Source organism: Actinokineospora sp. NPDC051303 (assembly GCF_055586285.1).
Genome location: NZ_JBVJIN010000019.1, coordinates 1 through 57671, shown reverse-complemented (window position 1 = coordinate 57671; position 57671 = coordinate 1). Strand labels below are relative to the sequence as shown.

Annotated in this window: 49 protein-coding genes and 2 pseudogenes; 21 read left to right on the top strand and 30 right to left on the bottom strand. The window is 66.5% G+C overall.

The window, feature by feature from the left end; genetic code table 11:
- Window positions 1-41: 41 nt before the first annotated feature.
- Window positions 42-1994 carry an ATP-binding protein gene (locus ACZ6SD_RS16780; RefSeq protein ID WP_465317841.1) on the bottom strand — a complete coding sequence of 651 codons (1953 nt, stop codon included), beginning with the start codon at window positions 1992-1994 and terminating at the stop codon, window positions 42-44.
- A 363-nt stretch (window positions 1995-2357) separates the two neighbouring features.
- Here ACZ6SD_RS16780 and ACZ6SD_RS16775 point away from each other — a divergent pair, with 363 nt between their 5' ends.
- The 3 genes from ACZ6SD_RS16775 to ACZ6SD_RS16765 all read left to right on the top strand — a co-directional run bounded on the left by ACZ6SD_RS16775 (window position 2358) and on the right by ACZ6SD_RS16765 (window position 6782).
- The gene (locus ACZ6SD_RS16775; RefSeq protein WP_465317840.1) at window positions 2358-3980 is read left to right on the top strand and encodes a TOPRIM nucleotidyl transferase/hydrolase domain-containing protein; all 1623 of its coding nucleotides are present in this window, start codon (window positions 2358-2360) and stop codon (window positions 3978-3980) included.
- Window positions 3977-5593, top strand: coding sequence for a UvrD-helicase domain-containing protein (locus tag ACZ6SD_RS16770; RefSeq protein ID WP_465317839.1), 1617 nt, complete (start codon window positions 3977-3979; stop codon window positions 5591-5593). The genes ACZ6SD_RS16775 and ACZ6SD_RS16770 overlap by 4 nt, the downstream gene beginning before the upstream one ends.
- 322 nt (window positions 5594-5915) lie before the next feature.
- Entirely contained in the window at window positions 5916-6782 is an 867-nt protein-coding gene (locus ACZ6SD_RS16765) for a Shedu immune nuclease family protein (protein ID WP_465317838.1), read from the top strand.
- Between the two features lie 181 nt (window positions 6783-6963).
- Here the strand turns inward: ACZ6SD_RS16765 and ACZ6SD_RS16760 are convergent, their stop codons facing one another.
- The 13 genes from ACZ6SD_RS16760 to ACZ6SD_RS16700 all read right to left on the bottom strand — a co-directional run bounded on the left by ACZ6SD_RS16760 (window position 6964) and on the right by ACZ6SD_RS16700 (window position 20383).
- Complete coding sequence (locus ACZ6SD_RS16760; RefSeq protein ID WP_465317837.1) at window positions 6964-8046, bottom strand: AlbA family DNA-binding domain-containing protein; 1083 nt, start codon at window positions 8044-8046, stop codon at window positions 6964-6966.
- Window positions 8047-8346: 300 nt separating this feature from the next.
- Entirely contained in the window at window positions 8347-8730 is a 384-nt protein-coding gene (locus ACZ6SD_RS16755) for a hypothetical protein (RefSeq protein ID WP_465317836.1), read from the bottom strand.
- Window positions 8731-8926: 196 nt separating this feature from the next.
- Window positions 8927-9415 (bottom strand): phosphotransferase family protein, encoded by a 489-nt coding sequence (locus tag ACZ6SD_RS16750; protein WP_465317835.1) that lies wholly within the window; start codon window positions 9413-9415, stop codon window positions 8927-8929.
- A complete protein-coding gene (locus ACZ6SD_RS16745; protein WP_465317834.1) occupies window positions 9325-9912 on the bottom strand; it encodes an aminoglycoside phosphotransferase family protein in 588 nt (195 codons plus the stop codon). The genes ACZ6SD_RS16750 and ACZ6SD_RS16745 overlap by 91 nt, the downstream gene beginning before the upstream one ends.
- Window positions 9863-12097, bottom strand: a complete 2235-nt coding sequence (locus ACZ6SD_RS16740; RefSeq protein WP_465317833.1) for a thiopeptide-type bacteriocin biosynthesis protein — start codon at window positions 12095-12097, stop codon at window positions 9863-9865. The genes ACZ6SD_RS16745 and ACZ6SD_RS16740 overlap by 50 nt, the downstream gene beginning before the upstream one ends.
- A 26-nt stretch (window positions 12098-12123) precedes the next feature.
- Entirely contained in the window at window positions 12124-13365 is a 1242-nt protein-coding gene (locus ACZ6SD_RS16735) for a lanthionine synthetase C family protein (protein WP_465317832.1), read from the bottom strand.
- A complete protein-coding gene (locus tag ACZ6SD_RS16730) occupies window positions 13362-16415 on the bottom strand; it encodes a lantibiotic dehydratase (RefSeq protein ID WP_465317831.1) in 3054 nt (1017 codons plus the stop codon). The genes ACZ6SD_RS16735 and ACZ6SD_RS16730 overlap by 4 nt, the downstream gene beginning before the upstream one ends.
- Before the next feature lie 124 nt (window positions 16416-16539).
- Complete coding sequence (locus tag ACZ6SD_RS16725) at window positions 16540-16743, bottom strand: FxLD family lanthipeptide (RefSeq protein WP_344280581.1); 204 nt, start codon at window positions 16741-16743, stop codon at window positions 16540-16542.
- 14 nt (window positions 16744-16757) lie between these two features.
- Entirely contained in the window at window positions 16758-18044 is a 1287-nt protein-coding gene (fxlM, locus tag ACZ6SD_RS16720; protein ID WP_465317830.1) for a methyltransferase, FxLD system, read from the bottom strand.
- Window positions 18045-18144: 100 nt separating this feature from the next.
- Complete coding sequence (locus tag ACZ6SD_RS16715; RefSeq protein WP_465317829.1) at window positions 18145-18390, bottom strand: hypothetical protein; 246 nt, start codon at window positions 18388-18390, stop codon at window positions 18145-18147.
- Window positions 18387-18713 (bottom strand): hypothetical protein, encoded by a 327-nt coding sequence (locus ACZ6SD_RS16710; RefSeq protein ID WP_465317828.1) that lies wholly within the window; start codon window positions 18711-18713, stop codon window positions 18387-18389. The genes ACZ6SD_RS16715 and ACZ6SD_RS16710 overlap by 4 nt, the downstream gene beginning before the upstream one ends.
- 267 nt (window positions 18714-18980) lie before the next feature.
- Complete coding sequence (locus ACZ6SD_RS16705) at window positions 18981-19658, bottom strand: nucleoside/nucleotide kinase family protein (RefSeq protein ID WP_465317827.1); 678 nt, start codon at window positions 19656-19658, stop codon at window positions 18981-18983.
- Window positions 19655-20383 (bottom strand): hypothetical protein, encoded by a 729-nt coding sequence (locus tag ACZ6SD_RS16700; protein ID WP_465317826.1) that lies wholly within the window; start codon window positions 20381-20383, stop codon window positions 19655-19657. The genes ACZ6SD_RS16705 and ACZ6SD_RS16700 overlap by 4 nt, the downstream gene beginning before the upstream one ends.
- 1442 nt (window positions 20384-21825) lie before the next feature.
- On the opposite strand from ACZ6SD_RS16700, the gene ACZ6SD_RS16695 reads away from it, so the two are divergent.
- Both ACZ6SD_RS16695 and ACZ6SD_RS16690 read left to right on the top strand, forming a co-directional pair.
- On the top strand, window positions 21826-22692 hold the full coding sequence (locus ACZ6SD_RS16695; RefSeq protein WP_465317825.1) for a helix-turn-helix domain-containing protein: 867 nt from the start codon (window positions 21826-21828) through the stop codon (window positions 22690-22692).
- A 37-nt stretch (window positions 22693-22729) separates the two neighbouring features.
- Window positions 22730-22969, top strand: a complete 240-nt coding sequence (locus ACZ6SD_RS16690) for a DUF397 domain-containing protein (RefSeq protein WP_465317824.1) — start codon at window positions 22730-22732, stop codon at window positions 22967-22969.
- Window positions 22970-23144: 175 nt separating this feature from the next.
- On the opposite strand, the gene ACZ6SD_RS16685 is transcribed toward ACZ6SD_RS16690, so the two are convergent.
- The 15 genes and pseudogenes from ACZ6SD_RS16685 to ACZ6SD_RS16615 all read right to left on the bottom strand — a co-directional run bounded on the left by ACZ6SD_RS16685 (window position 23145) and on the right by ACZ6SD_RS16615 (window position 40033).
- Window positions 23145-24029, bottom strand: coding sequence for a helix-turn-helix domain-containing protein (locus ACZ6SD_RS16685; protein ID WP_465317823.1), 885 nt, complete (start codon window positions 24027-24029; stop codon window positions 23145-23147).
- On the bottom strand, window positions 24026-24640 hold the full coding sequence (locus ACZ6SD_RS16680) for a 3'-5' exonuclease (RefSeq protein WP_465317822.1): 615 nt from the start codon (window positions 24638-24640) through the stop codon (window positions 24026-24028). Before ACZ6SD_RS16680 ends, ACZ6SD_RS16685 begins: the two co-directional genes overlap by 4 nt.
- A complete protein-coding gene (locus tag ACZ6SD_RS16675; RefSeq protein WP_465317821.1) occupies window positions 24637-25779 on the bottom strand; it encodes a hypothetical protein in 1143 nt (380 codons plus the stop codon). Before ACZ6SD_RS16675 ends, ACZ6SD_RS16680 begins: the two co-directional genes overlap by 4 nt.
- Before the next feature lie 187 nt (window positions 25780-25966).
- Entirely contained in the window at window positions 25967-26929 is a 963-nt protein-coding gene (locus tag ACZ6SD_RS16670) for a hypothetical protein (RefSeq protein WP_465317820.1), read from the bottom strand.
- Between the two features lie 164 nt (window positions 26930-27093).
- A complete protein-coding gene (locus ACZ6SD_RS16665) occupies window positions 27094-28209 on the bottom strand; it encodes a helix-turn-helix domain-containing protein (protein ID WP_465317819.1) in 1116 nt (371 codons plus the stop codon).
- Window positions 28202-30310 carry an NB-ARC domain-containing protein gene (locus ACZ6SD_RS16660; RefSeq protein ID WP_465317818.1) on the bottom strand — a complete coding sequence of 703 codons (2109 nt, stop codon included), beginning with the start codon at window positions 30308-30310 and terminating at the stop codon, window positions 28202-28204. The genes ACZ6SD_RS16665 and ACZ6SD_RS16660 overlap by 8 nt, the downstream gene beginning before the upstream one ends.
- 488 nt (window positions 30311-30798) lie before the next feature.
- Window positions 30799-31332 (bottom strand): RNA polymerase-binding protein RbpA, encoded by a 534-nt coding sequence (locus ACZ6SD_RS16655; protein WP_465317816.1) that lies wholly within the window; start codon window positions 31330-31332, stop codon window positions 30799-30801.
- Window positions 31333-31404: 72 nt separating this feature from the next.
- Window positions 31405-31938, bottom strand: coding sequence for a hypothetical protein (locus tag ACZ6SD_RS16650; RefSeq protein WP_465317815.1), 534 nt, complete (start codon window positions 31936-31938; stop codon window positions 31405-31407).
- Entirely contained in the window at window positions 31935-32225 is a 291-nt protein-coding gene (locus ACZ6SD_RS16645; protein ID WP_465317814.1) for a helix-turn-helix domain-containing protein, read from the bottom strand. The genes ACZ6SD_RS16650 and ACZ6SD_RS16645 overlap by 4 nt, the downstream gene beginning before the upstream one ends.
- Window positions 32226-33100: 875 nt before the next feature.
- Entirely contained in the window at window positions 33101-33523 is a 423-nt protein-coding gene (locus ACZ6SD_RS16640; protein ID WP_465317813.1) for a hypothetical protein, read from the bottom strand.
- Window positions 33524-33921: 398 nt separating this feature from the next.
- Window positions 33922-34803 carry a phosphotransferase enzyme family protein gene (locus tag ACZ6SD_RS16635; RefSeq protein ID WP_465317812.1) on the bottom strand — a complete coding sequence of 294 codons (882 nt, stop codon included), beginning with the start codon at window positions 34801-34803 and terminating at the stop codon, window positions 33922-33924.
- On the bottom strand, window positions 34803-36077 hold the full coding sequence (locus tag ACZ6SD_RS16630; protein WP_465317811.1) for a helix-turn-helix domain-containing protein: 1275 nt from the start codon (window positions 36075-36077) through the stop codon (window positions 34803-34805). The genes ACZ6SD_RS16635 and ACZ6SD_RS16630 overlap by 1 nt, the downstream gene beginning before the upstream one ends.
- Before the next feature lie 164 nt (window positions 36078-36241).
- Window positions 36242-36406, bottom strand: a complete 165-nt coding sequence (locus ACZ6SD_RS16625) for a hypothetical protein (RefSeq protein WP_465317903.1) — start codon at window positions 36404-36406, stop codon at window positions 36242-36244.
- Window positions 36358-38967, bottom strand: a complete 2610-nt coding sequence (locus ACZ6SD_RS16620) for an MFS transporter (RefSeq protein WP_465317810.1) — start codon at window positions 38965-38967, stop codon at window positions 36358-36360. The genes ACZ6SD_RS16625 and ACZ6SD_RS16620 overlap by 49 nt, the downstream gene beginning before the upstream one ends.
- 215 nt (window positions 38968-39182) lie before the next feature.
- Window positions 39183-40033, bottom strand: a pseudogene (locus ACZ6SD_RS16615) (glutaminyl-peptide cyclotransferase).
- Between the two features lie 106 nt (window positions 40034-40139).
- Here ACZ6SD_RS16615 and ACZ6SD_RS16610 point away from each other — a divergent pair.
- Window positions 40140-40751: a prepilin peptidase gene (locus ACZ6SD_RS16610; protein ID WP_465317809.1), complete on the top strand. Its 612-nt coding sequence runs from the start codon at window positions 40140-40142 to the stop codon at window positions 40749-40751.
- 124 nt (window positions 40752-40875) lie between these two features.
- Here ACZ6SD_RS16610 and ACZ6SD_RS16605 read toward each other — a convergent pair whose 3' ends face one another.
- Window positions 40876-41262: a winged helix-turn-helix transcriptional regulator gene (locus ACZ6SD_RS16605; RefSeq protein ID WP_465317808.1), complete on the bottom strand. Its 387-nt coding sequence runs from the start codon at window positions 41260-41262 to the stop codon at window positions 40876-40878.
- Window positions 41263-41571: 309 nt separating this feature from the next.
- Between ACZ6SD_RS16605 and ACZ6SD_RS16600 the strand changes: the two genes are divergently transcribed.
- The 15 genes and pseudogenes from ACZ6SD_RS16600 to ACZ6SD_RS16530 all read left to right on the top strand — a co-directional run.
- The gene (locus ACZ6SD_RS16600; protein ID WP_465317807.1) at window positions 41572-42612 is read left to right on the top strand and encodes a sigma-70 family RNA polymerase sigma factor; all 1041 of its coding nucleotides are present in this window, start codon (window positions 41572-41574) and stop codon (window positions 42610-42612) included.
- Window positions 42609-43382: a hypothetical protein gene (locus tag ACZ6SD_RS16595; RefSeq protein WP_465317806.1), complete on the top strand. Its 774-nt coding sequence runs from the start codon at window positions 42609-42611 to the stop codon at window positions 43380-43382. The genes ACZ6SD_RS16600 and ACZ6SD_RS16595 overlap by 4 nt, the downstream gene beginning before the upstream one ends.
- On the top strand, window positions 43376-44377 hold the full coding sequence (locus ACZ6SD_RS16590; RefSeq protein WP_465317805.1) for a hypothetical protein: 1002 nt from the start codon (window positions 43376-43378) through the stop codon (window positions 44375-44377). Before ACZ6SD_RS16595 ends, ACZ6SD_RS16590 begins: the two co-directional genes overlap by 7 nt.
- A gap of 119 nt (window positions 44378-44496) precedes the next feature.
- Window positions 44497-45198, top strand: coding sequence for an SAF domain-containing protein (locus tag ACZ6SD_RS16585; protein ID WP_465317804.1), 702 nt, complete (start codon window positions 44497-44499; stop codon window positions 45196-45198).
- A 38-nt stretch (window positions 45199-45236) separates the two neighbouring features.
- Window positions 45237-46040, top strand: coding sequence for a chromosome partitioning protein (locus ACZ6SD_RS16580; RefSeq protein WP_465317803.1), 804 nt, complete (start codon window positions 45237-45239; stop codon window positions 46038-46040).
- Window positions 46041-46168: 128 nt separating this feature from the next.
- Complete coding sequence (locus ACZ6SD_RS16575) at window positions 46169-47488, top strand: CpaF family protein (RefSeq protein WP_465317802.1); 1320 nt, start codon at window positions 46169-46171, stop codon at window positions 47486-47488.
- Complete coding sequence (locus ACZ6SD_RS16570; protein WP_465317801.1) at window positions 47485-48408, top strand: type II secretion system F family protein; 924 nt, start codon at window positions 47485-47487, stop codon at window positions 48406-48408. The genes ACZ6SD_RS16575 and ACZ6SD_RS16570 overlap by 4 nt, the downstream gene beginning before the upstream one ends.
- Window positions 48405-49298, top strand: coding sequence for a type II secretion system F family protein (locus ACZ6SD_RS16565; protein WP_465317800.1), 894 nt, complete (start codon window positions 48405-48407; stop codon window positions 49296-49298). Before ACZ6SD_RS16570 ends, ACZ6SD_RS16565 begins: the two co-directional genes overlap by 4 nt.
- Window positions 49299-49348: 50 nt before the next feature.
- Entirely contained in the window at window positions 49349-49534 is a 186-nt protein-coding gene (locus ACZ6SD_RS16560; protein WP_465317799.1) for a hypothetical protein, read from the top strand.
- A gap of 52 nt (window positions 49535-49586) precedes the next feature.
- Window positions 49587-50033, top strand: a complete 447-nt coding sequence (locus ACZ6SD_RS16555) for a TadE/TadG family type IV pilus assembly protein (protein WP_465317798.1) — start codon at window positions 49587-49589, stop codon at window positions 50031-50033.
- Window positions 50030-50524 (top strand): TadE/TadG family type IV pilus assembly protein, encoded by a 495-nt coding sequence (locus ACZ6SD_RS16550; protein ID WP_465317797.1) that lies wholly within the window; start codon window positions 50030-50032, stop codon window positions 50522-50524. Before ACZ6SD_RS16555 ends, ACZ6SD_RS16550 begins: the two co-directional genes overlap by 4 nt.
- Entirely contained in the window at window positions 50521-50973 is a 453-nt protein-coding gene (locus tag ACZ6SD_RS16545) for a TadE/TadG family type IV pilus assembly protein (protein ID WP_465317796.1), read from the top strand. Before ACZ6SD_RS16550 ends, ACZ6SD_RS16545 begins: the two co-directional genes overlap by 4 nt.
- Window positions 50974-51023: 50 nt before the next feature.
- Entirely contained in the window at window positions 51024-51428 is a 405-nt protein-coding gene (locus tag ACZ6SD_RS16540) for a hypothetical protein (RefSeq protein ID WP_465317795.1), read from the top strand.
- Between the two features lie 180 nt (window positions 51429-51608).
- Window positions 51609-54482, top strand: a complete 2874-nt coding sequence (locus ACZ6SD_RS16535; RefSeq protein ID WP_465317794.1) for a BTAD domain-containing putative transcriptional regulator — start codon at window positions 51609-51611, stop codon at window positions 54480-54482.
- A 2653-nt stretch (window positions 54483-57135) separates the two neighbouring features.
- A pseudogene (locus ACZ6SD_RS16530) lies at window positions 57136-57671 on the top strand (hypothetical protein); the annotation flags it as partial.

Below are 57671 nucleotides of genomic sequence, written 5' to 3'. Positions count from 1 at the left end.
GCGCGTCGGCTTGCCGGCAGGCCCCGGAACGCGGCGGGACGTCATTCGGCCTCGTCTGCAGAGGAGAGCGCTGGGATGAACTCCGCGTGTTTGCGCTGGAGGTAGGCGCGGCTGGTCCGGTCCGTGGAGACCAGTTCGAGCGCCGAGCGGAACGCCTGGACCCTGCGGTCAGCCTGATCAAGCAGTTGTCCCCAAGTCACGACCCAGATCCGGTAGCGGGGATTGTTGGTGGTCAGGCCAGGTCGTGCGGGGTCGCTGTACAGGTTGCGGACCGCCACGTCGACCTCGGTACCGATCAGCCAGAAGTCCCAGTCGTGCGGCGCGCCGACGACCTCTGGATGGGCCGTGATGGCGGACGCGTAGTTGTTGACCTGGCCGAACTCGGTCATTGTGAGTCGCATCGGGCGCTTGAGCTCGACGACCAGGTGCCGGGTGCGTTCGCTCTCGGGCAGGGCGCGGGAGAACACCATGTCCACCCGTCCCCGCTTGCCGGACGGCAGCATCACCGGGTTCGAGGCGAACTCCACGTCGCCGCGTTCGGTGATCAGCGTGCGCACGACGCGGGTCAACCCGGTCTCCGAGAGCGCCAAGCTCCACTCATCGCCGAAGACCCACGGCTCGTTCACCAGCATCGGGTGGAGCTGGTCGACCTCACGGAACACGGTCTTGGTCTCGTCGGCGTACAGCAGCCCGCGCAACCCGTGCAGGAAGTCCGAGCGGTCCGCGATCGTCTGAGAGGCCCGGACGATCGAGGCCAGTTTGGTGCGTTCCAGCAGGTCGAACAGGACTTCCTGTTCGTCGTCGCTCAGGTCGAGCACTGCGTTCAGGATGCGGTTAGTGCGCGTGGGCTCGGCGCGGGTGGCCTCCTGGAGCAGTTGCAGGGATAGCTTCTTCTGCTTGACGTCCCGACCGATGGCTGGGCTGGCGACCACCGCGACGATGTCGAAGATCTCTCGCTCCACCTCCTCGGCGGCGCTGCGCGGCTCCCCGTGGTACGGGTACACCCCTTCGGCCTTCCACTCAGCGAGGATGCTGCCCTTCTGCTCGTCCAGCCGGCGGTTCAAGTAGTCCGCGAGCGCGCGTTGCGCGACCGCGAGCAACTCGCCGTGTCGGATATCGGGTACGTGAAGATCCGCCGGGCCCATCAGGTCGGGATCTCGGAACCCTTCCCACTGCAGGTAGGCGGTCCAGTGGATCGGCGCCGGCGGCATCCGGCCGAGCTTGTGCTCGGTGACAACTCCACCGCGTTCGTCACATAGATACAGGGTCTTGGACCGCATGTCGGCCGACCACTCGACGACACGCAGTCGAGGGCTGTCCTTTCCGTGCAGGGTTGCCGAATCGAGGTCCAGGTCGAGATCGACGTCGTGCGTGATGTGGTTCTGCGGATTGAGGTGATGGCCGCGGTAATGCACCTTGACCTCGGGGAGCGCCAGCAGGGACGCCGCCAACCGCGCGGTCAAGGGCAGCTGGATCTCTCCGTCGACCAAGCTCGCGACCCGCGAAGTCTGCCGAGCTTCCATTCGGACGGTCGTACCGGCCGGGCCGCTGGTTGGCCACGGGCCGTCGAACGTGAATTCGTTCGGCGCGCTGCGGTTTCCATGGATCACCGACTCGCTGAAGGTGTCGCCATCGGCCGATACCGATCGCCACTCGACGCGCTCCGCGATGCCGTAGGCAAGGAAGCGGCCACGACCGAGCTGGCCATGCAGCGGTCGGTTGATGTTCGGGGAGAACCGACCAGTCCGTTTCCACGACTCGCCGTGGGTCAGAAAGAAGTCCGAAACCTGGTCGTGGGGCATCCCGTGCCCGTCGTCCCGGACAACGATCTCCTCGGGCCCGTCGAGGCCCCCGATGGCGACCGTCGTCTCGACGTTCATTGCCTCCGCGTCGAGGGCGTTCCAGATCAGCTCGGCAAGGATGTCGACCGGGCTCGCGCGCTCCACATAGCCGAGGATGGTGTCCCGGCCTGCGCGTACCTGCTTGGTCTCCACCGCCACAGCTTACGGATCAGCGAGTGCTCCGTCAGGCTTCTGACGTGCCCGTCTCCTCGGTCTAATGTGTGCGCCCGGCGTGGCCACCGTGCATCGGACGAGGGCGGCCCGCGGTCGCCGTTACACGACTCCACCCGAACGTGTACTTGCACCTCACAGCCTCATCGCGGGCAACTAGCCTGCGGTATGCGTGTTCGGCAGTTGCGTATCTCGTCCTTTCGAGGTTGGCGAGCACTGGAGTTGCGAGCAGGACAACACGCCTTGGTCGTCGGCGAGCCCCGAGCGGGCAGGAGCGACCTCATCGAGGCAATCCGCCGGGTGCTTGACCCCGACTCGACACGGACTCCACCCAACGAGTTCGACGTGTACCTCGCCGCGTCCGCCGACAGCGATCCTGGCAACGAGGTCGAGGCGGACGCTGCCGACGGCGAGGAAGAGTCTGCCGACGGCGACACCGAGGTCGAGATCCGCTCCGCCGAGATCGAGGTCGTGCTCTCCGACCTCGGTGAGGTACTCGAACAGCACTTCTTCCGTCGGCTCGAACTGTGGGATGCCGAAGACGACGTGCTTGTCGAAGCATCCGCTGCCGAGGACCTGGATGGGGAGCGCCACGAGCTCGTGTTGCGGTTGTGCTACCGGCTGCGCTGGAATCCTGAAGAGGGGGTGGGCGAGCACTGGGTGAACTATCCGAAAACGTCGGATCCCGAGGATGAGAGCTACGACCGGGTCCGTCGTCCGGACCGGAACATGCTGCCGTTCACTGTCCTGATGCCCGGCCAGCCCCTGACCCTGCGGCCCGGCAGCGCCTTCCGCGAGTTACTGAACTCGGGCGGGGACGACCTGACCACCGCTCTCCAGGCGCTCTCCTCGGCGGTCGACAGTGCCACCGACGGGCTCAGCGCGACCGACGTAGTCAGCGGCGTGTTGGACGACGTCTTCGAGCCCGTCCGGGGAACACTCGATATCGACGCTGACACCGCGATCGCGGACATCGTCAACTTCCGCGCCGAAGGCGGCTCGGTAGCTGGGCTGCTCCGAGCACTCCAGCCAGCGCTGCGGCTCGGATCCCCGGAAGCGCTGCCTCTGCGCCGGCACGGGTCCACGACCGCCGCAGTGCTGGCGGCTGCGGAAGCCCTCGTGGTCGCCTCCCAAGCCGGCGCGGTCGTCGTGTGCGATGACTTCGGCGACCAACTCGACGCCGGTGCCGCCGAACATCTGGCATGCGAGCTGCGAACCGCGTGCGATCAACTGTGGATGTCGACTCGGCGTCCGGAAGCCGCACGCGCGTTTCGCCCCGAAGAGATGGTGCGACTCTCCGTGCGAACAGGCGAACGCACTGCTCACCAGATGGTGCCGCCGTCCGACAAGCGAGAACTCAGCGTGGTGCGGCAACTCCACCTGCAGTTGCTCCCCGCCATGAGCAGCCGGGCGATCGTCGTGTTCGAAGGCCGTCACGACGTCGCAGCCTTGACCGCCATCAGCCAACGGCGCGCCGGCAAGATGTCGCCTGCAGCGTACGGAGTCCGGTTCGTCGAAAGCGAAGGCCACACCGAGGTCGTCAAGATCTGCAGGCTGGCTCGCCAACTCGGCTTCCGGGTGATCGCCGGCCTCGATTTCGACAAGCCCGGCCAAGGCGCGGACACCTCGTTCGCCGAAGCGCAGCAGGTCGCCGATGACGTCATTCGCCTGCCCGAACGGTTCGCCATCGAGATGGCGCTCGTGCACGGAGTCCCACGGCAGAGCCTGCTCGACGCCTTCACGGACCTGGACGAGCAGTGGCAGCTCGGCTTGGCTGACATGGAACAGCTCAACGACCGAGACTTGGAGAAGCGCCTCGCGAAGGCGCTGCACAAGTCCGGAGTGCACGCTCAGTACGTGTATTTGCTCGCCGGGTCGGTGCCACCCACGGTCGCAATCCGATTCCTCGGCCAGGCGGTGGAACTTGCGAGAGGGACGGCCGCCGGGCCGGTGACGTTGACCGTATGACCACGACGCACCGATTCAGCCCGATTGGCAAGCAACGCGATGTTCGCGACAGCGAGGCACCGACGCTTCTCGTCCTCGGAGGTGCCGGTACTGGCAAGACCGTCACTGCAGCGGCGGCAGCCCGCGCACACCTGCTGCGGCGAGACGCGGATGCTTCTGCCGGCACCGCTCGCGATCGCGTGTTGTTCTTGACCTTCAGTCGAACCGCGGTGACACAAATCCTTAGTCGCAGTAAGGGAATCCTTCGCGACGTCGCCGATCGGGTGGACGTGCTGACGTTTCACGGGTTGGCGTGGCAACTGATATGCGACTTCGGTCGCTACATCGGGCACAGCGAACGTCCGACGCTGCGTGGTGAAGCGCAAAGCAAACTGTTCCAGGAAGATCCCACTGTCTTGTCCTACAACGACTTACTTCCCGAAGCGCTCAAGGTCTTGCACCTTCCTCGCATCGGCCCGCTCGCGCAACGCCGGTGGTCACTTGTGGTCTGCGACGAATTCCAGGACACCGACAGCGAACAGTGGAGATTGCTCGAACGCCTTACCGAGGTTGGCAACCGCCTGCTGCTCCTCGGCGATCCCAACCAGATGATCTACGACAAAATCCCCGGCCGAAAGGGCGTCGGCTCCGAAAGGCTCGCCGCGGCAGTCGCACGGCCGGGCGCCACACAGATTCCTTTGCCACTGGGCTCATACCGAGATCCGACCCAGCTCCTGCCCACCGTGGCCGAAGCAGTGCGCCAGCGAAACTTCAGTCACCCTTCCCTTGCAGAAGCCACGGCCAACGGAAGACTTCGTATCGTGACCGGGGTCGACGCCCATCCTGCGGTCGACGAGGTGTGCGCTGCGATCGACGAAAGTCGCGAGCAAGGAGCAAGCACCTTCGGAATCTTCCTACACGGCAACGAACCCACGGCAGCCATGTCCGCCGCACTCACCGAAAGAGGGGTCGACCACGTCGCCGTCGGCCTCTCCGAGAGCTACGGAGAAGCGCTCAGCACCTTCATGATGATGATGCAGTTCGCCGCCGGCGCGACCGCCTGGGACAACGTTTTGGTGCGGATGGCCGTCTTCTACACCTCCACCGTCAGGAGCAAGTACGCCCCAGAACTGGCGTTCATCATCGGCAGAGGACAAGCAGACGGTCTGCTCGCCGCCAGGCTGGACGAACTCCGCGTCGCGCTATCGGACGCGCCCGACCTTGACGCCGCCGCTCACATCGCGGCCACCGGCTGGCCAACGTTGGGACTCAACCGCGGCCATCGCCAGTGGCGTCGAGCCTCCGCCGAAGTGATTCGGCTGATGACCGTGTCCGGTCGCATGCTCGATGCCGTCAGCCGCCAAGTCGAGACCATGCGGATGGAATCCTTCACCGACGTCGACGCTGGCGACCAGGCTGCCCTCCAGGTGATGAATCTCCATCAGACCAAAGGGCGCGAGTCTGACGCCGTGGTCGCAGTGTTCCGCCCCAGCGACTACTACGGCAACGAATCCGAGCCCTTCGAAAGTGCGAGCAGACTGCTGTATGTGGTGCTGACGAGAGCACGTCAACGAGTCACCTTGCTGTTGCCCAACGGTCCGCACCCCCTTGTCGCGCCTTTTACTACCCTGTAGAGGTTCTACGGGATTCCCTAAATCCGATTTCCGTCGCTGAGGCGGAACGGCGCACAGGGGTTCACCAGTCAAACATAGGTACTCGCGGAACTCGACGTCATACTGGGCGCATCAGTGAATGGTTCGACCCGCGGCCGTAGTTGAGTGCGTGAGCAGCGTCAGGAAGACTACGCAGTAGTCGTTGCAGGAAACCTCAATCTCGTGAGAGAATTAGTAGTCATGAAATAATGAAAGGTCTCAGGTGAGTCGGAGTATATCGTTGAGTGACTTAAGGGTTCTCTATGGACTTTCGGCAGGAAGGTGCATGTATCCAGGATGCGACGTGGCAATAACCGAAGAAGTGCCCGGAATACTGCAGCTTGCGTCCATTTTTGCCGTAAATCCAGGCGGCCCTAGGTATAACCCTGACTTACCTCATTCGGATCGGTCCAGCGGGGCGAACCACCTGCTTTTTTGTCCATCCCATCATCTTCTTGTCGACACTCATCCGGACGATTATCCGGCCCACCGTCTCCAGGAGATTAAGTATAACCATTTTCGTCGAGTGAAGGCGCAACTTGAAGGCGCAAGCGTCGCTCATCCGCTGGGTGACGTCCTGCTGGAGGAGTCTGGCGCCCTCGGCGTGGCATATCGAGCATGGGTCGATAACGCCAGTAACGGATCTGAAGAATTCTGGCAGAAACTCTTTGATTCCACTCCAACCTGCTTTATGCCCGCCTTGGGGGCAAAGCCGTATGTCCTGCAAGGAAAAGCCTATGTGGGCGGGAAGAGTTTCAACAACAAGGGCGGAAATATCCTAGACTTTCTAGCATTCTACAAGTCAAATGTCGCCTGCGTGGAGATAAAGACCCCTACTGTGGAGCTGATGGGCGGCAGGTATCGAGACAATTCCTACTTGCCCGGCAAGGAATTGACTGGAGGGGTTGCCCAGGTGCTGGAGAGTAGGCGATCCCTGTTGAGTGAATTCAATAGCCTAAATAATCGATCTTCGAGCGCCGACCAACGTTCGGCTTACGACCCGACATGCTTCCTGATTATTGGGAACAGTGAGGCGCTTGAGGTGGAGAAGCGGACATCATTTGAGTTGTATAGGCGCAATCTCAGGGATGTTGCAGTGTACACATACGATGAAATCTTTAACGGCATCAAAACCTTGCTCGAAGCTGCAGGTAAGCCACCGTTCCACTAAAGCCGGACAACTGATGTGGACCTCGCCGTCCTGCACGGTCGCTCAATACCCGGAGAGGACGAGAGTGTGCAGTCCCAACGTGCACCTGGCAGGCTTGGAGAGACGACTTGTTCATGACCGTTGACCATGTGGGCGTGTCCGTAAGCCTGGTGCGGAACGACAGCCGTCTGGTCAGCCGCATTTATCCAAGGCCATTCAGCACGAGCTTGATTGCGCTAAGCACGCCACGTTCGGCGGCGTCGATGAGCGGCCGGAGCGGGCGGCGTGTGCCAATGCCAGCGGCCTGGCCTGTCCAGTAGCCATCGAGTTCGTCCTGCGGGAGGAGCTCCAGCGCCACCTGGCGTAGTGGCAGGTCAGGGGACCCGTTGTCCAGTTCGGTCCAGGACACGAAGACGCCAGCGTCGCGTTGCCGTATCGCCTTCATGTGGAGCCTTCCCGCGAGGGAGGCGCAGGCCCTGTACTGCTGATAGAGGTTTTCGGGGATATGCGGCCTGACCATGCTAACTCTCAACTGAAGGCGGTCGACGTCCTCAGCGTGCTGCCCCAGCGTCATTTTACCAAGAGAGGCACAGAGAACGGGCGTGGTGATAACTTCGGGATACTCGGAGTCGACTAGGACGTCATACAAGAACTCGACGCCCCCCATCAGGCGCCGCTGCTCAACCAGGCAGCTCCCCACTTCGTTCACTGCCCTGACGCGTTCCTCATGGACGATACTGTTCGTGAACAGGTGCCTGACGTCGCCGGAGTTCGCCCTGATGCTGGCGGCGCCCCGGCGGATGTAGATGTCCCCCGAGCGGAAGAGCGTCTTGTCGTTCGCAATCTGGCCATCCCGCGCTGCTAGCACGGGCTGGGCGAAGCGACGTCGGAAGTGGATTATCCCGTATCGCTTCCCCTCGTCCGCGCCGGATTCGACCAGCGTGTGTTCGGCTGCCAACACGATGAAGTCGCCGTCGATGTACTTCTCAATCGCCCTGCGGATGACCGTAGTATCGATCTTCTCAGTGGCGGTCAGGCCGACGCGCTCGTAGTCATCTGTCACGCCGACGATGATCGTCCCACCAGTCGGCAGGTTACAGAAGGCAAGCGCGTCCTTGGCCAGGTTAACTCTGGCAGAAGTGCTAGAGAGGTTGCTCAGTGTGGCCTTGAAGTCCCATTCATCGCCTTCCCCGCGCACCGACACCAGCTGCTCGAATACCTGACGCGAGATCCGATCCTGGTAGTCGGCGACAGGCTGATGTGGCTGGCCAGACGCACTCGTCACGGAATGACCCTCTCCTTTTGGGATTGCTGGTTGAACAAACGTTTCATGGTCATCCGGTCATGACCGGGTATACGCAAGCCGGCAAGGTGGCGACCACGGCGCAAACGCTGTCGCGGCCGTACTGCAGGGGGCCGTCCGGCGGCCAGTTCCGAGCAGTTCCAGATCCATGACCAGCAACGTACACTATATTCGCACATGCGTTCGAGAACCTGCCTCGCGGAGCTGTAGCCTGAGGTGAACCACGTGACAGCGGGACGTGAGTTGTCACATGCCTGTATGAGTTTGAACGCCGAAGGCAATTCAGTTCTCGTCGAAGTACTCCACCGCAGCGCGGCGGATCTGCGTCAGGCGCTTCGAAACGGCACTGTGGTTGGCGTATCCAAGTATGTCCGCGATCTCGGTCTTGCTGATCATGCCACTGTTGAGCAGCACTACGATTTCCCGGTTCCGGGCGTCCATCAGCGCGAGGAAGTCGTTGGTGACCACATTGCCCAGCATCTCGCTCTCCGGCCCTTGGACCGGCGTCGTGTCGGTCAACTCGACAAACTTCACTGTGACCTTGCGCCGCTTGCCGTGCAACTTGCGTTCGAAGTCTTCGCGTGCTGCGGCTGCAGCGGCTTGCTCGTCTTCGACGCTCACAGCGATGGCCGCCACGTCATCGCTCGGTAGGTCGAGCTGACCCACACACGGCAGGTACACAGTCGGCGGCCCGTGTTCGGCCGCACGGTATGGCGAACAACCATCGGCCGAGGCGCCGGCGCCGCACAGCGGGCTGGACGGCAATCGCGGAACCGGCAGTGCGCCGATGCCACTGCCCCGATCGTGACAGCGCGCATGAGGCAACGCCGATACCAGATGTGTCATAGAAAGTCGCTGTTCATCAGCTCGCGGACCCGCTTGAACTGGAACTCGAACTCATCCGGTCGCTGGTTGCGCCGCTTCCACGGACGCTGAGCCAGCGGAGCGCGACGGTCCGCTGAGCAGTAAGGAACCGGCGTCGCGGCGCGTCGTCGACGATGCCGAGGTCCGGCAACAGCGAGATCCACTGCTCGTCGGCGATGGCGTGGGCGCTGAGGTGTTCGACCAGCTCAGCGGCGTCGTACGCCGTGTCGCTATAGCCGACGAACTCCCAGTCGACGAGGTGGATGTTCGGCTCGTCCCAGAGCCAGTTGAGCAGGTTGGAATCGCCACGAGAGAGGACCCTCGGCGCGGGTTCGGCCAGGACAGTGGCGTCGCCTCGTTGCTCCCAGATGCCGAGGAGTGACCGCATGTCGACGGTCAGCGGCTCGCGGTTGCAGTCTTCGAGCTGGGCGGCCCAAACCTGGATGATCCGCTGCATGTAGTGCGTGGCCGAGTCGACACGGGGCATGTCGACGAACGGTCGATCGGGATTTCTCGAAGCTGGCCGAGGACGGTGATCGCGGCGCGCAGTGCGGTGGCGGGCTCCGCGAGGTCGGACAGTGGCTGGCCGGCGACCATAGTCATCGCGACGGCCGGAAGTTCTGGGTCCGGGTCATGCCAGAGCGGCTTCGGGGCCGCGGTGATGCCGCAGGCGGCGACATGCGTCAGGGCCTGATATTCACAGGCGGCCCGATCACGTTTGTCGGTGCGGTACAGCTTGAGGCAGACCTCGCCGTCGGGCCCGTCCCAGGCGAAAACCAGGTTGTTTCGACCTCCGGCCAGCGGTCGGAGCTCCAGGCGCGGAAGGGCGCTATCGAGGGTGGCCGAACCCTGGCGACGGCAACGGCGCACCTCTTCTACGACACTGAGCAGCTCAGCGATCGGTGGCGGCACAACAAGTCCTCGATCCGATTCGTCAACGGAGTCGTAGCACGGCGTCTGCCCGAGTGGCTGAGGCTTCCTCATCGCCAACGTCGCCGCTTGCCATGGTGCTCAGCGTTTCGGTCAAGACGGACTCGGCGACCTCGATGGATGTCACGAGCTCGGTCAGCACGGGCCAGGGGATGTGCCCGGCGCCGAGGCCAGCCCGTTCAACGAGTACGCGCAAACCTGTTAGCTGCCCTGGCATTGACCATGCGCGGCATTCGGCGTGCGCCAAGACTTCTCGCGCGACAAAAGCATCTGCTGACCGCTCGGCGTCCTCGACGAGTCCGGTGCACAGAACCCGCGCTTGAGAACCTGCTGCGAGGACTAGGTCGACAGCACCCAACCCGAGTCGAGCACGAAATAGCGTCGTGGGACGGTCTGTGGCCTCGCAGGCTCGCCGGACGATGTTGAGCAGGTCGATGATCTCAGCGGTGCCAAGGCTCTGGTTCTTCAGGAGCACGTAGCCGCGAAGGCAGGCTGCTACCGCACGCTCCCAGTTTTCGGATGCCACCGTGTTGTCGAGCATCTCCAGCGCGGCATCGGTTTGGCCGCTGAGGGCGTGTGCAATGATGCGCGTCTGGCGAGCTTCGCGGAGCTGCGTACTCGCGTCGTCGTACTTCTCGGCGTGCGTAGCAGCGTTCGCCCACTGGCCAGCGGCAACGAGCGCGCGGGTTCCGTCGTCGCGCATGACGTCTCGCAGCCAACGATCTACAGTCGATGGGCGATCGATGATCAGTCCGTCGAAGTCGATAGGCTGGCCATGGATCATCACCTTCCCGCCATTGTGGACGGCGTGGTTGATCGCCTCGAACTCGCGGTAGGCGCCTTCGGGATCGCCAGCTCGGCGGGTCAGTCGAGCAAGATTCACCAGGGGCTGAAGCGAGGGAATCACCGCTACACCGGAGATTGGCGACGCTGCACGGAAAATCTGGAACTGCTGGCGGCAGAGGTCAACCGCGATGTCAGGCAACCCGCAATCTGCCGCGATCAACGCGGAGAGGTTCCACACCGTGCAGGCCCGGTTTATCCGCTCCTCCATGGTGACCGGTTCGTGGCAAGAATTTGCGCACTCGCGCACGTTGCGCACGTTGGTTTCCAGGTCGGGACAGCGAAAACGGCGCTGAGGTACGAGCGGCAACCGCGCCAAAATGCGTTGCGATGCATCCTCGGTGGCTCGGTTGGTAGAAGTCACCGTCTTTGCTGTCTCAGCAAATTGTTGATCCTCTGCGTGGCTCGGAGCCGAACGCGCTGGAAGGTCCAGGATCGCGGTGCGTGCGGCCCACGCGAGGATGCTCTGTGTCCGCGCGGGCAGCCCCAGGCGGTTCCAGTGGAAGATCACTACGTAACTCAGGACGTCGCGGAGACCGCGCCTCAACGTGCCCGCGCGGGCTGCTTCACCCAGCGCTCGGCCCGCCTGCCGAAAGGCGTCGGCCCACGCTGTCGCGGATGCCAGAGGACCATTGGCGGACAGCAGTGGACCATCCGGGTTCGTGTCGGACACCATCAACTGCTTGAGGTCGCCGGCCATGGTGGTCAGCTTGGTGAGCGGGACGTCCTCGGGCAGCGGGCGTTCCTGCGCGACTCGGTGCCAGGTATCACCCTGCTCGTACCATTCCAAGCCAGCTGCGCGCATGAGGGTGCTGCATAGCAACAGCGACAGTTCGCGTCGTCCCAGTCCGACATCACCGTCGTGGGCGAGGCGCATGACGGCGCGACTGTCTTCGCTGAACAGTTCGTGTGCGGTTGCCATGCCTTCCGTGCCGCCGAATGCCGCGGTCTCCGCTTCGTAGATCCCGGTCCACCACCGGGAGATTAGGCCGTCGGCGGCGGCCTGGTCGAACGCGACTGCGAGTTGATCCCGCATGGCTTGTCCGTTTGTACCGGGGCGCAGTCGCAGTCGCCAGCAAGGGTATTTCCTCATGAACCACCAGTTGCTGATGAGACCGCTCTCTTCGGCCTGGCTCAGCAGTGGACCGATCCTGTTGGTTGCGACGTGCTCGGAGGTGCTCCAGTCGGTGAACTGGATGTAGACCTGCCACCAGTCCGACGCTTGCTGGCGTTCGAGTGCCTGGCGCCCGGCTTGCCGATAGATCTCGACGGCCTCGGCAAGGTTTGCCTGTCCGACTTGCTCGGCTGCTGCTGCATCGTTCAGCGGGGTTCCGCCCAGTACCTGGAGAATGGCGCGCTCCGCGCCCGACGAGTCCATGAGTTGCGGCGCGTCCATGCCTCGTGCCTCCGCGGTGCGTGGCGCTAGTCGATGAGTAGACATGCGTCCCATCCGGAGATCGGCGCGCTGTTGCGCGCAGCGGTGTGCAGGGCAAGAGCGGTTCCCGCTGTGCCTTCGAGGAATCCGCGGTTCGTTGCAGGCTTCTGACTGGCTCGTTGACCCAACCGCGCGGCCAGTCCTGGAAGGTGTTCGGCGAGCCCAGCTGTCTGGGCGTCGTGTGCGGATCGCCAGACGGTTTGGTACAGGCCCGCCCAGCCGTGGCACACGCTGCCGTCCGTGATGTGTCCTTGTTGGACAGGGTCGTCGAGGCAGCGGGTCAGCGCCTGTTCGTACATCAGTTGCCGTTGAGCGTCACCTATGGCAATGCCAGCGAGCTGGCCGGCACGGGCGATGCCGGGCGTGCCGTAACACCAACTGGGACGCGCGGGGCCTGGCTGGTGGGGATGGCCGGTGCGCAGCTCTGCGAGGGTGATCCATTCCGGCCACCAGGGGCCAGCGTCGCTGTCCTGCCGCCAGGAGTCGAGCCATTCACAGATCGCGGCGATCGCCTCGTGCTGGCCGTCTACGGAGACCCCGCGCCGCATCGTCTGGCTGAGCAGGGCAAGAGGCCCGGTGATTCCGTGCGCCATCCCGAAGTTGCTGTGCCCGTGCTTGAAGGGGGCGGAGTCACGACGGTGGGGATCGTGGTCAACCCACCAGCCAGGCAGCACGTCGCCGTTGATCAGCCGAGGTTTGGTCAGAGCGACGAGGTAACCAAGAACTCGCTCCATGGCAGTGCTGTGAGGGGCGCGACGCAGGAGCAGCGCGCCGATGCCGCTCAGTCCGAAGAACACGTCGTACTCGCGGAACCCAGGGAGTCTGTCGGCCTGGATGCGAGCTACTGCGGCGTCAACGCGTCGGTGCGCGAGTGCAACCACATGCCTGTCGACCTCCGCGAGTGCCTCTTGGTAGCGGTCCTTCGTACCGGATGCGGCGGCGTCCAACATGAACGTGATGGCAGGAGCGCCCAGGTAGAGGCCGGAGGTGTCGGTTGCACTGACTGGCCCGGCGACTGCTGCCATGATCCAGCGGTGGGCGTGTCGCCATGTACCGCGTTCGGCTAGTGCGCGTTCGATATGAAGCAGGGCGATGCCGGCTGTTCCCATGGTTAGCGATTGCGTAGCCCAGGGTTCGGCGTCGGGCGGTGGTTCGGGCAGATCCACGTCGGTCGCGTGTCGCTCGGCGATGTCGGCAAGGTCGGCCGCCGTGATCGTCACGGTCGTCACTGGTTCTCCGCGCGACGAGCGTTGTGCCGCAGCGCGCATGCCCGCGCGAGCCGGCCTGTGACGCGCTCAAGCGCCGGATCGACGCCGACCGAACGGTTGTGGTGCAGATGAAGCAGAGACGGCAGAACTGTCAACGGATCGCGTTGCTCAGCAAGAGCTTCTCGATATGCGCCGAGGGCAACAGCGCGGTTACGCCACGCGGCCGCGACCTCGTCACCACCGGGCAGGGATCGCAACGTCGTCAGGGTGCCGTCCGGGTCGGCAAGTGCCAGGGATCGCTTACGGAGCGCTGGATCCAGCGGCCCGTGCTCTCGACGAAGCTGGTGAATCAACCAATCCGATCCGGCCTGTGCGGAGCCGGCGAAGTTCACCACGAGGTCGACGAAGCTGGCAGCCGCTACAGCTTGGGCGTGAGTCCCAGCCCGCACAGCCAAGTTGATCTGGGCGAGAGCAGCCGCGGAGTCGGCGATGAACACGTCGTATGCGCGTTCCAATGCCGTTCGTTCACCGAATCGTCCAGCCTGTGGCTCGTAGGTGACCAGGGCGAAGTGCGACAGCAGGTGCTCGGCGCGCAGGGCGTTCGCCCACTCCGAAAGGCGTTCGGCAGCCGGGCCGTAGGCGGACGGGCCGGGCAGGCGCAGATACAGCACGAGGTACTGGTCCGCGTCGGGTTGGCTCATCTGGCGATGGCGGCGGAACCACCAGCTGGGTCGGTCTTCGTCACCAAAGGTTCCGATCAGCCTGGCAAGTCGCCCGGTGAGCACCTCGTCGAACCGCCCTGGATGTCCGTAGAGCTGCGCACAAAGGATGGGCGAGTCGCCCGGCAGGTGGCCAGCGCTGCCCGCGACAACCTGTCGCGGACCGGAGACTAGTGCGGGCTCGCGGGCGGAGGACTGCGGGCCAAGAAACAGCGGGATCAGAACCTCGTGGCGCCGGCCCAGCCAGGCGTTGTCTTCCGGACCGGATGCTTCGCGCAGTTCGAGCCGGTCACGGCGGTCCAGACGAGTCCGTAGGAGAAGTCGGTGCAGCCGGTGGCTCAGGTCCACCGGCTGCCGGCGGTCACGTTCGACCATTGCGACCCAGTCGGGGACACGCCACTGTTGCCGCCAGGCGTCCAGCCCGGCCTCCCACACAGCGAACGTGGCACCGCGACCCGGCAGGTCACCAGCAGCCAGTAGCCAGCGCGCCGGAGACAGGATCGTTCGCCGGTAACGAACTCGGGGAAGGTACGGGAGCCTGGCCGCGGCCCCGAAATGAAACGCCTTGTAGACCGAGGCCCGTGAGGTCGTGATGTCGGCGAGGAACCGAGCCAGTGGCGGAGTTTGGACGCTGGCTTCCAGGGCGTGTGGCACGCGCGGCTCTACCTGTCGACCGGTGGATATCTGGACGAGGTAGAAGCGGCGATCGTCCGCGGTGACGGCAAGGTCCGGCAACGTGATCAGGTGCTCGCCCGGTTCGCGGTGTTCGGCAACGGGAATCACGTGCGGCACCAGCTGTTCGGAGCGGACTAAGTTCTCGTTGCGTCGCTTGCGTGGCGTAAACGACAGCTGCGCGGTGATTGCATCAGGCCCGGCGGCGGTGAAGGAGGCAGCGATCGCGTCACGGCCTTCCGCGGGCAACAGATGTGCAAGCCGGCCTGCCATGCTGCTGCCGGGCCTGGGGGTTCCTGTCACCGCCAGCGTAAACCGGCCACGGGACAATGCTTCTGCGGACTTGGCGCGGACCTCGACGGCCATTTCGACACGAGTCGGCAGGTGCAGGTCAGCCGGATCGCTTGTCGCAAGTTCCTCGATCACGTGATCAGTCAGGACGATCTCACTGCCGCCGTTCAGTGTTGCTCGCTGGATCATCGCCAGCAGCTTTTCGTCGCGTTCGGTCAACTGGCTTGGTACGCGCCCACGTGACGAACCCATGTAGTCGGCGGGCAGGCCGAGTCCGCTGTCGGCCACGAGGTCCAGGACAGGCACGAGCGCACCGATTCCGTAGCGGGCACGGAAGCGGGAGTGATAGTCACGCCACGCGGGATATCCCAACGGGTAGGGGGAAAGCCGATGCAGGACATGGACGGCGTCGCGTACCTCGTGAACGACCTGCTCGGGAATCTCAACGTCACAATCCAGGATCGTGTCGGCGATCACCGGCAGGTCGGCGACAGAACTCAATGCCTGCATCCGCGTGATAACGGCCCCATCGCTGACAACACTGCGTCCGTCCGCGGAAAGCTGATGGTGAATCGCCGCGAGCTCCCGCGTCGTGCTCGCGATCTCAGGGATCGTCTCGGCTTCGACAGCTTCCAGTTCGGCGCAGACGTGGCCGAGCGCGTCCGAACAGGTCATCGGCGCACACAAGCTACTGATCAAGATCCTCTGATCGAGCAGGCCCGCCACCATTCCATCGATCTGCTGCCCAGTCGCCGTCGAAAACTGAGTCATGAGCAGTTCGCGGAGGACGCCGATCCGCACGGGCGTCTGGGCTGCTTCGACGGCTGTACGAACCGGTCGGCTGTACTTCACGGACACCTCGACTGGCGCCAGCTCTTGGCCCGTTCCGTCAGGAGCCAGCCCCGATGCCACTAATCGATCGCCGCGGACATACGCCGCGTCGTTGACGACCACGGACAGCCGCTCCAGCAGGGGCGAGCACTGGTGCAAGCGCGCGAGAATGTCACCGAGCCATGCCGCATTCGCACGAACGACGACGTGGTGGTCAAGGCCCCAACGCACCTTTGCGGTGGTACCGACCCTCGCCAAGCCGATACCGGCAAAAAGTCCGAAGGGGGTGGGGCGCTGCTGCCACCGAAGGAGGTAGGACGCCAAAGCGATGACGACTCGACGAACCGTTCGGGCGTCATGGCTCCCTGCCGAGACCATCTCGTCGAGCTGATGGTGCAGCGCCGGACTCGCGTATGCGATGGCTTCGCGAAGATCGCTCCTCTGCCATTGCCTCGACAACCACGCCACGCCGTTCTGGACGCCGTTCTCGTCGAACAACTCCGGCGCCTCGGATAGTTCCAACCCGCCCGGCTCGGTGCTGGCGCGGAGTACGGCCATGCCGGCATGCACGTACGTCGTCGATGACCTGGGTGTCACGTCTGGGCTCCTGGGACTCTGCGGCGGGCGGGATAGCTGACGGGTGCTGCTGGCGCGTCGCGGCGCACCAGCAGCACCCGGAGGATCAGGACGGGTCGTCTGCGAACGAGTTGCAGGAACTGTCACTGCCAGCGCAGGTGTTGCCGCATCCGTCGTCCGTCGGGCAGTCCCCCATGACCGGGCCGTAGGCCACGACCACCCGGACATCGAGCGCGAACTCATCCTCACCCGCCGCGGCAGGTCGCTCTGCCAACGCTGTGGCGCCGCCCGAAGACAGGACCTCCAACATGTGGGTCACTCTCCTTACTTGGTGTGTTGGTGCAGGGCCACCTGACCGGCCGTGGCGTTTGCCGCATTGGGCCAGGAGATCGTGATCCGGCTGTGCTTCTTGTCGACCACGCGTCCGTCGGGAATCTGGTCGTCCGCGGTGTCGATCGGGTAGACACGGAACTGCGGGCCGGGTCCGCCGCGGTGCTCCCGCTGCCAAATCCGAAGCTGTTCTGCTACTTCCTCGGCGAGCTTCTCCGCGTCCGGGCCGTAGGCGTGGGCGCCGAACTCCACGTCGTCCTCGTTGGCGGTACTGCGCGTCGTGACGTACGCCAGGTTTCCGCCAGCGACCACAGCCATCGCGGCAGAGTGGCTTCCCGGCGGGGAGATAAGGCCGGTACTCAGCTTCTTGTCCACCACCACCCGGCAGAAGCCGGACAGCGCCGTCGCGAGCCACATCTGCGTGTCGGCCCACGGCTCGAACCGCCCGATGGTCGCCCCGCTCCAGACCTCCACCCGCGGCATGCCGAACACGCCTTCCAGCGCGGTCGGGTCTATGGGAACCTCGTCGTCCATGCGAAGAGTGACTTCGCCGTCGCGCATCACGAGCAGCTTGCCCTGGTGCGCTCCGGCACCCTGCATCTGCACGAACCCGAACAGCCGGGCCGACCGGCTGACCAGGTACCCGTCCGCCTTCTCGAACGCGATCGTCCGCGAGAGGCCCCTGATCTGCAGCGGAACGATGAGACGTCCGGACTCAGCGAGCTGATCCACCCAGGCCGGAGGGACGTCCCACGCACCGACGGTGACGAGGATCCGGTCATACGGACCGTGCTCCGGAACACCGAACTCGGCGTCGCCCAGCACGACGTTGACCCCCGAGTAGCCCGCCTCCCCAAGAAAACGCGTGGCCCGTTCCGTGATGTCCGCGTCGATGTCGACCGTGGTCACCCGTCCTGAAGGGCCAACGAGCTCCTTGATCAGCGCGGCGTTGTATCCGCCGGAGCCGATCTCCAGCACGTTCATCCCCTCGGTGATCTCCGCCTGCTCCAGCATGTGCGCCTGCACCTGCGGTGCGGAGACCGAGCTCACAGAGACCCCCGCCTCGTCGCGCTTGGTGACCACGCCGTTGTAGAGCTGGTAGACCTCATCCAGCTCGATACCGGGAGCGAACAGCTCACGGGGCACCTTGCGCATCGCTGCCTCGACCTGGGCCGACAGGATGGTGCCCTCGACGATGAGGGTGTCGACCATCTGCTTGCGCAGCTCGGCGGCGCGGTCCGAGCCGGCAGCGTCACTGTTCGCTTCTGGGGGTACAGCCATGTCGTTCACAGGTCTTCCTCGTCGTTGGTTTCGTTGCGGTTGGAAGGTGAAACTTCTTCCCCGACGGTGCTGGCCAGGGTGTCGCACTGTATCGGTTAGGTCACGGTGAGCGCTGGATTCTGGCCACGGTCAGGCTTATCGGCCAAGTCGGCACGGCGGCAGAGTCGCCTGGTTTCGGCGGATGGCCGAGGTAGCCTGCGGTGCGCAGGCCTAGCAGCGCGGCGAACACACCAGGTTCGAGGTCGTGGCCGTCCGCGCGGCGCATGGTCGTGTTCTCGCAGACGGTCTGCCCGGTGTTGACCAGGTGCAGAGCGGTGTGCCGGTCGGCGGTGTACTCCCCGGTCATGGCCTGCTCGCTGTCCCGCTCGCGGCGGTGAGAATGGCGGCGATGTCCCGGCACACCGGGCAGACCTCGGCGTCCGCTGCCGCGGCGATGGTCACCGGGTCGCCTCCCAGCAGGGTTCCGCATGGCGCGACTCCGGTGAGGTGATCACCGAAGCGGACTTCTCGTGGCCGCCCGTCCTCGGTCTCGACGATGTGGACCCGGTCGGAACGGACCAAGCCGCGGAACCACTCGGGGGCGGTCGCGGGCAGGACCGTGAGCGCGATGGTGTCGATCCGCGATCGCGGGGTGGGAGGGGCGAGCAGCGCTGTCGGTTCGGTGGTCATGATGAAGCCCTTGTCCTTCCTGGTGGTTCGGCCGGGGCGGGGATACGCGCGTGGCAGGCTGGCCTGTCCGGTCCAGAAGCGGCTGGGGCGGGAACGCGGCGCTCATCGGTGGCAATCGACCCACGAACAACGACTCTCCACGCCGCCTTCTTGATCGGATTCTGCCGCTTGAATCAGCCCAATCGAGCACATGCAGCGACCAGTTCTTTCCGACGACATGGGGATCCACCGTCGAACCGGCCATGTCTGGGTCCCCTACTCGTTCGTCTACGGTGTGGCTGCACGGCCCGCCTCGATCAACTCCACGACCCGAGCAACGCCGCTGCGCAACGGCACATGGCCGTTGTCCACGCGGAGAAACTGGCTTGGGACGTCGGCCATGAGCAGGCGCATCAGGCGCTCGCGGCCGGTGAACATTGCCAGGTCCTCGGCGCTGACCTCCCGGTCGCGGGCTTCCGTCAGGTGCCGGGTGCGGCGCCTGATCCGTTCCAGCCGCACCTCCAGCGGCGCCTCGACATAGATCGTCACCACGGGCCGATGCCGCAACTCCGAGAGCAGCACGCCCACCCAGGCGAAGGTGCCCGGTTCACTGGGTACAGCGCCCGCTTCGACCAGGGTGAGCGGCAGCGTGGAGAGCACCGTCCCCAGGTGACAATCTTTGAGCACCACTTGGCCGTGGCCGAGCGCTGGGGTGATCACTTGTTCATCGAGGAAGTACAAGTCGGCCACGATGTCGAGCGCCCGAGTGATCGCCGTGGCCTCGTCTCCCTCGGTCACCCGCAGGAGCTTGTTCCGCGCGAGCGCGTCCAGCAGTCGATGCCCGATGGGGCTGTCGGAGAACTCTGGCACCATAACCGAGCTGATCCCGCGCCGTGTCAAATCCGTGTGCACCCCGCGCAGCAGGCTGGTCCTCCCAGCCCCGTCTTGGCCTTCAAACGCGATCAACAACCGTCCTCCTGGATCTCGTTAGATTCGACGGTCTGCTTCGTGGTGAAGAAGTCGTTGATGTCGGCTTCGGTGGCACTGCCGATGCCGACGGGAAGGGCATCGCCCACGGCCCGCAGCCGGTCACGGATTCGTCGCAGCACCGCCATGTCCTCGCTCGTCACCGGCACTGGCACTGGCCTCGTGGGCGGGGCCCGGCGCTGGCGGCGCGGAAGTACCGACGTCTGGCGTTGTGTCTGCTCGACATCGGGTTCATTGGTCGTCAGTTCGCACCAGATGACCCGTTGGCATTCCTCAACGCAGCGGTAGCCCCATCGCACCACTGAGGACTGGGGCAAGGCATCAGCCAGTGCCGGGGACGGCTCGCCGCCCTCGTCCTGCACCTCGATCGCCAGTCCTGAGGACGTTCGGCGCAACCGCACCACCAGCAGCGCCAGCCTTTCGACCGCGTGGTGGCGACCACCTCGCGGCATCGCCACCAGCAGGCCGGTGGTGGCGACCGCGTGAGCCACCAGTTCGTCCACGACGTCGCCCAGGAGGAGCGTGGTCGAGGGCGATACCTCCCAGCGGCGAGCCACCGATTCGACAAGCATCCGCGCGCACGGGATCGCGCTCGGCATCGCCGCGAGTAGCAAGTCCTCGAACCGGTCGGTCCCACTCACGGGCAGCGGGGCGTCGGCGAGCGGCAACGTGCCCGAGAACACCGCGTTGTCCGGCCCGTTCACCGCTGCGACCCCGCGAGCACCAGCGCTCGATCCCGGCCGCACCTGCGGCGGGGATTGCCGAGCAGCATCCCGGTGAGGATCGAGGCATCCGTCGTCACCGGGAGCCCTCGGCGGGTGAACCCGAGGTCAGCTCTCGCGCGCCAGCGTGGTTGTCCAGCCAGTCCTTCACGGCGAGCTGCGCGCCGGAAACCCGCCCCAAGCGCGGGTTGAACCTCCCCGCGGCGCCACTTCGGCGCAGTAGTCGGCCGTACCCGCAGCGAAGCGGTGTAAACGGCGGCAGATTCGAGCGGCGGTCGGACAAGCAGGAATGGCGTGCTCATGGCGATAGCCCCTAGGTGCAGGAGTTCTGTGGAGCAGCGTTTCCGGAACGTCCCGACTTGCCGGAACTTCCGACGGAATTACCGATACAACGGCGAGGTCACTTGGCGACGACAGGAAAGCCCATAGCCTTGGTTGTGGAAACCACGGCAGATATCGGGGGGAAATCAGAGTTAGAGTCCTGGGAGCTAGCCCAACACCAGAGTCGAAGCTGCTCGTCCTCGGGTGTCGGCAGTACGATGCGGTCACCCTGTGAGGCAACCGAGACCCTGAGTCTCAGGAGATCGTTCATCACCCTGTCCTCTATGGATAGGTGACCCGGACCGGTAATGAAGGTCCACCGCCCGGTAGGAACTCGCTCGATCACGGGACCAGCGATCATGCGAACCTGCAAGCCGGCGAGTACACGCTTTCCTAATGGGAGAGGCATGGTGATTGCACCGAGAAGCCCGCCAATGGGCAGGAGAATCCGTCGTCCCACCGTGTCGAGAACGGCTGGAAGACCATACTGCTCGCGGTAGAAGACGCACCGTTGCTGGACAGGTGAGCCGCTTTGGGGGGTGAGGATACGAGCGCTGGATATATCCACGTCAAGCACCTTCTTGAACTCTGCGGGGCGATTAAACTGCGCGCTTCATCCGGCTCCGATGGGTAACCGTCCCGACCATGCCGCCGGCTCGATCGCGGCCGGGCACGCTGTGCCGAGGGCTGCGTGACTGGGCGCCGGGCTTGTCCGCCCCTGGGGGCATGTGGGCGGAACGGCCCGTCGTCATCGGTGCCTCGTGACGTGGCCGGGCTTCCTGGCGGCATCGCACGGTGCGACGTTGTTCGCCCAGGTGCCACCAACCGACACCGAGTCCAGTCACGCAGCCCACCGCAAGAAGGAGTGTCACTACGAACGCCAGCCCAGACCTCCACGTCGGCGACGGGGAGGCTTCTGCGACACTGGGGGCGACTGCGGCCATCGCAGTGGCGACGGTAACTTGAGTACTCATCGCTCCACACTCCTTCTGGCCTGGGAGTTTATTCTGTCAACACACCGAGAATAACCTGAGTAGACAAGTTATTGGTGCGACCAAACGGGTGAACTGCGACTACTTTCCGTAACGCGACACTCTATGGGCGTGGAGGACACCGTGACTGAACATCCGCAGTTGCCCCCGGCTGTGATGAAGGTCGTGCTGGGCACGCTGTTGGCGCGCCTTCGAGAGGGCGCCAGCGTCACGCAGGAAGAAGCAGCGACGGTGCTCGGCTGCACTCAGAAGAAGATCTCGCACATCGAAGGCGGCAGCGGGATCTCGCTGCTGGAGTTGAATGCCTTGCTCGATCGGTACGCCGCGGACGAGAGCGATCGAACCTACGCGCTGGCTCTGCAAGCCGAGGGCATCAACCGCAGGAAGAAGGGCGGGTTCAGCACACGGTTTCCGCAACACCTCCGACTGCTGGTGGACATGGAGCCCACGTGCAACCGGTACTCCTCCTACCAGACCGACGTCGTGCCGGGCCTATTGCAGACAGAGGCGTACATGCGGATGAACCTGCGGGCATGGCGGCCCTCGCTGACGTCGAAGCAGATCGACGTGAACACCGCCAACCGGTTGGATCGCCAATCGGTCTTGAACAACCCCAACCAGCACTTCTGGTTCATCGTCGACGAGGCCGCCCTGCATCGCGCCGCAGATCCAGCGGTGCTGAAGGAGCAGGTGCTGTACCTCGCCGAAGACGTCATCGACAGGCCGAACATCGAGATCCAGGTAGTGCCGTTCCGCGTCGGGTTCTACGTGGGCCAGGGACGGAACTACACGATCTTCGGGTACGACACGAAGCCCGTAGTTGACATCATCTACCTGGAGCATGACGAGGGCGGTGAGTACGTCGAGAACAGCAAGCAAACCGCACGGTACGTGACCCGCTGGAACTACCAGAGGGCAGCGGCCAGCGGGCCCGAACAGAGCCGACGGATCTTGCTGGACCTCGCCGCCTCGCTGTAAGTACCTCACCCCAGGACCCGAAGGGCACGGACAGTAGATGAACATCCAGAGCGCCCACAAAGGCGACCTCGACACCAACTTCGTCGAGTGGCACAAGTCGCCCTTCAGCTACCCCCCAGACAACCAGTGCGTCGAGGTCAGCATCACCACCAACGCTGTCGGCCTACGAGACAGCACCAAGCCCGACGGCACAGTCCTCGTATTCACCCACGGCGAGTGGGACGCGTTCCTCCGCGCAGCAGCGACCGGCAGCTTCCAGTTGCCCGACAGTCAGTAGGGCAACGAAGCCGCGGTCAGCCCGCAGCCCTCCCGCCCTGTTAATCGCTGGTCCCTGTCGTCGGCACTCCGAGGTTCCGGCAGGTCGCCGTCCGTACGCGGACCGTCGGCGATCAGGGCTGAGCCCGGTGGCGTTGATGACCATGACGCGCGTTCGAGGGTGGGCGGTGACCGCGTCACGCGCGGTGGCGGAGGGGATCTCGTCCATGGTCGGGCCCCTCAGGCAAGGGGTAGGCGGATCGGTCGTGGTGGGAGGGTTCCGTCTGTGCCAGGGCGAGCCAGGCGAGGGTGTCTTGGGGGCTCAACGCGGTGGCGGCGAGAGTGTCGAAGGCTTTGGCGCACTCGGCGATCTTGGCGTTGGAGTCCAGGTGGAGAGTGCCCGCGATGTGCTCGACGCACGCGATTGTCATCGGGTGGGGGTCGTCGAAGTCGAGCAGGGCGAACGGGTTGAGTGGCCCGGTGGGTCGTTGGTAGTCGGGGAGCAGGACTTGGACGGTGATGTTGTCGAGTCGGGCTGTTGACTCGATGTGGGCCAATTGTTGGGTCATGTCGTGTCCGGAGAGGGCGGTGTGCTCGATGATCGCGTGCAGCCGCAGCGGCGGGTTCTCGATCAGCCGTTGCCCGCGTCGGTTGTTCAGCAGCGCCCGCCCGGTGGGATCGATCTCGCGGAGTTCGGGTTCCGGGCCGCAGGCTGAGCAGTAGTGAGGGATTTGCAGGAGGCCGGGCACTCGGTCGGTCTGGAAGGACCGGACCGCGCACGCTTGGGCCTCCAATGACACGTATCCGCCGTCGGCGACCCCGTACTTGCGCCACCAGCCCTTTTCCTTGGCCTGTTCCCACAACCGCACGTAGTCGCCCCGGTCACGCTTGCCCACCCCGTAAAGGTCGAGCATGGCCAGCAACTCGTGGTAGTTGGGCAACTGGCCGGTCTCCAGGCGGCTGATCTTCCGGTTGCTCATCCGCAACCGCTCACCCGCCAGCGCCTGGGACATGCCCGTTTGCTTGCGTAGGGCGCGCAGAGCGCGGAGCAAGGCGGCGACCTTCAGGTTCTTGATGATCATTGGTGTTGTTCCCGTCGTCGTGAATGAGGTGGTGGTGGGCAGGGGGCCACGCAGGGCGGGTGTTCCAGCAGGTGGGCGGGCGCGAGGTGGAGGACGAGCCTGGCGGTCACCAGGGCGTTGTGGGTGGCGCGGTGGGGGATGGCGTCGTCGGGAAGTCCTGTGTCCAACGTGAATGCCTTGGCCAACGCGCTGAGGTCGTGGTTGTCGCGCTCTGGTAGCAGGTGGCGGGCCAGTGTCAGGCTGTCGACAACCCGGGGGCAGGTCCACTCGTCGCCCAGTGCGCGCTGGAGCACGTCGACTTGGCGTGGGGCGTCGTGGGCGACCAGGACGTCGGCGCCATTGAGCGCGGCCAGCACTGGTGTCGCGATCTGCGCGACGGTGTCGGTGTGCTCGACCTCGTGGTTGGTGATGCCGTGGATCATGGTGGCGGCAGGGGTGATCGGCCTGGCCGGGTGCACGATCCACTCATCGAAGTCGCCGATGGCACAGCCGAGGATGGGCACGGTGGCCAGCTCCAGCAGGTCTGGTGGCTGCTGGCCGTTGGTCTGCACATTGACCACCACGTAACGGCGTGGCCGGTCGATTATGGGTGGGGTGTCGGAGTGATTCATGGCCCTTCCTGGTTGCCGAGTTCAGTGGCGGTGTTCTCTGCTTCGGCGGCGGCCTTGTCCTCGGCCGCAGCGCGGTGGGCCAGCGCGGCGACGCGGTAGGCGTCGGCGGCCGCATGGGGGTCCGCGCAGGCGGTGGACGCTTCGATGGCTGTGGCCGCGGCGTGCAGGGCTGCCTGGTGGTCGCCGAGCGCGAGATAACTGCGTGCCAGGCGCCGGTCGACGCGGGTGAGTTGGGCGGTGTCACCCAAATTGGTGAAGGTCGCGCGGGCCGAGGTGAACGCGGTGATCGCCTCGGGGTGGCGGTCGAGTGTGGCGAGCGCGTCGCCTCGGGTGCGGTCCAGCAAGGCGACCATGCGCGGCCGATCGCAGCGTCGGGCGTGCTCGCGGGCCAGGTCGAGGTCGGCGAGGGCGGTGGTGGTCTGGCCCGCGGCGATCGCGATCCGGGCACGCACGTCGAAGCCGGTCGCGGCCGACCAGTCGTCATCAGCGGCGAGCGCGACCTCGATCGCCGTGTCGCACCACTGCCTCGCTTCCTCGCGGTGGCCCAGTTCGTTGAGCGCGAACCCGCGGCGAGCACACAGCACCGACCGCAGCGGGTGTCCGAGTTCGGCGGCGAGATCGGCGCCCGCGCCCTGGAGAAGGGCCAGCACGTGCCAGCGTCGGGCGACGCGCAGCAGGTCCCATCCGGCCTCGGCCAGTCCCAGCGCCAACTCGGGGGCGTGCGGCCGGAGGCTGTCGAACACCGCCGGCATATTGCGGGTCTCGCGATCGGCGTGCCGCGCCGCGGACATGCCACCGTCGGCGTCGGCGGGAGCGTGGGCGAAGGCCGGGTGAAACCGCCGGGAGAACGGGTTGATCCCGGCGGCGACGGCGATGACGTCGAGCGCGAACTGCCGCTGCACCGCCCTCGAATCCTGAAGGCCCTGGCCCGGCTGCTCACCGCTGTCGGGTGTGGCCAAGGAGGTGCGGACCCGGTCCAGGCCCGTGGCGATCAGCGCCCCGACCGCGACCAACTGCTCACACACCCGTGCCACACCGACAATGTCGGGCACACCCTTGGCCACGGTGGCGACGGCCACGTCATGACCGGGCCAAGCGTCCAGGACCGCCACGACCCGGTCCAGGTCGGTCCCGCTCACAGGTGGAATGTCGGTGTCGTCGGGCACGTGTTCTCCAATGTCTGATGTGGAAGGTCGATCGGGATGGCGGGGGAACCGAGGACCGCGAAGACTCGGAGGTGGCTTGCGTCGGTTGCTCCCCCGACCTTGTTGGGCAGGTCGCGTCCGGTCGTCGGTCAGGCGCGGGTACTCCCGGAGGCGGACCTGTTCATGGGTCGAGGTCGTCGGGGCCGAAGTGCTGCTCGTCGAAACGCCTGCGTAGTTCGGCCAGGCGTGGCCGGTCGGTGACCACGATCTCGGCGTTCGCGTCGTCGGAGGCGCCGGTGATCATGTCGAGTGCTTCCAGCACCAGCAGGGACGTGTGCAGGCGGTCGGTGACATGGCTGCCGTTGGGGTCGGCGACGGTGACTTCGGCGGGCGCGGAGTCGGGTAGGTCCGGGGTTCGCTGTGTCCACAGTTCGGCGAGTTCGGTTCGAGCGCACGCGGGTCGGGTGTGATCGGTGATCTCCACCAGCAGGTCGGCGACATCCACGGTTTCCGCGAAGACCGGTAGGCCGTCGAACTGGACGGGTGCCTTGCTCGCCCAGCGGGCCGGTCCCCGGCGGGCGCGTTCGGCGGCCATGGCATCGGCCAGGACGCGCCGTCGCGCGCCCGTGGTGGTAGGCCAGGGCAGCAACCGAAGCCTTGCCCACAGCGCGGTGTCGGCCAACGACTCCTCACCGGCGTGCGCGTCCCGATGCTCCTGGACGGCCACCGCCAAGGTGAGCAGCACCTGACGCAGCGAGGCCGTGACGGCGTCGCTGCGAAGGGCCCTCACCCGGTCGGCGGCCTTGTCCAGGTACTGGCGCAGGACCGCGTCGAACACGACAGCCTTTTCCCGCCACTGCGCATAGTCCCGGTACTTCTCGGCATAGCGCGCCGCGCTGATCAGGCCCGCGTTCCGGTCGGCCTGAGCTGATCGGAACGCTTCGTAATGGTGCACGCGGGTCTGGATCGCGCCGGACTCGATGCGTCGCAGCACCCGGTAGGTCTGCACGACGCGATCGTCGGCCAGCAACGCGGACCAGTTGCCGCGCTGGGAGCGACGCAGCGCCTCGCGCAGCGCCTCGCGTAGGTAGATTTCGGCCGCGGTGTCGTTGTGGGGGCCGTAAGGCAATGAATCGCGCATCATGCTTTCCGGAAACTGGAGCGGGCAGAACTTCGCGAAAAATCAAGAGGACGTCGGTTTCCACGGTTGAGGTGAAGGGTGGCGGCGTGTCCCGGACGTGCCCTGTCCGTCGTGAGCGCGCGTGGCCACGGACCCGGTTGAAGGAAAAAGAATCGTGGGGTCGGGGCTCATGAGTCGAACACCCCTCGCAAGTCCTGCAGCAGTGTGATCGTGTCGGTCTCGGACAGCGCGAGACGGGTCGGGTGGTCCAGGCGGGCCCAGTGGGCGGCGGCGGTCTCGGTGTCGCCGTCGGCGGGGTGGTTGCCGAACTTGTCGATCAGGACCGCGTCGCCGCCGATGTCGTTCTGGAATCCGATGACGGTGAACGGGTTGCAGAGTGCGGTGTAGTGGCCCGCGGACATCAGGATCACGCGGAGGGTGACCCGCGGGCGGTGGGCGAGGGCGAGCAGGTGGCGCAGTTGCTCGCGCATGACCGTGGGGCCGCCGACCACCCGCCGCAGTACCGCTTCGTCGACGAGCATGACCAGCCTCGGTCCGCCCGTGCCGAGCACCCGGGCCTGCCGTTCCGCCCGCACCTCGACGGCCAGGTCCAGGTCTGGCCCGGTGTGCCAGTGCCGCAGCACCTGTCGGGTGTAGGCGGGTGTGCGTAGCAGCTCCGGCACGGCTAACGCCTGCACCTCGGCGATCACCCCGGCCACCGAGTCCAGGGCGAGCGAGGTCCGCAACGACAGGGCCTGGAACGACATCGCCAGCGGCGACGGCGGGCCGAGCACCGACTCGTACCGGGAGTACCAGGCAGCGCGTCGGCTCCGCACGGCCAAGTCCACCAGCGCTGTGACCAGTGTGGTGTCCAGCATGTTGTAGAGCGCGAGCAGCACCTTTAGATCGGAAGGGGAAATTTTCGTCGATGCCCCTTCGATCCGAATGATCTTCGATTCCGACCAGAACATGGCATGGGCGGCCTCGGACTGGGTCAGCCCGGCCCGCTCACGTAGGGCGCGCAGCAGACCGGCCAACCACAACCTGACCACACCCGGATCACGCTCCCCGGCACCCGCCGAGCCCTCGGCGCACAACATCACCCCGTCCAGGGTCGCCGCGCGCGGGCAGTGGCCGGGCGCGGCGGTGCGGTCACCGTGGCCGCAGGCCACGCTCGTGCCGCGCAGACCGGCGACGGCGGCAAGGGGGCATCCCGCGGCCTGCGGTGTGGGGTGCCGTGGCCTGTCTCCGCCACCGCGGCACGGCACCGCCGGCGCGTGTCCCGCGTCCAGGTGGTCATGCATCGCCGGTCCCCGGCGGTGTGGCACGCAGCGCGGCCAGAAGGGCGTCGTATTCGTCGGCGAGGGCGCGGTCGCCCATGGTGTGGGCGATCTCGGCGAGGACCTCGTGGGCGTGAATCCGTCCCTCGGGGGAGTCGAGCCGGGTCATCGTGTCCAACGCCGCCCCTGCCAGCTCCCTGGCGGTGGTGGTGTCGCCGGTGCGGCAGCGGGCCCGGGCCACGCACAGGTCTGCGCGGGCCTGGTTGTAAGGGTCGGGGTCCGCGAGCGCGGCGAGCAGGTCGCGGGCGCGTTCGCCGTGCCCGAGGGCCTCCTCGGGCCGGTCGGCGCCGATCAGGGCCTCGGCGAGGACGATCAACGCGAGCGCTTCCCCGCGTGGCTCGCCCAGATCACGGCGTACCGAGGCCACTTGGAGCAGGTCGGTGATCCCGGCCGTGGTCTCGCCGGTGGCCAGGAGCAGCTCCGCGCGTCCTTTGAGGACTTTCGTCACCGCGGCCGGGTCGCCCAGGGTGGTGCTGTCGGCCCATGCCTGCTCATAAAGTGCCCTGGCGCGGACAAGGTCGCCTTGGGTCTCGTCGCCGCGTCGCAGGTGGGCTCGCGCCAGCCGCGTCCGCACCGCGTTGACCACCACCGGGTCTCCGACGCGCAGTGCCGCGTCCAGGGCCGTGGTGTTGACCTCGATGGCGTGGTCGCGGTCTTTGTGCAGCAGCGCCAACGGCTGCATCGCGTCGGCCAGCAGAACCGCGTGCGGGAACCGGCCCGTGTCTGCCGCGGCGTGGATCGCGGCGCCGAGGTCGCGGCGGTGCCTGTCCAGCCATGCCAGTGCCCGGTCGTAGTCGTCCAGGCCCGCGGGCATCAGCCCCGCCAGCACGATCTGATCCGCCGAAGAAACGACGTCGTTGAGTGGGAGGACCGGGCGCGCGGGCATCACGGTGGCCGCCGCCGTCCGGGTGGCCAGCAGGTACCAGCCGAGCACCCGGTCCAGCACCCGCGCACGGGTCGCCGGGGACTCGTCGCGGTCGGCGACCAACCGGGCGTGCTCACCCACCAACGACTGGAACCGGTGGCCGCCGCCGGGGGCGTCGAGCAGCAGCGCGGCGGCGTGCAGCTCGTCGCACACGTCCTCGGCCTGGTCGAGGTCCGCGCCGATGGCCGCCGCCGCCAGCTCGGCACCGATCTCGACCCCGGGGATCACCCCCAACGCTCGATAGGCGCGGGCAGCGGGTTCGGGCAGGCCCTGGTAGGCGTCCTGAAGCGCGGCGCGGGTGGACAGCTCGGCGTCTTCTTCCATGGTCAGCATCTCCCATCGGTTGGTGGCCAGTTCGGTGGCCGTGCGGAACAGGGAACGGCGGGGACGCGCCGCGGCCGAGGCGGCGAGCACGGCCAGCGCCATGGGCAGACCCCCGCACCACCGCGCCAGGGCCCCGGCGGCGTCGGGCTCGGCGTCGACACGCTCACCGAGATACGCGCGCAGCAACGCCACCGCGGCGTCGTGGTCCATCGGGCGCACGTCGAGCACCCGCGCCCCGGCCCGGACGATCAGCCCCGGCATCGGGCTACGGGCAGTGACAATCACCGCGCAACCCGCCGAGACAGGCAGCAGCGGCGCCACCTGCCCGCTGTGAGCGGGCGCGTCCAACAGCACCGCGACCCGCCGCACCGCGCACATCGACCGAAACAACGCCACCCGCTCGGCCTCGTCCTCCGGGACCGCCTTCGCGGGCACACCCAACGCGCGCAGAAACCGCCCCAACACCAGTGCCGGGGCCACCGTGTCCGGACGAGTCAAATGCGCGTACAACACCCCGTCCGGATACAGGTCCACCCGATCCGCGAGCACCCGGGCCGCCAACGCGCTCTTACCGACCCCTGCCATCCCAGCAAGCACCACCACCGGCGCCCCGGCCTCCTGCCGATCCAACAGCGCGCCCAACTCGGCCCGCTCCACCACCCGATCAACCCACCAGCTCGGCGGCGGCACCTGCCGGGGCACCGGCACCCGCACCACACCACCCACATGGACATCGCCGTGGATGACCCGCGCCTGAACAACAGGGCCGTCCACCGCACCGGCAACCTTGTTGACGGTCCCGTGGTCCACGCTCACCCCGCACCCCCACCGCGACGCGAACCACCCGACCGCGCATCGACATCGCCCACACACAACGGGGACACGAACAACAAGAATCGTCTGTCCGACGTGGACCGCAGCGTCAACGGATGCACCCAGACCCACCGCCCCCGATCCTTGCCGACCCCCGCACAGCCAGGACCGAACACCACAACCCGACCGAAAGCGGGACCGCGGCCACAAAGCCGCCACCGACGAAACCCGCACCCTCCCCCTGCGGCCCCGCAGCCGTCGCGCTCGCCTGCACGGGGACCAACAGGCCCACCACGACGGCGAACGCACACAACATCCGTGCTCTTGTCATCTTCACACCATCCTTTATGGACAACCCGTGCGACGTAGAACGGATAGGGAGCAAGGAATGCGAGGCGCGACTTGTCTCGACAACTCCGATTCCCACACCCACACAACAACTGCCAGGTCTCATCCCCGCGGAACCTCTCCATGGGTGCCTGTCACAGCAATCACTTTGGCCACCGATCAACAGGTGCACCACCCCAATCAATGGACTGATCGGGGGCAGTCGTCGAGAGGCTCTTCGGTGTGCGGGTGGGCGGGAGGCGTGAGTGGTGGGGTTGTGGGGAGCCGGACTGGAGGGCGTAGGCGTAGGTGCGGTCGCCGATGGTGATCGGGCCGAGGCTGCTGCGTTGGCGTGCTCGCAGGGAGGTGAGGGCTTCCTCGACCAGAGCGGTGAGTTCGGCGGGGGTTCGTCGTTCCAGGAGCATGATCAGGGGTTCTCGGGGCGGTCTGCGCGGCTTGGTGGGGATCCGCACGGGGATTGAGGCGCCCGGATAATTGGCTTGGTGACAGTTGGGGGTTCCGTGTTTGTCGCAGGTCCAGGTCAGGGGTGGGAGGGCTTGCGCGGCGAAGACGACCGAGAACTCGTGGCCGCCTTTGCTGGGACAGGTGAAGGGAATCCGTACCCGGTCGGCGATGTCGGGGTCGTGTTGACCGGGCGGTGTCGGGCGCTTGTTGGCGCCCGCGGTGGCAGGTCGCATGGGGAGGAAGCCTTCGGTGAGGGGGTTGGCCGCTGCGCCTCGGGGTATCGCCGAGTCGGTTTCGGCGCTGGGTCAGTGCGGCGTGCCGCAGCGGTGGAGGGCGCGGTTGGCCGCGCCAAGCACGGTTGCTCGGGCGGGGAGATCGCGGGTGGTGGTGGGCGGGTCGATCCATCGCCAGCGGTCGGGGTTGGTCTCGGGTCGCAGGCCGGGCAGGACGATCTGCGTGCCCGCGTCGACTGGGTGAACCCCTGCGTGGCGCAGCTGATCGGAGACGTTCGGGGTTGTCCCTGATGGCTCGGTGAGCAGCAGATCCCCTCCGTCGGGGTGGTGGAGGGTGGGGGCGGTGAGCATCATCGGCCGTAGCTCGGCGCGGACGAGCCTGCCGAGGTCCGCGGGCATGGCGAGGGCGTCGAACGCCTCGCCCGCCGCGATCACCAAGCGGCCGGTGGTGTCGTCGATGTCGACCGGCCACTCGAAGCGCCGGAGGTAGGTGTCTCGGTCCACGGCCAAGGTGTGGAGGAGGTCGATCAGCGCGCGGTCGGCCGGTGGCAGGGGGTTGGACCCGGCCAGGGCGGGTGGGCACTGTTCGTGGATGGTGTCGGTCATGTCGGGGTGCTTTCTTCGGCGCCGCGGCGCAGGGCTTGGGTGAAGACCTGGGCGGGGGTGGTGTCCAGGGCGTCGCAGAGTTGGACGAGGCGTTCGATGCGGATGCCGCGGGTGCCGCGTTCGTAGCCGACTACCGCTGCGTCACAGAGTGGTTTGCCGGTCTGGCTCCGGATGCGGGCGGTCAGTTCACGTTGGGTGCAGCCCCGGCGTTGGCGGGTCGCTCTGAGTTCGGCGCCGACGAGGAGGGCGAAGTTCGGGGGTGTGCGGGTGGGGGTCAGGTGGGACATCGGCATCTCCGTTCGGATTCTCGGCGGGATCTGTGCCCGGGACCGGTCACAGGCGCCGAACCCGGCTCAGGTGTTGGAAATCGGGCGACTTTCGCGCGATGGCGGAGCCCGGTTGGCAGGGGAGGTGGCCCTGGGCAGGCAGTCGGTGACCCGTCCACGGGTGCCGGAGAAGCGGGGCCGGACGCCGCTGACGCGCCGTTCGGTGGAGACGGTCACCCACCAGGTTGGGTCACTGGTGGTCGCTGGTTGCGCTTCGGGTGGCGGGCCGGTGGGCCGGTGGCGTGTCTGCCGGTTCTGCCTGGTGACGGGGAGTCGGTGCCCAGGAGGTGGTGGTAGAGAGTGGCCCACACGGTGCAGGGCAGCGCGCGAAGCCGCCACCTGCCAGTGCACCGTCGGCAGCGACCGTGGTGATCGGGTGCGTGTTGGTCGAGCAGCGCCCGACACACTGCGGTGAGGCGGTGGATCTCGGATTCCGCCAAGGCGGCTCGGGACTTCCAGTCCGCCTCGACTACAAGGGTGTCGAGGTAAGCCAAGTGAGCGGTGACCGCCTCATATGCGGTGGCGGACAGGATCTCGTCCACGGATGAGGCTCCTTTCCAGGCATTAGGGTCACTCGCAAGAGGTCACCCGCACACCGACGTTCTCACCGCTACAGCAGGGCAACGAGGCGCGGGCAAGCAGGGCGACAAGTCGAAGCTCACCAAAAGCAGGACGTTCAGCGAGCTAAATCATCGTCGCGAACGACCAGAGAATCGCAACGAGAACTCAAGGCCAACGCTCGACCAGTCCTGACACACAACCAGCCCTCATCGTAATCCTTCCCGAACAACCAGCGCTTGTCCGACGCGGAGAAGTCACAACCACGTCGCACGCGCTCATCGAATCGTCTCCTCGACCGAGGAACACGGACCGAACACGACACAATAGGCAAGGCCCACCCGATCGATGACTCTCGCCTGCATCTCAAAGCAAGCCAGACGATTGCTGAAGTCGGGCGAGTCCAACCGCATCGACTCCTTCACAGAACGATGAGCCGGACAACCATGCTCGACACCACACGGATAAATCTCCACACCATGACCGGCATCAACCCGGCAGAACAAGCCAGCGATACCCAAATCACTCAACAACACCCGACGAGGACCGACCGAAGGATCGAAGCCACCCAACCCGGGCACGTACCCGAACGACAGCCAGTCCTCGCCGCCATCCTCGACCCGCCAACCCCGCAGTTCAAACTTCGCGACCACCTGCGAAGTCTCATCACCCAGAGGAAGTGCGTGGTCGCCAGTGATCATGACGGCACGGGCCAGGCGGCTGGAGCAAATTTTGATCGGAGGGTCACAATCTTCGTTTCAGTGAGGTTCTTCATTAGACACGTGCCTTCCACGCGGTGTGACCGGTCGGGACAACATCTGGGCACATCCGACGCCACCAGCGGTTATGAACCAGTGGGGCTGGGTCGACGGGCCATCACCCGCGATCCGCTGTACGACGCCGAATGCGTATTTGTCATCATTGCCGGTCTCAACTGCCACGACCAGGACAGTCAACCGGACAACTACCGGCTATGTGAGCGGACCGCGGAAAGGACCGGATGCGGTGTCCTTGGAAGCGCGTTCCACACGGCGCGCAGGTAGCAAGCAACGTGTGTCGCTGCTGGCTGCGTTCAAGCCCGAGTTGTGCGCGCCACTTGCTATCCAGCCGACCAGAGGGCTTGATTTTCGTTGCTACGCAGGGTGGCTATGCGGTGGCGTAGTTCTGCTTCTGCCTCGCGGCTTCCCTCTCCGGCCCGCAAGATGTAGGTGCTGAGGGTGTGTAGATCGCGCATGCGCCGCAAGGTCGACAGACCCGGCCAGGCTGTGATATCGCGGCCGTACGCGGCGTCGAAGGCGGCGAGCTGGGCGCGGGTCCGACCGAAACGGACGCCTTGGTGGGTGTTGGCTAGGTCTAGTTCACGCGGACCGGTAGCGGCATCGTCCCAGTCGCCGAGCAGGACTTGGTCGCCGTCATAGAGCAGATTGCCGGGATAGGCATCACCGTGTATCAGGCCGACTCCGAGGGGAAAATCGAGTCGCCCGTAGGCGTCGAGCAACGTGTTCGCCTCGTCTAGAAGCCATGCGCGGTCGTCTTCGGACAGGCCGGTGGCGGCAAGAACCGTGGTTTGGAACTGGGCGAGTGGCCGGTAGTCCGGCAGGGGCACCGGCGCCTGCGGCAAATGGTGCAGCTCACGCAGGAGTCTCCCGAGGTGGAAAGGCTCGGGATGGCCCGTTTGAGGGTAGTAGCGCCAAAACGTCACCACGGTGTTCGCGGTCAGTCTGACTGGTTGCTCCAGATCCAGGGGTTCTGGTGCGGGAAACCGCTGTTCGCGCAGCCAGCGGGTGATTGCCACGGCGCGCCCGGTCGCAGCGGAGTCAGGCCCTTGGGCGACGCGGACGACGGCCTGCGCGGAGGGCAGCAGGTAGACGGCAGTGGCGTGTTTGCGGAGCAGCCTGATCCCTTGAGCGGAGAGGCCGACGGCACTGGCCGCGTCACGGGCGAGAAGGGATTCGTCTGCGGTGGCGGTGTCGTCGGTCATCAAGTTGAGGGTAACGCGTGTGCGTCGACCGATGTGCGGGCCTCGAACTCGTGGATGCCGTCAAACAGGTACCGGGCTCGCGCACTTCCAGCGAGCGGGGATTCCGCCAGAACGGCGCGAGTGCGGGCCGCGGCGACGGCGAGCTGGCGGATACGACGGTCGGACGGTAGCTCCAGCAACGGGGTCAGCGCGGCCTCGGCGCCCTCGGGCTCCCCTTGGGCGATGCGCACCGTCACGATGTCCAAACGAGCGAGCGCCTCGTCTCCGTAGGAGCGCTCCACTGGTGGCCCAGTCTCATAGGCGCTGATCGCGGCGAGGGCATGGCGCTCGGCGAGGTCGTGCTGGCCGAGGAACCCGTACGTGCTGCCCAGGTAGTAGTCCAGTTTGGCGGACGGGAACGCCAGCAGACCACCAAGATCGGTGACCTCGTCACGGTCGTCAGGTGCGTCCTGCAACGTGCGAAGACGGGCCACCGCGGCGGTCGCACGGGGCTGGTCGCCCAGTCGGGCCGCCGCGCGGGCCTCGATCGCGGTGAGTCGCAGTCGTGTCTCCCGGGACGCGGAGTATCGGTTGCCCTGATCGACGTAGTCGAGGGCCGAGTGCCCGCGGCGAGGGGTCCATTCGTTGATCAGAGCCGCGGTGCCGCGCGCCCAAGCGTGCAGGGCTTGGTGATCTGCGGTGTCCGCGCACGTCCATGCCGCACGCAGTTGAGCGAGGGCGGCCCGTTGGTTGCCGACGTTCTGCGATGCGTGGGCCAGGAGCAGGCAGGCGACACCCCCGAGAAAGAACAGATCGCGGGCATGGCGGGGACGTTGTTGACGGTCAAGCAGCGTGGCGATGGCACTGCGAACCTGAATCAGGTCTGCCAGCAGCAATCGCACAGGTGTGTTGACGTAGTCGACGGCGATGCGACTGATCTCCCACCGCAGGTGTTCGAGCGCGTCGTCGCCACCCGCGTCGAAGTTCGCGACCCGCTCGACGAACATCAAAGAGTCACGCGCCGCCGTGTCGGCGATCTGGTGCAATTCCGGCGAACCAGCGGGTTCTGTGAACCCCTCCTTGAGTACGGACGTGAGCTCGTGGGGGCTGAGGCCGAGAGCGCGTGCGAGGCTGTCCCGCATGGCGAGGCTAGGGGGATTGTCGCCGTTCTCCCAGCGGCGCACGCTGCGGACATTGACCTCCAACTCCATGGCCAACGCCTCTTGAGTGAGGTTGGCGGCCTCACGTGCCCGCGCCAACGCGTGACGTTTACCAACCGACGTCACCAGGGCCACCTCCTGTAACGAACTCTGCGCTCACCGTAGCGCATTCCCTGGTGTTGACTCCTACTGTGCCGGTCCGATGTCCGGTGATTGTCCGGTCGGAGTCCTTGACTGTGGCTGCGCTTGGTGAGCAGGGCTGAGTCCTAGTGATGAGCGCGTCTGCCTCTCGTCTCTGTTCATCCCACTATTCGCTCTCCGGCGTGAATACCGATTTGCTGGTCGTTAATGGGTTGGACGGCGCGTATCTGGTCTTGTCCGGCGTCTTTGGCTGCGAACATGGCGTTGTCGGCGGTCATGAGGATGTCGTCGAGGGTGTGTCCGTGGTCGGGGTAGCGGGCGATGCCGATGGAGACGCTGATTCGCAGGCCGGGGATGGGGTGGCCGGTGTCGGGGTGGTCATGGTGATGTCGCGGACGTTGGTTTGCAGGCGGTGGGCGATGGCTAGGGCGTCGGCGTGGGTGATGTCGGGCAGGGCGATGACGAACTCCTCGCCCGCGAGGCGTCCGCAGAGGTCTTCGGCGCGGACTGAGCGGCGCATGGTGTCGGCGACTGCGCGGAGGACGGCGTCGCCGGTGGGGCGGCCGTGGTTGTGGTTGACGGTGTGGAGGCGGTCGAGGTCGATCATGAGGATCGCGAGGCTGCCGTGGTGTTGGTGGGCGCGGCGGAGTTCGGCGTGGGCGAGTGCGGCCCAGTTGGCGGTGTTGAGGACTTTCGTGGTGTCGTCGGTGATCGCGGCGTGCTCGACGTGGCGGATGAGGACGCTGCGGTGGAGCACGGCCATGGGCAGGACGAGCAGTGCGATGGCCAGTGGCCGGGTCGTCAGCAGGTGCGCGGTGAGGGCACCGACGCTGAGGGTGGCGTATTCGACGGCGTTCTCGTGCAGGGTGCCGAACAGTTGCGCGGGGGTGCGGTCGGCGCGGTCGGTTCGCAGCAGAGCGATCGCGGTGGCGGCGAGCAGGGAGTTGAGCGCGGAGTAGGCCAGCACGGCGAGTGCGAGCCATCCCAGTCCGGCGGGTCCGGTGACGTCCAGTGCTGTCGGGCCGGGCGCTTGGTGGGTGACGGCGCTAGCGGCGAGGCAGGACAGAGCGGCGTTGGCCGCGGAGAACACCGCCCGGTAGGCGTGCATGCCGGGCAGTCTGCGCCAACTGCGCCACCAGAGGTGGGTGTAGAGGGCCGCGGTGGTGGCCATGGCCAGGTGGGGCGGGAGGACGAGGGCCGCCGCCAGGGTCCAGACCGAGCTGAGGTTGACGTGCAGCGCGTCGGCGAAGCGTCGGCGTAGGCGCTCGCCGTGCCGGGTTCCCTCCGCGGCGATCGCCCCGAGCAGGACCAGCACGGCGAATCGGCCCAGGTCGGTCCCGGTGACCGGCCACGTGGCGAGGAGCCACGCGGCGAGCGCGCAGGCGAGCGCTTCGACAGCGAGCAGGAACAGCGCGCCGGGGCGGGGCTTGGTCCACAGCGCCCATCCGTGCGGGCCGTGATGCCGGAGTGCGTCCTGGTTTGACGGTGGTGGTTCTCCGGAGACGAGCGGGTGGATAGTCTGGGTGTTCGCGTCCCCGGACGGCGGTGTCGTGGTGTTCTCGCCTTCCGCCTGCGTCTCGGACACAGCGGCATCGCCTGGGCGGTCGGCCTGGGAGGAGGTGCCGGTCATGCGCAACAAGGACATCTGAGCGCCGTCGGTGATGTCGTCACCGGTGGTTTCGTGGTCGTGACCTGCCCGGGTTCGGCTGCGAGACCACCACCACACCCCCACCGCGCATACCGTTCCCGCCGCGCCCGCACCCGCGACCGCGGCGAAGGGGCCGACCTGGTCGGCGGCGATGCCGCCGACCAGGATGGCGACGCCTTGGGAGGCGTAGAGGACGGTGGCCATGCGCCCCAGGACCCGCCCACGCCGCTGGTCGGGGACCAGGTCCACGACCAGCGCCTGGAGGTGTATCAGGCATGCGGTGGACAACGCCCCTGATGCCGCCCAGAGCCCCACGGACACCACCAGCCCGATTCCGGGGGCCAGGACGCACACCAGCAGTGGCAGCCCCGATGCAGCGGCCAGCCCGGCCACCAACCCCGAGGTCGTCCGCGTGTCGGAGCGGCCGGTGAGCCAGGCGCCCACGACGCTGCCCAGTGGGTCGGCCGCCATCAACACACCGACACCGAACGCGCCGACTCCCAGCGCCGCGCCGTAGGGGGCCGCGACTCCCTCCGGAACGACGAACAGCCCGGTCAGTGCGGCCAAGGCGAACACCGCCCACACCCCTGCCCGGCTGGAACCGCCCATGGTCACGGTGGCCCTTTCGCCCGCGGCCGAGCGTGGGGCGGGCCGGGCGGAGACTCCGAGGCCGACCACGAGTGCGCTGACCGCGAACGTCGCGGCGTTGATGGCCAGCACCCACGGCGCCTGCACCACGGTCAACAGCAGCCCGCCGCCCACGAACCCTGTCAACTGGGCGGCCTGGGCGCTCATCTGGCGCAAGGCCCCGGCCCGCACGAGCGCTTCGCGCCCGACCAACGTGGGCAGCAGAGCCAGTTGCGCAGCTTTGAACGGGCCTGCCGCCGCACTGGACAACCCGACCAACACCCACAACACGCTCAGTGGCACGCCCGGTACCGCCATGCCCGCAGCCAAGACCGCGCGAACCACGTCGACCACGACCAAGACCTGCTTGCGCGAATACCGATCCGCCCACCCCGACAGCAACCAACCGCCTGCCACCGCGGGCACGAACGTCAATGCGTAGGTCAACGCGGACAACCCCGCCGACGAAGTCCGGTCATAGACCAGCAGCGCCAGGGCGACGCGCGCCAACTGGTCCCCGACGATCGAGACCGTCTCGGCCGACCACACCGCGCGAAACTCCCCGACCCGCGCGACGTCGACGAACGCGCGAACAGTGGAAACAGCCATACAGGTCCCCCGAACAGCAGCCGCGATCCCCCTCAGCCAGCAGGTTCGACGGTATGCCGAGTTCTCTTTCCTGGTCGCCCCTCTACTGGAAATCCACCCCAATGGGCCTTGATCGCCACGGGTGGTAACCATTTCTTCCTCGTTGGCGGGAAATTAGTCGTCAATGTGGCGTTCAGAACGCAGGGCCGAGTACTCCCCGTGTCCAATTTCCTGGATCACGTGGCCGACGGTTGGAGGCGGACGCGGTATGTCGTGCGATACAGCTTGCCCGCGAGCAGAAGATCATCCGTGCCGGGGATGGAGGCGATCCCGTTGGGAACCGCTTCCGGTCCCTGATCGGTGTTTTCGATCCGCGCGATGCGGGCGATGTCGACGATCGCGGTGACCTGCCCGGTAGCGAGGTCGACGCGCACGAGGTGGTGCTTGCGCCACACGTTGACCCACACGGTTGCGCCCGCGCAGTCCAACTCGTTGAGCATGTCCACCGGCTCCCAGGCCGGCCGGGACACTCTCAACTCGCCGAGCCGGTCGAACGTGCGGGATCACGAAAAACCAGTCGATCCGACCCGTCCGACACGACCAGGCGCTTCCCGTCGAAGCACATGCCCCATCCCTCGCCTGCGAATCGAACTCGTCGCAGCTCGGTCAAGGTCGCCGGGTCGCGCAGCACCGCGACCCCGTCCCGCCAGGTCAACTGCCATATTCCGACTCCAGGAACCCGAGTGACGCCCATCGCGTACAATCCCGGCGCATCTACCTGGCGAACCACCTGACCGGTGGTCACCTCGCTCACCCGCACCGACGAAGTCCCCGCCCCTCCGGTGCTCTCCAGGATCAGCGTGGGGTCGTCGAGCGTTTCCAGGCCCTGGGTGAACGCGCCCGGGTCATGGGGATACTCGTTGATCACTTCGACGTCGTAGCGGGCCACCGCCCCAAGCCGGGTGGTGGGCGTACTGCTGCGCGTACCCACCGAGGGCGAGGTCTTCCCGGTGTCGGTCAGGGAGGTGGCTGTTCCGCTCGCGCACGCGGAGACCAGCGCAACGGTCGCGATCAACGCCAAGATCATGCGGCGGACATTCGATCGAGTCATGCAAACCCCAGTAACGCGCTTACGCGCGACTGGTTCACCCGTCGCCGAACCATCCGTTGACGGGCGCGTTACCAGGGAGTCTGTGAATCATCTGGTCCTTGCTGTCGGGTGGGCGCTGCTTGGCGTCATCATCGGGACGTTGACCGCTTCTGCGGCCACGACAGGGACTCGCCGCCTCCGGGGTCTCAGCGCAGCAGCTACCGGGACCCTGTTCTTGCTTCTCGCCCTCCGCATCGGCATGCGTCCTGAGCTGCTTGCGCACACCTACCTCGCCGTGCTCGCGGTTCCTCTGAGCATCATCGACATCCAGGAATTACGCCTTCCACGACGGCTCACGCTTCCGATGTACCCGGCGATGATCGTGCTCACCGCCCTCGCCACGGCACCCCGCACCGACGTGCCCCTGAGCCGACCGCTGATCGGGATGGCCGTCTATCTCGCCTTCCACCTCGCACTCGCCGTCGGCACCGACGGCGGTCTCGGAGCTGGAGACATCCATCTCAGCGGCCCGCTCGGGCTGCTACTCGCCTGGCACAGCTGGACGAGTCTTCTCACCGGCGCCCTCCTTACCAGCGTCTACGGGCTTGTCACGGTCCTCGTCGCCCATTTCAGGCACCGATCCGACCGACCCCGATCCATCCCATACGGACCGGCGATGCTGGCGGGCACCTTCACCACGGTCCTCCTCGCGTGATCCGCCCCGAACAAGCGACGAGGACCAGCCGGTAGTGACCGAAGCCCGCCGCCCCTGACAGGTCCAGTCAGGCGGCACGGACGATGGCCAGCTGCCTGGAGCTCGTGGTCTCGGGCACTGCCATTCAGGATGGCGCCTCTGCGCTGGGCGGCTGGTCTGGGCCCCATTCCTGGCTCCATTCAGCCAGCGGGCGAACCGCGCGGAGCAGAGAGCGACCCTTGGGGGTAAGGGCGTACCGAACTCCGGCGAAATGTCCGGTTTCTGCGCGGCGTTCGACGAGCCCGTCCGCTTGGGCTCTGCGGAGGGTGTCGGTGAGGGTTCTTTCGGTCAGCGGGCGGTCGTGAGTCGTCCAGCCGTCGCGTTCTTCCACTTCGTTGGCGGAGGCGAGCAGGTCGGAGTAGTGCCGTTCGCCCAGCGCGAGTCCCGCGAGGATGGCGACGGTCCACTGTCCTCGCAGCACGGTCATGGCGTGGTGCACGCCCTGTCGGTAAGGGACTCCCCCCGTGTCCATGGTGCCCAGTGAACACCACGGCGGGAGCGTTCAGTGTGTGCGCGGCGGGCGTGTCCTGTGTCGAGTTTCAGCGCGTTCCCGCAGGTGGGGGCGACGCACGTCAGTGTGCGTCGAGAGCACACGTTGCACTTCGTCGGGCGGCGGCGCGTATTCATGACCACACCCAGGGCACCACCTTGGGGGACGCGAGGAAACGGTCGCGGCGACCGGCACGGCGGCGTTCGGCGAGGCGGACCTGGCCGGGCGCACCCCACCTCTAGCCGGTCGCCGCGGCCTCACCGGAAGCACCGACGAACTCGGGGGAAGCAGATGAGAACGATCGACCCGACAGACACCGTCCCAGCGATCGGCAAGGTCCTGTCCGTGGACGAAGCGCGGGCCGAATGCGGCAGGCACCGCCGACTCTGCCGGGCTGCCGTAATGGCTCTGGCGCCCACCGCGGCGGACGGGCACGCGGCCCACCGCGCCCTGCGTACGGGGCAGCGACACGACCCTGCTCGACTGGAAGAACTCGCCGCCCGCCAGGCAGCCGGGGCGATCGCCACCGATCATCTGGTTCGGCTGGCCGAGCCTCTCGTCCGGTATCTCGTGCACTCGTCGCGGTCAGCGCCCCGCACTACGCCCGTGGTCGACGTCGAGGACTTGCTCAACGTCGCTCGTGCCGCGGTCGCCCAGGGGATCTGGGCCTATGCTCCCCGCACCGGGGCGGGCCCGACCTACCTTCGGCGGTGGATCATCGAGCAGGTCAGACGAGAACTTTCCCGGGCCATCGGCCCGGCCAGCGTTCCAGCCCGCGCCCATCGGCGGTTCCAAAGCGTCCACGCCATCCGTGCCGCTCTCACCGAACGCCTTGGGCGAGCACCGACCGACCAGGAGATCCTCGACCACGCCCAAGGCGCCCTGACCCGCACCCACCTCGATGACGAGCACGCCGCCCGATACCGCGGAACGTGGTTCCCCGCTTCCGAGAATCTGGCCGACACCGCGGCCGACCACGCCTCGACCCGGTCGTTCGACATCGCCGAGCGCCGCGCCGACACCGCGACCACGGGATGGCAGACCGCCCTGAACGCCCTGCCGCTCAACCCCGGCGAACGCGACATCATCGCCCGGCACGCGGGCCTGCCACCATATGAGCACCTCGACCCGCACCGCAGGTCCGAGCGCGGCATCGCCGCCGACCTCGGCGTCAGCCGTCGCGCGGTCCGCACGGCCCTCGCCCGCCTCCGGACCTACACGCTGGCACCAGACAGTCGTTTCCGGCGCATGCTGACCCGGCTTTCACCAGAGGACCGTGAAGGACTCGGACTTCAGCACTTCGCGCAACTGTTGAACGAGGCTCTGGCATGACGTCCCCAACACCCGACCAGACCGCGGTGCGCTCGTTACCTGTATCCGCACAAACATCGAAAGGACATGCGCAGGGCGTTCATCCGTTCGGTTACACCGCCCCCTACTGGGCGGGTCGACCGTTCGACGCCCACGATCATCGACGACACCCACGAAGCGAGGTGACAAGGCTGATGACGGTTCGTTTCGACCTCACCGGGCGCTCCACATGGCAGGCACGGGTGGCAGCGGTGTTCACCGCGGCCATGCTCGCGGGCTGCGGAGCGGACTCCTCTCCGCCCCTTCCCCAGGAGCCAACCGCTGAAACAGCGCTCCCTCCGGGCACGACGAGCAGCCCTGTGAGCTCACCTACCAACCCAGCGGACAACGCGCGAACTCAGGCGGTCACGACCTACCTGGGCATGTGGCGGCAGATGGCCAAGTCCGGTGAGACCGCTGACTGGCAATCGCCCGAGCTTGCGAAGTACGCGACCGGCGACGCCCTCGGCGTGATCAACCGAAGCCTCTACACCGACCATCTCAACGGGGTGGTGTCCAAGGGCGCCCCGACGAACAACCCCCAGGTGTCGAGCGCGGAACCTGTGGGGAATCCGAGCACGGTCATGATCTCCGACTGTGGAGATGACAGCGGCTGGCTGAAGTACAAGAACGGCCAGCTGCTCGACGACACACCGGGCGGACGGCGCTCGATCACCGCGGAAGTCAAGAAACAGCAGGACGGCATGTGGAGGGTCACTCGCTTCGCAGTGGAAGGAGTGGGCTCATGTTGAGACGTTCAAGTGCGATGGCCGCACTGTCCGCGGCCCTGATCGTGGCGAGCGCGCTACCGGCGTCCGCGGACAGCGGCTGGGGCTTCACAGACTGCACTCAGTACCCCAACCCCGGTTGCGAACTCGGCGCGGGCACGAATCCTCGGCCTGGAGCCGGTACCCCGGGCAACGGAAACAACAAACCTGACAAACCTGGCCACAACAACCCCGGCACCGGCCAAGCCGACACCAACGGCGACACGATCATCGGCGGGGATCCCAACTTGGCCCAGTGCGGGTACGAACTCAGCAGCTACCAAGGTCCGCCACCGGGCAACACGCAGCCCGCGGCCTTCCATGTCCCGCCGAAGACCACTGCGGGCACGGCTGTTCCGGCGGTGTACGGGCCGCGGCTCGCGCAGCCCCACTCTCCGTCCGGTGCCTGGTACGTCTACAAATGCACTGGGCCGGGTTTGCAGGACGCGTTGTACCGGCCGCCGGTCTGGATCGCGAACGGCCAGCCCGGTCCAGTGCCACTGCCGTCGCCTGCCGAGCTCGCGGCCCAGGCCCGGAACCAGTTGCGGCTACCCGCTCCGAAGATCAAGGTCAATCCGGTCGGCGACCAGCTGGTCAGCTTGCCAACCTGGTTGTGGTTGGACCGCGGCCGCTGGGGCGACGTCTCGGCCACCGCATCAGTGCCGGGTGTTTCCGTGACCGCGGTCGCGCGGCCGACCTCGGTGACCTGGTCGATGGGTGACGGTGGCTCGGTGACCTGCCCTGGCCCCGGCTCGCCGTATCCCGTCGGCGCTGACCCGAAGAGCGCGTCGCCGGACTGCGGCTACGTCTACAAGACATCCTCGGCGGGGCAGCGCGCCGACGCGTTCCCGGTGACCGCCACGGTGAACTGGACCGTGACGTGGTCGGGCGCGGGCCAGGGCGGCACATTTCCGAACATGACGACCTCGGCCTCGGTGGCGTTCCGCGTGGCTGAGAGCCAGGGAGTCGTGACCGGCTGAACCGCAGCCTCCCGCCTCACGAGGGCGGGCGTGCATAACGAAACACCCCTTTGAAGACAAGGCACGTCGAACACCCGATCGACGCGTCGCGATGGCGTCATGCCTGAAGGAGGTCGGTGGTGACCACTACCACAGGTTCGACCAGTACGGACACGACAACGAAGAAGCCAGTGTTGTCGAACGCGTGGGCCAGCCGTGGCGGCAAGGCTCATCCGCGCCTGAGTGGCGGCGGTCGACGCCGCAGCGTGCCCTACCTGGTGCTCGGCGTCCTGCTGGTCCTGGTGTGCGCGGCAGGCGGCCTGTTCGCAGGAATGCGGCTCGATGACCGGGACAAAGTTCTGGCTCTGGCCCGTCCTGTCGCGGTAGGCCAGATCCTCACCGCCCAGGATCTCAAACAGGTCAGTTTGGCAACGGACTCCAGCATGGATGTGATGCCCGCATCGGCTACGTCCACAGTCGTGGGACAGCCGGTCGCGTTCAGCTTGCCCTCCGGGGCACTCGTGACCCGATCCGTCCTCGGGGCACCGCAGATTCCCGCCCAGGGTAAGGCAATCGCAGCCGTGGGGCTCAAGCCGGGACAGTTTCCGCCAGACCTGTCGCCCGGCACTGCCGTCGCTGTTCTCACCACGCCCGGACAGGGAGCGGCGACCGGAACCGGGCAGACGTTGTCGTGGACCGCGGTGGTGACCGGCATTGCCACGCGTGAAACAGAGCAAACCACGGTGGTGTCGCTGCAAATGTCCGAATCGGACGCTCGTGCGTTGGGCTCGGCCCCGGCTGGGCAACTCAGCCTGGTCGTGATCACGGGAAGGAACCGCTGATGCTTGTCGCCCTGTGTTCGCTGAAAGGGTCACCGGGCGTGACCACCCTGGCGACCGCGCTCGGTGCCCGGTGGCCGGGGCAGGAGAACCCGATCGTGGTCGAGGTCGACCCAGCAGGCGGTGACCTGATGGCTCGCTTCCGGCTGCCGGACACACCCGGTCTGGTCAGCTTGGCCGCGGCGGCACGAGGCCGTAGCGGCGCCGACCCGGACCTGCTAGCCCAGCACATCCAGCTTCTCCCCAGCGGCCTGAGAGTGGTGGTCGGCCCGGTCGGCGCCGAACAAGCCCGCGCAGCCCTGACGGTGCTGGCCTCGGGAACGTCGTCGCCGCTGCGCCGGGCCGCCGACCAGTCGGAGACCACGGTCATCGCCGACTGCGGCCGAGTCGACCCGGACTCGCCCGCGTTCCCGGTCATCCGCGGCGCCGACGTGCTGCTGCTGGTCGCCCGCCCGCACGACGACGAACTCGCGCACGTCGCGCTCAAGCTGCAGGCCGCCCAGCAATGGTCGCGCCGCCCGTGCTTCGTCCTGGTCGGCGACGGCTACCCGACCGCGGAGGTCTCCCAGGCGCTGCGCATCCCGGTGATGGGTCGCGTGCCGCACGACGACAAAGGCGCCGCCGTGCTGTGCGGCCGGAACGCAGGCCGACGCGGCCCCGACAAGTCCGCGCTGGGGAGGGCCGCCGCCAGGATCGCGCTTGACCTCTACGCGCATGGCCAGCAGCCGATCACCACCGGCGGCGCCCGAGCACCGCGCTTGCGACTGGCGATTCCGCCTGGGCCGGTCCCGGATGTGGCTCTGCGCCCGCTCGGGCCGCAAGCCCACAATGGGGTGACGTCATGACGTGGCCTGGAGTCAGCGATCCGCGCCCGCCGACGTCCACCAACGGCGCGAGTCCGAACCTTGTTGCTCCGCAGCACACGCCTGGACCGGCGGAGCTTCCTCACCGGCCCCCCGGAGAAGCCGCCGCGGTGGAACGGTTGCGGCAACACCTGCGCGACCAGTTGTCGACACAGCTCAGCCAACGCGTCCGGACGGATGAGACCGCAGGCCACCCAACAATGCACCCGCAGCAACGCCGCGAGCTGGCCGAGGCGATTCTGACCGACGCGGCCGAAGCGCACGCCCGAGCCGAGCTGCGCAGTTCCGCCGCCGGCGGGATGCTCGTGGCCCCCGAGGTCGAACAGCGGGTGATTCGTCAAGTCCTCGACGAGGTCTTCGGCTTGGCCGGCTTGGAGCCGCTGCTGGCCGACACCGGCATCGAGAACATCAACATCAACGGCGACCGCGTGTTCGTCAAATACGCCGACGGCCGCCGCAAGCGATTGCCACCCGTCATCGGCTCGGACACCGAGCTCATCGAGCTCATCCGCGACCTGGCCACCCGCTCGGGAGTGGAGGAGCGCCGCTTCGACCGCGGCAGCCCGATCGTGAACTTCCAGCTGCCCGGTGGCGAGCGCGTCTCGGCGGTCATGGCGGTCACCACGCGGCCGTCAGTGTCGATCCGGCGGCACCGGTTCGCGAAGGTCACCCTGGCCGAGCTGCGCGAGAACGGCACCATCGACCTCGCGCTGGAGAGCTTCTTGGCGGCCCTGGTGCGGGCCAAGCGCAACGTCCTGGTCACCGGCGGCACGGCGATCGGCAAGACCACCCTGTTGCGTGGACTGGCCTCGGCCATCCCGCCGTGGGAGCGGCTGATCACCATCGAGGACGTCTTCGAGCTCGGCCTCGGCGAGGACGCCGAAGCCCACCCGGACGTGGTCGCGCTACAAGCCCGCGAACCGAACATCGAGGGCCAGGGCGAGATCTCCCTGTCGGACCTGGTCTGGCAGTCCCTGCGGATGTCGCCGGACCGGGTCATCGTCGGCGAGGTCCGCGGCCCCGAGGTCATCCCGCTGACCAACGCGATGTCCATGGGCAACGACGGCAGCATGGGCACCCTGCACTCGTCCAGCAGCCAGGGCGCGTTCACCAAGTTGGCCGCCTACGCCGTGCAAGGTCCCGAGCGGCTGCCGATGGAAGCGACCAACCTACTCGTCGCTACCGCGCTGCACTTCGTGGTGCACCTGGAAAAACCCCGCGACGACCCGAGCAAGCGCGTCGTGTCCTCCATCCGCGAAGTCGTCGGCGCCGACGGCACCCAGATCATCAGCAACGAGGTCTGGCGCCCAGGCCCCGACCTGCGCGCCGAACCCGGTGCGCCGCTGCGCACCGACACCGCCGACCTGCTCGTCGAGGCGGGCTACGACCCGGACCTGTTCAAGCGGCGCGAAGGATGGTGGACACCATGACCACGACCGTGGCCCTGTTCGGCCTGCTCGGCGCCGGTGTGGCCGTCGCTGCCCTGCTCATCGTCGCCGGACTGCGCGGCCAACCTGCCGGTCCGACGACAGAATCGCGGCTGAGCGCCTGGCTGTCGGCACAGCATGACCGCAAGCGAGTCGGCTGGCTCGTCGCGGCCGTGCTCGCCGGCCTCATTGTCGGCGCGGTCACCGGCTGGGTGGTCGCCGCCATCCTGACCGCCCTCGCGGTCGTCGGCCTGCCACGGCTGCTCGGCTCAAACGTCGACCACAAGCGCCACCTCGAACGCATCGAGGCGATCGCCGGATGGACGGAGATGCTGCGCGACACCCTCGTGGCCGCGGCCGGCCTGGAACAGGCCATCCTCGCCACCGCCCCGGCCTGCCCCGAAGCGATCCGCGAGGAGATCACCGAGCTCGCCGTCCGCCTGGAACGCGGCGAACGCCTCGCGCCCTCGCTGCGCCACCTCGCCGACCAGCTGCACGACCCCACCGCGGACCTGGTGATCTCCGCACTGGTATCGGCCGCGGAGCACCAGGCCCGGCAGCTGGCCGACCTGCTCGGCGAACTCGCCGGTGAGGCACGCGAACAGTCGTCCATGCGGATGCGCGTCGAAGCGGGCCGCGCCCGCACCCGAACCAGCGTGCGCGTCATCGTGATCACCACGCTGTCCTTCGCCATCGGGCTGGTGCTGCTCAACCGCGGCTACCTCGCCCCGTACGACTCCGCGTTCGGGCAGATCATGCTGCTGTTCGTCGGTTTCCTGTTCGCCGCCGCCTTTGCTTGGCTGGCACGGATTGTGCGTCTGCGTGAGCCCGAGCGCTTCCTCACGGAGCTGGCCACGATCCGGTCCCACGACACCGATGTTGATGTCGATGACTTGTTCACCGGGAAAGGAGCGTCGTCATGATCAGCGCGTTGCTGTGGGGTGCCGGGCTTGGCGTCGGCTTGTGGGCGCTGGTGGTCTACGTGTTCCCGCCGCGGCCACCGCTGCGCGCCCTGGTCGATCGGTTGCACTCAACCCCCGCCCCGCCTTTGATCCTCGCGACCGACTCCGACGGGTGGGCCTTGCGGGTAGGCCGCCCGTTCATCACACCGCTGGCCGCGCTCGGGTTGCCCAACCGCAAGCTCCGCAACGACCTCGCGGTCATCGGCAAGAGCGTCGAGCACCACCTGGCCGAGAAGGTGACTCTGGCGCTGACCGGGCTGCTGCTGCCGATCGTGATGCACCTGCTGCTTGCCGTGGCCGAGGTCGGTCTCGGCTGGGAAGTCCCCGCGATCGCCAGCTTCCTGTTCGCCCTCGGTGGGTTCCTGCTCCCGGACATCAACGTCCGGCAGGAAGCCGAGCGGCGCCGCTCGACCTTCCGGCACGCGCTGTCGGCCTACCTCAACCTGATCCGGGTCCTGCTGGCCGGCGGCGCCGGAGTCGACGGCGCGCTGTCGGATGCGGTGAACATCGGCAAGGGCTGGGCCTTCCAACAGCTGCGCCGTGCGTTGGTCACCGCCAAGCTGACCCGGACCACGCCGTGGTCGGCCCTCGGTCGACTCGGCACCGAGCTCGATGTGCACCAGCTGTCCGAGCTCGCCGCCTCGGTCAGCCTCGCAGGCACCGAAGGCGCCCGCGTCCGCGCCAGCCTCGCGGCCAAGGCCGCGGCGTTGCGCACCCGTGAACTCACCGATGCCGAAGGCGACGCCCAGGCAGCCACCGAACGAATGAGTCTTCCCGTGGTGATGCTGTTCGGCGGATTCCTGATCTTCATCAGCTTCCCAGCCCTCGCGAGCGTGCTGGGAAATCTCTGAGTTTCACAAGAACTGTCCATAGCCGATCTCAAACCACAGGGGAGAAACTGATGTTCACCGAAGTTCAGATCCTCATCGCCCGCATCCGGACCGAGCTGGAGCGACTGCGCCGTGACGAGTCTGGTTACTCGACCGAGGCGGTTGTCGTCACCGCTCTGCTGGCGGCACTCGCCATCGCGGTCGTCGCGATCATCGTCGTCAAAGTCACCGAGAAAGCCAACGGCATCAGCCTGTAGGCGGCCGGTGATCACGATGCCTCGACGTCTCAGCCAATCCGTCTTGCCAAACATGCACGAGCGTCCACGCCGGACGCTCCTGCGAACCACGCTGTGCCGGCTGTGGACAGATCAGCGCGGCGCGGGCACGGTCGAACTCGTCATCGCGACGCCGCTGCTGTTGCTGCTGGTCCTGCTGATCGCGCAGTTCACGCTCTACATGCACGCAACCCACATCGCCCAAGCTGCTGCGTCCGAAGCCTTGTCCGCGGCACGGGTGTATGGCGGCAGCACTGCCTCAGGCGATGCCGAGGGACAACGCGTCCTCACGCAACTGGGAAGTGGCCCGCTGCAAGGAACATCGGTCAACGTCCAGCGGGGAGCGACCCAAGCATCCGTGACGGTCACCGGAACCGTGATCAGCGTGATCCCGTTCGCGACCTTCACGGTTCGCGCCCAAACCGCTGGACCCATCGAGAAATTCACCTCACCGACCGCCGCCGGGGCGGTGGCGCCATGACCGCGATTTGCTCGCTCCCCGCACTCGTGCACTCGGTGCGTGCGCGGATTCGCGCGCTGCGCCGCGACGAGTGCGGCTCCGCTGCGGCCGAGCTCACTTTACTGACTCCGTTGCTGATCCTGCTGCTGTTGTTCGTGGTGTTCTGCGGTCGGCTGGCTGACACCAAGCTGCGGATCAACGACGTCGCACACCAAGCAGCCCGCGCCGCCACCCTCGCCCGCACCCCGTCGCAGGCCACTGCCGCCGCCCAAGCCACCGCAGGTGACGCACTCGCCTCTGCCGGGATCGGCTGCCAGTCGCTGTCGGTGTCCACTGACACCCAGGGCCTCACGCCGGGCTCCACAGTAACCGTCACAGTGTCCTGCAGTGTCGGCCTCGGGGACCTGACCTCGCTCGGCATGCCCGGCAGCCGAACGTTCCAGTCCAGCTTCTCCTCCCCTGTGGATGTTTGGCGTGGCTTCCCACCCGCCCAAGCAGGAGGTACGCAATGACATTGGCCGCATCGCTGTGCCGCCGAACACGCCGACTGCGCGAGGACGAGGACGGCCGGGTGACTGCCTTCGTCGTCATCATCGCCCTCGGGGCACTGTTTTTCGGCGGCCTCGTGCTCGACGGCGGGCTCGCGCTGGCCGCCAAGGTCCGCGCAATGGGCGAGGCACAGGAAGCCGCGCGGGCAGGCGCCCAGGAAATCGACCTGGCCGCCTACCGCGCCGACGGCACCCTGCGCCTGGTCCCGCACCAGGCCAGCACCGCAGCGCACAATTACCTCGCCACCGCAGGCCACACAGGCACTGTTTCGGTCGCAGGCAACACGGTGCACGTGACGGTCAGCATCAATCAACCCACCCAACTGCTCGGTCTGGTCAGCGTCGGTTCCATCACGGTCGTCGGAACGGGGCAAGCCCAACCACAGCGCGGGATCTTCGGAGTACTCCCGTGACCACATCGCTCAGTCGACAGCCGCGCGCCAACAACGGAAAGGAGACCACGATGGCGACGATTGAAGAGATCGAACGCCGCGTCGAGGAAGCCGACGCCGCCCGCAAAGCGAAGAGGGCCGCCACGGCGAAGCGTGTCGGCGAACTCGCACAGCTGCGAGCCGAGGCGGCCGAGAAACTCGGCGACATCGAGCGAGAACTCGGTGACGTCCTCGCCGAATCCAGCGACGTCATCAGCGTCGACGAGCTGGCCAAGTTCACCGACGTACCGGCTACTGACCTCACCCAGTGGCTCAACGGCCGCAAGACGACTCGCCCCAAGCGCAAGCGGTCCACCACCAGCGCCTCCACCGCGAAGAACGACGCGAGCCAGGCACCGTCCACAGCGAAGACAACGTCGCCCAACCAGACCCCCGCCTCACCAGAACTCGCCAGGGTTCCCGCTCCAGTGACATGACGTCGCAACCCCGGCAGGCACAACGTTCGCGCACTCGGTAGCGACAGCGGAGCCGCAAACCTGTACGTCCAAGGAATCGAGCACGTCGTGACCACACACTCACACTTCTCTCGCCTGAAGCCGGTACGGCCGGATACGGGCCGTACCGGCCGGTGGGCGCTGTCCGCCACGCTCCGGCTTGTGCGTGGTCTACTCGCGGCCGTCGCCCTGCTCGCGCTCGTAGCGGGCCTGCCCTGGGCCCTGGCGCATTTTGTGGGTTGGCCGCTGCCAGACCACGTGCCGCCGTGGGATGAGATTCAAGCGACGCTGCTCAACCCGATGAGCGCGCAGTTCCTGCTCGACACCTTGGCCGTGGCGTGCTGGATCGTCTGGTTCTTTTTCGTGCTCGACGTCCTGCGCTGCACCGTCGATGCGGTGCGCGGAATCACCTGGCCGAAGGTCCGCCCACCCGATCCACTGCACGGGCTCGCTGCGGCCCTGATCGGCACGATCGTGCTGCCCCTGCTCAGCAACCGGACCTCGTACACCCCCACCCCGACCACCGCAGCCTTGACCGCCGATCTCACACTGGTCACGGTCGTCGCACCGCTGACCCCAGGCCCGGCCACGCAAGCCGCGGCTCCGCAGACGGCCGTCGTCCCGGCGACCACGTTGGTGATCAATCGGGCGGCGCCCGCCCCGCCGGGCATGGTCCAAGTCACCGAGGAAGTCCGGCTCCCGCACGCCGGGATCTACGACAGCCTGTGGCGGGTCGCCGAACGCATCTACGGTCCCGGCGGCGGCAGCCGCTGGCCCGAGTTGTTCCAGCTCAACCGCGGCGTGGAGCAGCCCGACGGCCGCGCGCTGACCAAGCCCAACCTCATACGGCCCGGCTGGAAGATCACCGCCTACATCCCCGCCCCAACCGAACAGCATCCTCCCGGCGAGCAGCCGCCGCCCCCGCAGCCACCACCACCGACGAGCACCGCGACGACCACACCACCATCGACACAGCCCACACCGAACACGACCCCGGCGCCAGCCACGGATACGACGGGCGAGCACCGCGACGACCGGGCCGAACCAGGGCTGGATCTGCTTACGGGCGTGTTCGTCAGCCTCGGCCTCGCCGGGGCGATCACGACGGCCATGGTGTCGGTCCGGATGTGGCGCCGACGCCGTTACCGCATCGGCAGCGGCGACCGCGCCGACCTGCAGCGCCCGATCGCCCCCGTGGTCCGCGCCCTGCGGGCCGCGTACGACCACGACGAAGAGCAGTCGGCTGACGAGGTGGAGTTCGTCGACCTCGCGCCAGCGCCACCACGGATACGGATTCACACCACCGCCGCCGGGGCCCTGAAACCCGGCGACGACCGAATCCCCGTGCCGGCGAGGATCGGTGTGCGGGGAGGTCGCGAACTCGCCCTGAACCTCGCAGGCACCCGCGGCCTCGGCCTCACCGGACCCGGCGCCACTGCCGCCGCCCGCGCGCTCCTGCTGCACCTGCTCACCGAACAGCAGCCCGGCGACGCTATCCGCGTGCTCATCCCCGCCGACGACCTGCACCTCGTCTTCGACGGCGCCGACGTCGAAACTCTGCCGTCCACAGTCCACCTTGTTGCCACGCTTGACGCCGCCCTGGATGAGATGGAAGCGGCCCTGCTCACCCGGACTCGCCACGCCATCGAGGAGCACGAATCCCGCCTCACCCCGGCCTCGCTCGTGCTGCTCGCCAGCCCGACACCGCACGCCGAACGGCGCCTACAGGCCGTCCTCGACAACGGTTCCACCCTCGGCCTGGCAGGTGTGCTCCTCGGCCAGTGGCGCCCCGGCGCAACCGTGCGTGTCCGCCACGATGGCACCGTCAGCGCCACCAGCCCCGGCCCCGCCGACGTCCTCGCCGACTCTCGCCTGTTCAGCCTGCCCGCCACCGACGCCACCGACCTGCTTACCGTGCTCCGGGATGCCGAAGGCCCTGCGGATCTGACCACACCCAACCACGCAACCAACAGCGACGAGCACGACATTGTGTTCACACCACCCGTTGCCGAGCAACGCTCGGTCGAGGAGCCAACCCAGCTCGAATCCACCCGCCCGCTGGTACAAGAAAACGACCAGCGGCCCCCAGCGAGCCCGCGGCTGCCGGACACCCAGTCCATTCCCATGGACCTCCAGCCGAAGGGCTCGCCCGCAGCCACCCCAGACGACGACACCGAGGACGACCGCACGGCCGCTATGGCCACAAAGAAACCCCCAACGCCGAAGAGCGGCGACCGGACAGCGCCGCAGCGCCCGCTGGTCGTGCGTGTGCTGGGACGCCTGCACCTGGCCCTGCATGGCGACGAGGGAGACCGCGAGCTCAACACCGTGTTGACACCGAAGCAACGGGAAGTGCTCGTCTACCTCGCGCTACACCCCCAAGGCGTCCGCCGCGAAGCCCTCAACGAAGCAATCTGGCCCGACAGCAGACCGCCGCGGCCCTACAACTCCTTCCACAACACCCTGTCCATGTTGCGCCGCGCCCTCACCGACGCCACCGACGGCCGGGCCAACAACCTCGTCCTCAACGACAACGGCCGCTACCGGCTCAACGACGAACTCGTCACCGTTGACTACTGGCAACTCCAGCACGCCCTACAGGCGCCACACCCAACCCACGCCGAAGCCCAAGCCCGACTGCACGACGCGATCGAGACCTACCAGGGCGACCTCGCCGAGGACCTGGACGTGCTTTGGATCGACCCGTTCCGCGAAGCCACCCGACGCGACGTCCTGGACGCGCTCGGCACCCTGACCCGCGCGCACGACGACAACGACCCCGAAACCGCACTCACACTGCTGGAACGCACCCGCAAGCTAGACCGCTACAACGAAGGTGTCTACCTCGCGATCATCCGCGCCCAAGCCCGCCTCGACCAGTACGCCGCCATCCCACGGACCCTCGCCCTGCTGACCGCCACATTGAACGAAATCGGCCAACACCCCAGCCCAGACACCGTCAACCTCGCCGACTTCCTCCAACGCCGCGGCAGCACCCGGCGGCAGGTCTCCACCGACAACGCCGCGGCCAGCTGAACCGCGTCCACCACGGCCGTAGCGCCTCAACCAGGCTAATCGCCGTCGTTCGGTGCCTTCTGCAGTCGCTCGATCAGATCGAGGTTCTCTTTAGGCCAGTCGATCAGAGCTCGCACCCGGACCAGCGAGTTCCTGCCAACAAGGGCCAGCGAGTACACCACAGACCGCGGAAACGTCCCGTTCCTCGATCGGTCCACCAGGCAGCGGTCTCCATCCGCCACAAGGTTCGGCCCAGCACGGGGCTCTGAACTCTGCGAACCAACCCGGTTCGCGGATCAAACGTGGTCATTTCCTGGATGGCGGCATGAGGCTCGTTGAAATGCAGCGAACCAGCGCTCAACGCCACCAGAATATGCGCGATCCATTCCCTGTTGAGCACGTGTCGGAGATCTCGCGACCGCGCCAGATGCCTAGCGTCCCGTTACCATCCCCCCCATTACTCGCTCGTCTTACTCGCTCGTCACGGCCTGCCCACAACCCGTCCCCGCAGTACAGGCGAGCCCTGAGGTCCAAAATCAGAATCGCTCCCTCCCAATTACAGGCGTATAATTTCTCCCGGTGTCAGCCGCGCCGATCAGCGTCAAGGCTGTCAACGTTGAGTCAAACGGGTACCTCGTTGCGGCGTATTCTTACCAAGGACGAACTAAGGTCACCACATCTAGTGATCACCTAGTAGATCAATGACACGGTCAGTGATCGCCATAGAGCGTCCTAGTGACCAACCGGACGACGGTCCGATAGAGTTGCCCCTTAGAGCGGTAACCCCCGGCAGCGCGAAACACCTGGTCGGACAGCTTAGAGGGGTTACCGATGTAACGCCCGACTCGGTGGCCGGCAGGCGTATGAACAGTCGATTCGGGTGGGTGGTTACCTGCCAGCGCTTGTGGCCCCGTGGTCACCCTGACTGCGTTGGTGGCCATCCGAACGTACCCCACCTCCCGTCGTCCGATGGCCACGCACCGGCCCGACTCTCGCAGCTCCGCAGCCCAAGTTCCCTGCCCTCTGCCGCGCAGTCCCCGCTGATCAACTTGGCCCGAATCCGCCACCTTATATCAATTCACATCCAATTGCACACATGCATTTGACAATCACAGTTTCAACATGATGTCAATACTCAGACTTTGTTTGCATTCCCTCGGATTCGGCCGTATGGACTGAAGCTGGATTCAACACGCACGCGATTCACCATTCATAAAACGTTGAAAAGCAAGAGATGAGCTGTTCGTTCCGATGGACTCCGCCGTGTCGGCAGTTCACTTCCCATGCCGCCCTAGGGCACGCGGCTACGCGCGTTCACCTCGTGCGTACATGGCGGCCGACCGGCACCGTTACAAGATCAAATCACGAGAAGGTCACAGCCGGGGCAACCCCCCTTGCGGAGTGTCCTATTTAGGTGTCTAATAGACATGTCATCGGGACGGTCGCCGGGAGGCGACGAGGACCAGGGCACGGCGTCCCTGCGAGTCGATCACCACGGCGTCTTTCCTGATGACAACAACCATAAGTCCCGTATAGCGCGGGCGACCGCCAGGGCGGTGCGCGATAGCAGCGATGTGGATGCCGGAGTACCCGGTGAGGCAGTAGCGGCGTGCCCGGATGGGCTCCCTGGATAACTACAGAGTGAGTCGCCGGAAGATACCGACGCCTACCCGACCACGGTCCTATGCGGGTGGGAGAGTCGACTTTCCTAGAACCGTGCGGTCTGTGGGACTACGGGCCGACCACGTATACCCCTGTGTGAAGAGGCAGGGTCGGAAAAGGGAACGGCACGGCGCGCGGGGGTTGTTCTCCCGTAATGAGCCAATGGACACGATGCGGTCGGTGTGTGTGGTGACAGCACGCGCACGGCGGACCGTCGGAACCCGAAGCACTGATCGGCCGAACAGGAGTTGCCTGTTTGTGTGTGGCGGGTGATCGTCGCGTCTTGGGATGTCTAGCGACCATCTGTGGAGTCCGGTGGTCCCATGATCGCGCATTCGCCCTGTAAGCACACGATAGCAAGCTCTTTGTGGTGGTTGATCGGTTCGGGTTCTTCCTCAACGTTGTCACGGTGCGGCGCGACTTCACCGGGTGTGCACGCGGACATGTTCCGCCCTCACTCTGGTGAGTCGTGCCGTTTCCGTGTCCACGGTGTGGACGAAACAGGCGAGCGCCGTAAGGGACGGCCATCCCTTACGGCGCTCTTGACATATCGGAAGGTGACTCCGTTATGCCCATGGTGATTGTAGACCAGAGCGTGTGCGACCGGTGCGGGCAACCCTCCGCCGACCTGGTGGAGGACGTGTGTTCCGACTGCCTGGTTCCGTGCGCGCGGTGTGACGCGCGTGTGGGTTCCACGTGCGTCACCGTGTCGGGTGAGGACATCTGCCAGGACTGCGCGACCGACCATTACGTGAAGTGTGTCCAGTGCGGTGACTTCACCGATGAGTGGTATTCCACGGATGAGGGTGAGGAGGTCTGCGAGGGATGCGTCGGTGATCATTACTCGGAGTGTGATCGTTGTGAGCTGTTCTGCCGTTACCCGTCGCGGACCGCGCACGGCGCGGAAATCTGTTCCTCGTGCTCGGACAATGACTATTGGGGGTGCGAGGACTGCGGTGAGTTGATCTGCGCGGGGGAGTACTGTGATTCCTGCATCGATGACCATTCGCGCTTGATCAACGATTACTCGTACAAGCCGGAACCCGAGTTCCATGGTGACGGTCCGCTGTTTCTGGGAGCGGAGATCGAGATCAACGTCCCCCGTAGAGGTTTGGAGGATTGCGCGGATCTCGCGGTGGCCTGGCTGGATGGTCTGGGGTATTTGAAAGAGGACAGTTCGATTGATCACGGGTTCGAGATCGTCACGCACCCGATGTCGTATGAGTGGGCGATGGATCATTTCCCGTGGCGGATGCTGGAGCAGCTTCGTGATCACGGGTGCGACGCGGACGGCACCGGGTTGCATGTGCATCTCAGCCGGGCGGCGTTCGCCTCACCGGCGCATGTGTATCGGTGGATGAAGTTTTTGCACCGCAACGCCGATCGGGTGGTCGTCGTGGCCCGTCGCCGCTCGGATGAGTGGGCGCGGTTCGACGCGGACGCCCGGGAGCATGTGAAGGACTACGCCAAGGGTGCCCGGGGTGACCGGTACCAGGCGATCAACACCCGCAATGACGACACGTTCGAGTTGCGGGTGTTCGCCAGTTC

Coding starts and splice junctions, on each gene's coding strand:
- ACZ6SD_RS16770 (WP_465317839.1), top strand. CDS start 3,977: ATGACCACGACGCACCGATTCAGCCCGATTGGCAAGCAACGCGATGTT.
- ACZ6SD_RS16750 (WP_465317835.1), bottom strand. CDS start 9,415: ATGCCCCGTGTCGACTCGGCCACGCACTACATGCAGCGGATCATCCAG.
- ACZ6SD_RS16745 (WP_465317834.1), bottom strand. CDS start 9,912: ATGAGGAAGCCTCAGCCACTCGGGCAGACGCCGTGCTACGACTCCGTT.
- ACZ6SD_RS16740 (WP_465317833.1), bottom strand. CDS start 12,097: ATGGACGCGCCGCAACTCATGGACTCGTCGGGCGCGGAGCGCGCCATT.
- ACZ6SD_RS16730 (WP_465317831.1), bottom strand. CDS start 16,415: ATGGCCGTACTCCGCGCCAGCACCGAGCCGGGCGGGTTGGAACTATCC.
- ACZ6SD_RS16725 (WP_344280581.1), bottom strand. CDS start 16,743: ATGTTGGAGGTCCTGTCTTCGGGCGGCGCCACAGCGTTGGCAGAGCGA.
- fxlM (WP_465317830.1), bottom strand. CDS start 18,044: ATGGCTGTACCCCCAGAAGCGAACAGTGACGCTGCCGGCTCGGACCGC.
- ACZ6SD_RS16715 (WP_465317829.1), bottom strand. CDS start 18,390: ATGACCGGGGAGTACACCGCCGACCGGCACACCGCTCTGCACCTGGTC.
- ACZ6SD_RS16710 (WP_465317828.1), bottom strand. CDS start 18,713: ATGACCACCGAACCGACAGCGCTGCTCGCCCCTCCCACCCCGCGATCG.
- ACZ6SD_RS16690 (WP_465317824.1), top strand. CDS start 22,730: ATGAACATCCAGAGCGCCCACAAAGGCGACCTCGACACCAACTTCGTC.
- ACZ6SD_RS16685 (WP_465317823.1), bottom strand. CDS start 24,029: ATGATCATCAAGAACCTGAAGGTCGCCGCCTTGCTCCGCGCTCTGCGC.
- ACZ6SD_RS16680 (WP_465317822.1), bottom strand. CDS start 24,640: ATGAATCACTCCGACACCCCACCCATAATCGACCGGCCACGCCGTTAC.
- ACZ6SD_RS16670 (WP_465317820.1), bottom strand. CDS start 26,929: ATGATGCGCGATTCATTGCCTTACGGCCCCCACAACGACACCGCGGCC.
- ACZ6SD_RS16665 (WP_465317819.1), bottom strand. CDS start 28,209: ATGCATGACCACCTGGACGCGGGACACGCGCCGGCGGTGCCGTGCCGC.
- ACZ6SD_RS16655 (WP_465317816.1), bottom strand. CDS start 31,332: ATGCGACCTGCCACCGCGGGCGCCAACAAGCGCCCGACACCGCCCGGT.
- ACZ6SD_RS16650 (WP_465317815.1), bottom strand. CDS start 31,938: ATGACCGACACCATCCACGAACAGTGCCCACCCGCCCTGGCCGGGTCC.
- ACZ6SD_RS16645 (WP_465317814.1), bottom strand. CDS start 32,225: ATGTCCCACCTGACCCCCACCCGCACACCCCCGAACTTCGCCCTCCTC.
- ACZ6SD_RS16640 (WP_465317813.1), bottom strand. CDS start 33,523: ATGATCACTGGCGACCACGCACTTCCTCTGGGTGATGAGACTTCGCAG.
- ACZ6SD_RS16635 (WP_465317812.1), bottom strand. CDS start 34,803: ATGACCGACGACACCGCCACCGCAGACGAATCCCTTCTCGCCCGTGAC.
- ACZ6SD_RS16620 (WP_465317810.1), bottom strand. CDS start 38,967: ATGGCTGTTTCCACTGTTCGCGCGTTCGTCGACGTCGCGCGGGTCGGG.
- ACZ6SD_RS16605 (WP_465317808.1), bottom strand. CDS start 41,262: ATGGACACGGGGGGAGTCCCTTACCGACAGGGCGTGCACCACGCCATG.
- ACZ6SD_RS16600 (WP_465317807.1), top strand. CDS start 41,572: ATGAGAACGATCGACCCGACAGACACCGTCCCAGCGATCGGCAAGGTC.
- ACZ6SD_RS16595 (WP_465317806.1), top strand. CDS start 42,609: ATGACGTCCCCAACACCCGACCAGACCGCGGTGCGCTCGTTACCTGTA.
- ACZ6SD_RS16590 (WP_465317805.1), top strand. CDS start 43,376: ATGTTGAGACGTTCAAGTGCGATGGCCGCACTGTCCGCGGCCCTGATC.
- ACZ6SD_RS16570 (WP_465317801.1), top strand. CDS start 47,485: ATGACCACGACCGTGGCCCTGTTCGGCCTGCTCGGCGCCGGTGTGGCC.
- ACZ6SD_RS16565 (WP_465317800.1), top strand. CDS start 48,405: ATGATCAGCGCGTTGCTGTGGGGTGCCGGGCTTGGCGTCGGCTTGTGG.
- ACZ6SD_RS16560 (WP_465317799.1), top strand. CDS start 49,349: ATGTTCACCGAAGTTCAGATCCTCATCGCCCGCATCCGGACCGAGCTG.
- ACZ6SD_RS16555 (WP_465317798.1), top strand. CDS start 49,587: ATGCACGAGCGTCCACGCCGGACGCTCCTGCGAACCACGCTGTGCCGG.
- ACZ6SD_RS16550 (WP_465317797.1), top strand. CDS start 50,030: ATGACCGCGATTTGCTCGCTCCCCGCACTCGTGCACTCGGTGCGTGCG.
- ACZ6SD_RS16545 (WP_465317796.1), top strand. CDS start 50,521: ATGACATTGGCCGCATCGCTGTGCCGCCGAACACGCCGACTGCGCGAG.
- ACZ6SD_RS16540 (WP_465317795.1), top strand. CDS start 51,024: ATGGCGACGATTGAAGAGATCGAACGCCGCGTCGAGGAAGCCGACGCC.